Source organism: Ruegeria sp. CDSA141, from assembly GCF_059612005.1.
Map to the genome: position 1 here is coordinate 56,318 of NZ_JBXWPT010000011.1, position 56,291 is coordinate 112,608.

56 protein-coding genes (2 of these 56 running past the window's edge) are annotated in these 56,291 nt (G+C 56.4%); 26 read left to right on the plus strand and 30 right to left on the minus strand.

The genetic code is table 11. The features are described 5' to 3' along the window. Positions 1-178, minus strand: the 5' portion of a protein-coding gene (locus AC2FLP_RS15390) for an FkbM family methyltransferase (RefSeq protein WP_496684852.1). The gene continues 548 nt to the left of window position 1, outside the view; 178 of the gene's 726 nt are visible here — the first part of the coding sequence; the start codon lies at positions 176-178; its stop codon lies off the left edge, out of view. A 181-nt stretch (positions 179-359) separates the two neighbouring features. Further along, positions 360-2,267 carry a molecular chaperone DnaK gene (gene dnaK / locus AC2FLP_RS15395; RefSeq protein ID WP_299899852.1) on the minus strand — a complete coding sequence of 636 codons (1,908 nt, stop codon included), beginning with the start codon at positions 2,265-2,267 and terminating at the stop codon, positions 360-362. Between the two features lie 212 nt (positions 2,268-2,479). Between dnaK and AC2FLP_RS15400 the strand changes: the two genes are divergently transcribed. Next, a complete protein-coding gene (locus tag AC2FLP_RS15400; protein WP_117871335.1) occupies positions 2,480-3,082 on the plus strand; it encodes an alpha-ketoglutarate-dependent dioxygenase AlkB family protein in 603 nt (200 codons plus the stop codon). Here AC2FLP_RS15400 and AC2FLP_RS15405 read toward each other — a convergent pair. Beyond that, positions 3,079-3,903, minus strand: coding sequence for an ABC transporter permease (locus tag AC2FLP_RS15405; protein ID WP_117871333.1), 825 nt, complete (start codon positions 3,901-3,903; stop codon positions 3,079-3,081). The genes AC2FLP_RS15400 and AC2FLP_RS15405 overlap by 4 nt on opposite strands. A 122-nt stretch (positions 3,904-4,025) precedes the next feature. Here AC2FLP_RS15405 and cysQ point away from each other — a divergent pair, with 122 nt between their 5' ends. The 7 genes from cysQ (at position 4,026) to AC2FLP_RS15440 (ending at position 12,042) form a co-directional block, all read left to right on the plus strand. After that, positions 4,026-4,823: a 3'(2'),5'-bisphosphate nucleotidase CysQ gene (gene cysQ / locus AC2FLP_RS15410; protein ID WP_299899848.1), complete on the plus strand. Its 798-nt coding sequence runs from the start codon at positions 4,026-4,028 to the stop codon at positions 4,821-4,823. Then, complete coding sequence (locus AC2FLP_RS15415; RefSeq protein ID WP_299899846.1) at positions 4,823-5,623, plus strand: 3-deoxy-manno-octulosonate cytidylyltransferase family protein; 801 nt, start codon at positions 4,823-4,825, stop codon at positions 5,621-5,623. Before cysQ ends, AC2FLP_RS15415 begins: the two co-directional genes overlap by 1 nt. A gap of 70 nt (positions 5,624-5,693) precedes the next feature. Continuing rightward, positions 5,694-6,677 carry a UDP-glucose 4-epimerase GalE gene (gene galE, locus AC2FLP_RS15420; protein WP_496684850.1) on the plus strand — a complete coding sequence of 328 codons (984 nt, stop codon included), beginning with the start codon at positions 5,694-5,696 and terminating at the stop codon, positions 6,675-6,677. Positions 6,678-6,684: 7 nt separating this feature from the next. Continuing rightward, entirely contained in the window at positions 6,685-7,728 is a 1,044-nt protein-coding gene (locus tag AC2FLP_RS15425; protein ID WP_254683744.1) for a glycosyltransferase family 2 protein, read from the plus strand. Positions 7,729-7,912: 184 nt separating this feature from the next. Beyond that, on the plus strand, positions 7,913-8,899 hold the full coding sequence (locus AC2FLP_RS15430) for a glycosyltransferase family 2 protein (protein ID WP_299900053.1): 987 nt from the start codon (positions 7,913-7,915) through the stop codon (positions 8,897-8,899). Beyond that, entirely contained in the window at positions 8,896-10,596 is a 1,701-nt protein-coding gene (locus AC2FLP_RS15435; RefSeq protein WP_117871323.1) for a DUF5927 domain-containing protein, read from the plus strand. The genes AC2FLP_RS15430 and AC2FLP_RS15435 overlap by 4 nt, the downstream gene beginning before the upstream one ends. A 6-nt stretch (positions 10,597-10,602) precedes the next feature. After that, positions 10,603-12,042 (plus strand): nodulation protein NodH, encoded by a 1,440-nt coding sequence (locus AC2FLP_RS15440; RefSeq protein ID WP_496684849.1) that lies wholly within the window; start codon positions 10,603-10,605, stop codon positions 12,040-12,042. Here AC2FLP_RS15440 and AC2FLP_RS15445 read toward each other — a convergent pair. From AC2FLP_RS15445 to hslO, 8 genes are all read right to left on the minus strand, one after another. Continuing rightward, the gene (locus AC2FLP_RS15445) at positions 12,039-12,557 is read right to left on the minus strand and encodes a L,D-transpeptidase family protein (protein WP_496673590.1); all 519 of its coding nucleotides are present in this window, start codon (positions 12,555-12,557) and stop codon (positions 12,039-12,041) included. The two genes, AC2FLP_RS15440 and AC2FLP_RS15445, sit on opposite strands and share 4 nt — an antisense overlap. Positions 12,558-12,616: 59 nt before the next feature. Continuing rightward, entirely contained in the window at positions 12,617-13,402 is a 786-nt protein-coding gene (locus AC2FLP_RS15450; RefSeq protein ID WP_117871317.1) for an ion transporter, read from the minus strand. A 21-nt stretch (positions 13,403-13,423) separates the two neighbouring features. Beyond that, positions 13,424-14,653, minus strand: a complete 1,230-nt coding sequence (locus AC2FLP_RS15455) for a class I SAM-dependent RNA methyltransferase (protein WP_496684848.1) — start codon at positions 14,651-14,653, stop codon at positions 13,424-13,426. A 39-nt stretch (positions 14,654-14,692) separates the two neighbouring features. Next, a complete protein-coding gene (locus AC2FLP_RS15460; RefSeq protein ID WP_496684847.1) occupies positions 14,693-16,525 on the minus strand; it encodes an ABC transporter ATP-binding protein in 1,833 nt (610 codons plus the stop codon). Continuing rightward, positions 16,522-18,360: an ABC transporter ATP-binding protein gene (locus AC2FLP_RS15465; RefSeq protein ID WP_496684846.1), complete on the minus strand. Its 1,839-nt coding sequence runs from the start codon at positions 18,358-18,360 to the stop codon at positions 16,522-16,524. The genes AC2FLP_RS15460 and AC2FLP_RS15465 overlap by 4 nt, the downstream gene beginning before the upstream one ends. A gap of 192 nt (positions 18,361-18,552) precedes the next feature. Then, positions 18,553-19,707 carry a CCA tRNA nucleotidyltransferase gene (locus tag AC2FLP_RS15470; RefSeq protein WP_299899831.1) on the minus strand — a complete coding sequence of 385 codons (1,155 nt, stop codon included), beginning with the start codon at positions 19,705-19,707 and terminating at the stop codon, positions 18,553-18,555. Next, positions 19,704-20,318 (minus strand): CoA pyrophosphatase, encoded by a 615-nt coding sequence (locus tag AC2FLP_RS15475; protein WP_496684845.1) that lies wholly within the window; start codon positions 20,316-20,318, stop codon positions 19,704-19,706. Before AC2FLP_RS15475 ends, AC2FLP_RS15470 begins: the two co-directional genes overlap by 4 nt. Continuing rightward, positions 20,293-21,279, minus strand: coding sequence for an Hsp33 family molecular chaperone HslO (gene hslO / locus AC2FLP_RS15480; protein WP_496684844.1), 987 nt, complete (start codon positions 21,277-21,279; stop codon positions 20,293-20,295). The genes AC2FLP_RS15475 and hslO overlap by 26 nt, the downstream gene beginning before the upstream one ends. Positions 21,280-21,355: 76 nt before the next feature. Here hslO and AC2FLP_RS15485 point away from each other — a divergent pair, with 76 nt between their 5' ends. Further along, complete coding sequence (locus AC2FLP_RS15485) at positions 21,356-21,799, plus strand: NUDIX hydrolase (protein ID WP_299899830.1); 444 nt, start codon at positions 21,356-21,358, stop codon at positions 21,797-21,799. Here AC2FLP_RS15485 and AC2FLP_RS15490 read toward each other — a convergent pair. Next, the gene (locus tag AC2FLP_RS15490) at positions 21,796-23,070 is read right to left on the minus strand and encodes a PP2C family protein-serine/threonine phosphatase (RefSeq protein WP_496684843.1); all 1,275 of its coding nucleotides are present in this window, start codon (positions 23,068-23,070) and stop codon (positions 21,796-21,798) included. The two genes, AC2FLP_RS15485 and AC2FLP_RS15490, sit on opposite strands and share 4 nt — an antisense overlap. Before the next feature lie 163 nt (positions 23,071-23,233). Between AC2FLP_RS15490 and AC2FLP_RS15495 the strand changes: the two genes are divergently transcribed. Beyond that, a complete protein-coding gene (locus AC2FLP_RS15495; protein WP_496684842.1) occupies positions 23,234-23,563 on the plus strand; it encodes an Hpt domain-containing protein in 330 nt (109 codons plus the stop codon). Here the strand turns inward: AC2FLP_RS15495 and ilvA are convergent. Both ilvA and AC2FLP_RS15505 read right to left on the minus strand, forming a co-directional pair. Next, positions 23,560-24,786 carry a threonine ammonia-lyase IlvA gene (ilvA, locus tag AC2FLP_RS15500; RefSeq protein ID WP_496684841.1) on the minus strand — a complete coding sequence of 409 codons (1,227 nt, stop codon included), beginning with the start codon at positions 24,784-24,786 and terminating at the stop codon, positions 23,560-23,562. The genes AC2FLP_RS15495 and ilvA overlap by 4 nt on opposite strands. A gap of 57 nt (positions 24,787-24,843) precedes the next feature. Next, positions 24,844-25,611: a hypothetical protein gene (locus AC2FLP_RS15505; RefSeq protein ID WP_496684840.1), complete on the minus strand. Its 768-nt coding sequence runs from the start codon at positions 25,609-25,611 to the stop codon at positions 24,844-24,846. 141 nt (positions 25,612-25,752) lie between these two features. On the opposite strand from AC2FLP_RS15505, the gene AC2FLP_RS15510 reads away from it, so the two are divergent. The 4 genes from AC2FLP_RS15510 to msrA all read left to right on the plus strand — a co-directional run bounded on the left by AC2FLP_RS15510 (position 25,753) and on the right by msrA (position 28,641). After that, positions 25,753-26,979 carry an argininosuccinate synthase gene (locus AC2FLP_RS15510; RefSeq protein ID WP_299899823.1) on the plus strand — a complete coding sequence of 409 codons (1,227 nt, stop codon included), beginning with the start codon at positions 25,753-25,755 and terminating at the stop codon, positions 26,977-26,979. A 32-nt stretch (positions 26,980-27,011) separates the two neighbouring features. Then, complete coding sequence (locus AC2FLP_RS15515; protein WP_117872921.1) at positions 27,012-27,416, plus strand: DUF1810 domain-containing protein; 405 nt, start codon at positions 27,012-27,014, stop codon at positions 27,414-27,416. Between the two features lie 79 nt (positions 27,417-27,495). After that, the gene (locus AC2FLP_RS15520) at positions 27,496-27,777 is read left to right on the plus strand and encodes an SCP2 sterol-binding domain-containing protein (protein WP_117871291.1); all 282 of its coding nucleotides are present in this window, start codon (positions 27,496-27,498) and stop codon (positions 27,775-27,777) included. Positions 27,778-27,969: 192 nt separating this feature from the next. Beyond that, complete coding sequence (gene msrA, locus AC2FLP_RS15525; protein ID WP_299899820.1) at positions 27,970-28,641, plus strand: peptide-methionine (S)-S-oxide reductase MsrA; 672 nt, start codon at positions 27,970-27,972, stop codon at positions 28,639-28,641. Here msrA and AC2FLP_RS15530 read toward each other — a convergent pair. Together AC2FLP_RS15530 and AC2FLP_RS15535 are read right to left on the minus strand one after the other, a co-directional pair. Next, a complete protein-coding gene (locus tag AC2FLP_RS15530) occupies positions 28,638-29,510 on the minus strand; it encodes a ribokinase (RefSeq protein WP_496684839.1) in 873 nt (290 codons plus the stop codon). The two genes, msrA and AC2FLP_RS15530, sit on opposite strands and share 4 nt — an antisense overlap. A gap of 3 nt (positions 29,511-29,513) precedes the next feature. Further along, positions 29,514-31,769: an NADP-dependent malic enzyme gene (locus AC2FLP_RS15535; RefSeq protein WP_496684838.1), complete on the minus strand. Its 2,256-nt coding sequence runs from the start codon at positions 31,767-31,769 to the stop codon at positions 29,514-29,516. A gap of 162 nt (positions 31,770-31,931) precedes the next feature. Here AC2FLP_RS15535 and mutS point away from each other — a divergent pair, with 162 nt between their 5' ends. Then, a complete protein-coding gene (gene mutS, locus AC2FLP_RS15540; RefSeq protein ID WP_496684898.1) occupies positions 31,932-34,544 on the plus strand; it encodes a DNA mismatch repair protein MutS in 2,613 nt (870 codons plus the stop codon). A gap of 56 nt (positions 34,545-34,600) precedes the next feature. Here mutS and AC2FLP_RS15545 read toward each other — a convergent pair whose 3' ends face one another. Continuing rightward, complete coding sequence (locus AC2FLP_RS15545; RefSeq protein WP_117871280.1) at positions 34,601-35,164, minus strand: nucleotide exchange factor GrpE; 564 nt, start codon at positions 35,162-35,164, stop codon at positions 34,601-34,603. A 10-nt stretch (positions 35,165-35,174) separates the two neighbouring features. Beyond that, positions 35,175-36,239, minus strand: coding sequence for a heat-inducible transcriptional repressor HrcA (gene hrcA, locus AC2FLP_RS15550; RefSeq protein ID WP_117871278.1), 1,065 nt, complete (start codon positions 36,237-36,239; stop codon positions 35,175-35,177). 112 nt (positions 36,240-36,351) lie between these two features. Here hrcA and rph point away from each other — a divergent pair, with 112 nt between their 5' ends. From rph to AC2FLP_RS15570, 4 genes are read left to right on the plus strand one after another with little or no spacing between them, the layout of a single operon-like run. Beyond that, positions 36,352-37,065 carry a ribonuclease PH gene (gene rph, locus AC2FLP_RS15555; protein WP_117871276.1) on the plus strand — a complete coding sequence of 238 codons (714 nt, stop codon included), beginning with the start codon at positions 36,352-36,354 and terminating at the stop codon, positions 37,063-37,065. Beyond that, positions 37,062-37,676 (plus strand): RdgB/HAM1 family non-canonical purine NTP pyrophosphatase, encoded by a 615-nt coding sequence (gene rdgB / locus AC2FLP_RS15560; RefSeq protein ID WP_117871274.1) that lies wholly within the window; start codon positions 37,062-37,064, stop codon positions 37,674-37,676. The genes rph and rdgB overlap by 4 nt, the downstream gene beginning before the upstream one ends. After that, positions 37,666-38,820, plus strand: a complete 1,155-nt coding sequence (gene hemW, locus AC2FLP_RS15565) for a radical SAM family heme chaperone HemW (protein ID WP_496684836.1) — start codon at positions 37,666-37,668, stop codon at positions 38,818-38,820. Before rdgB ends, hemW begins: the two co-directional genes overlap by 11 nt. A gap of 2 nt (positions 38,821-38,822) precedes the next feature. Beyond that, positions 38,823-39,176: a YbaN family protein gene (locus tag AC2FLP_RS15570; RefSeq protein ID WP_496684834.1), complete on the plus strand. Its 354-nt coding sequence runs from the start codon at positions 38,823-38,825 to the stop codon at positions 39,174-39,176. On the opposite strand, the gene AC2FLP_RS15575 is transcribed toward AC2FLP_RS15570, so the two are convergent. From AC2FLP_RS15575 to AC2FLP_RS15605, 7 genes are all read right to left on the minus strand, one after another. Continuing rightward, positions 39,166-40,062, minus strand: a complete 897-nt coding sequence (locus AC2FLP_RS15575) for a ParB/RepB/Spo0J family partition protein (RefSeq protein WP_299899810.1) — start codon at positions 40,060-40,062, stop codon at positions 39,166-39,168. The two genes, AC2FLP_RS15570 and AC2FLP_RS15575, sit on opposite strands and share 11 nt — an antisense overlap. Positions 40,063-40,082: 20 nt before the next feature. Beyond that, entirely contained in the window at positions 40,083-40,886 is an 804-nt protein-coding gene (locus AC2FLP_RS15580; protein WP_299899808.1) for a ParA family protein, read from the minus strand. Further along, the gene (gene rsmG, locus AC2FLP_RS15585) at positions 40,879-41,496 is read right to left on the minus strand and encodes a 16S rRNA (guanine(527)-N(7))-methyltransferase RsmG (protein WP_496684896.1); all 618 of its coding nucleotides are present in this window, start codon (positions 41,494-41,496) and stop codon (positions 40,879-40,881) included. The genes AC2FLP_RS15580 and rsmG overlap by 8 nt, the downstream gene beginning before the upstream one ends. Next, a complete protein-coding gene (mnmG, locus tag AC2FLP_RS15590) occupies positions 41,496-43,364 on the minus strand; it encodes a tRNA uridine-5-carboxymethylaminomethyl(34) synthesis enzyme MnmG (RefSeq protein ID WP_496684832.1) in 1,869 nt (622 codons plus the stop codon). The genes rsmG and mnmG overlap by 1 nt, the downstream gene beginning before the upstream one ends. A gap of 12 nt (positions 43,365-43,376) precedes the next feature. Continuing rightward, the gene (gene mnmE, locus AC2FLP_RS15595) at positions 43,377-44,663 is read right to left on the minus strand and encodes a tRNA uridine-5-carboxymethylaminomethyl(34) synthesis GTPase MnmE (RefSeq protein WP_496684830.1); all 1,287 of its coding nucleotides are present in this window, start codon (positions 44,661-44,663) and stop codon (positions 43,377-43,379) included. 31 nt (positions 44,664-44,694) lie between these two features. Further along, on the minus strand, positions 44,695-45,966 hold the full coding sequence (gene rho / locus AC2FLP_RS15600) for a transcription termination factor Rho (RefSeq protein WP_298935873.1): 1,272 nt from the start codon (positions 45,964-45,966) through the stop codon (positions 44,695-44,697). A 122-nt stretch (positions 45,967-46,088) separates the two neighbouring features. Continuing rightward, positions 46,089-46,538 carry a CopD family protein gene (locus tag AC2FLP_RS15605; RefSeq protein WP_299899799.1) on the minus strand — a complete coding sequence of 150 codons (450 nt, stop codon included), beginning with the start codon at positions 46,536-46,538 and terminating at the stop codon, positions 46,089-46,091. 404 nt (positions 46,539-46,942) lie between these two features. Here AC2FLP_RS15605 and AC2FLP_RS15610 point away from each other — a divergent pair, with 404 nt between their 5' ends. Genes AC2FLP_RS15610 through dnaQ form a run of 4 tightly spaced genes read left to right on the plus strand, consistent with a single transcriptional unit; the run spans position 46,943 to position 49,677 of the window. Beyond that, positions 46,943-47,542 carry a Maf family protein gene (locus AC2FLP_RS15610; RefSeq protein ID WP_496684828.1) on the plus strand — a complete coding sequence of 200 codons (600 nt, stop codon included), beginning with the start codon at positions 46,943-46,945 and terminating at the stop codon, positions 47,540-47,542. Next, positions 47,539-48,372, plus strand: a complete 834-nt coding sequence (locus AC2FLP_RS15615; RefSeq protein WP_299899795.1) for a shikimate dehydrogenase — start codon at positions 47,539-47,541, stop codon at positions 48,370-48,372. Before AC2FLP_RS15610 ends, AC2FLP_RS15615 begins: the two co-directional genes overlap by 4 nt. Further along, positions 48,369-48,962 (plus strand): dephospho-CoA kinase, encoded by a 594-nt coding sequence (gene coaE, locus AC2FLP_RS15620; RefSeq protein WP_299899793.1) that lies wholly within the window; start codon positions 48,369-48,371, stop codon positions 48,960-48,962. Before AC2FLP_RS15615 ends, coaE begins: the two co-directional genes overlap by 4 nt. After that, the gene (gene dnaQ / locus AC2FLP_RS15625) at positions 48,955-49,677 is read left to right on the plus strand and encodes a DNA polymerase III subunit epsilon (RefSeq protein ID WP_496684827.1); all 723 of its coding nucleotides are present in this window, start codon (positions 48,955-48,957) and stop codon (positions 49,675-49,677) included. The genes coaE and dnaQ overlap by 8 nt, the downstream gene beginning before the upstream one ends. A 24-nt stretch (positions 49,678-49,701) precedes the next feature. Here dnaQ and secB read toward each other — a convergent pair whose 3' ends face one another. Both secB and AC2FLP_RS15635 read right to left on the minus strand, forming a co-directional pair. Further along, on the minus strand, positions 49,702-50,202 hold the full coding sequence (gene secB / locus AC2FLP_RS15630) for a protein-export chaperone SecB (RefSeq protein WP_299643158.1): 501 nt from the start codon (positions 50,200-50,202) through the stop codon (positions 49,702-49,704). Between the two features lie 54 nt (positions 50,203-50,256). Continuing rightward, complete coding sequence (locus AC2FLP_RS15635; RefSeq protein ID WP_496684826.1) at positions 50,257-50,757, minus strand: FxsA family protein; 501 nt, start codon at positions 50,755-50,757, stop codon at positions 50,257-50,259. Between the two features lie 108 nt (positions 50,758-50,865). Here AC2FLP_RS15635 and AC2FLP_RS15640 point away from each other — a divergent pair, with 108 nt between their 5' ends. Genes AC2FLP_RS15640 through AC2FLP_RS15650 form a run of 3 tightly spaced genes read left to right on the plus strand, consistent with a single transcriptional unit; the run spans position 50,866 to position 53,149 of the window. Then, entirely contained in the window at positions 50,866-51,525 is a 660-nt protein-coding gene (locus AC2FLP_RS15640) for a Tim44/TimA family putative adaptor protein (protein WP_299899790.1), read from the plus strand. After that, complete coding sequence (gene mltA / locus AC2FLP_RS15645) at positions 51,522-52,562, plus strand: murein transglycosylase A (protein WP_496684824.1); 1,041 nt, start codon at positions 51,522-51,524, stop codon at positions 52,560-52,562. The genes AC2FLP_RS15640 and mltA overlap by 4 nt, the downstream gene beginning before the upstream one ends. Next, entirely contained in the window at positions 52,562-53,149 is a 588-nt protein-coding gene (locus tag AC2FLP_RS15650; RefSeq protein ID WP_117871242.1) for a Smr/MutS family protein, read from the plus strand. The genes mltA and AC2FLP_RS15650 overlap by 1 nt, the downstream gene beginning before the upstream one ends. On the opposite strand, the gene AC2FLP_RS15655 is transcribed toward AC2FLP_RS15650, so the two are convergent. The 3 genes from AC2FLP_RS15655 to hslU form a co-directional block, all read right to left on the minus strand. Next, entirely contained in the window at positions 53,146-54,366 is a 1,221-nt protein-coding gene (locus AC2FLP_RS15655; protein WP_205511861.1) for an MFS transporter, read from the minus strand. The two genes, AC2FLP_RS15650 and AC2FLP_RS15655, sit on opposite strands and share 4 nt — an antisense overlap. Continuing rightward, positions 54,363-55,484, minus strand: coding sequence for an alpha/beta hydrolase (locus AC2FLP_RS15660; protein WP_371415312.1), 1,122 nt, complete (start codon positions 55,482-55,484; stop codon positions 54,363-54,365). The genes AC2FLP_RS15655 and AC2FLP_RS15660 overlap by 4 nt, the downstream gene beginning before the upstream one ends. Before the next feature lie 77 nt (positions 55,485-55,561). After that, positions 55,562-56,291 carry the 3' portion of an ATP-dependent protease ATPase subunit HslU gene (gene hslU, locus AC2FLP_RS15665; protein ID WP_299899783.1) on the minus strand. 578 nt of this gene lie beyond the right edge of the window, so 730 of the gene's 1,308 nt are visible here — the last part of the coding sequence; its start codon lies off the right edge, out of view; the stop codon is at positions 55,562-55,564.

Below are 56,291 nucleotides of genomic sequence, written 5' to 3' on the forward strand. Positions count from 1 at the left end.
CAAAGACATAATCGCCAGAGCCCTGCGATATATGGTTGGCCAGTGATTGACGCTCATCCAGATCAAAGAATTGCAATCCGGTTATGACGCGACGTTCGGCCCAGTTGTCTGAAGGGTACAATCGGCATTTCTGCCCGCCGAACACCTCAACATCGTAAGGCTCTCGCTGAGAAGCCATCAGTACCCTTCGAATTCCGGACGACATCCATTGACGCGGCATGCCTTCAGACCACCGGCGCAATCTTTCCACCCGAGTTGAGAGAGCGTAGGTGCCAAATGGAGGTTTCGGAGACGCGTGCTGCATGGTGAAGACCGTTCCGGCGGGCCCTGAATGGGCCCGCCGGAAACCGAGCAACTGGTCAGGCGCGCTTGTTGTCGTCGAGATCTTCGAACTCGGCGTCGACGATGTCATCGTCACCCGGTGCGGCGTCAGCGGCAGCAGGTTCCTCTTCGCCTTCTTCGGCCTGCGCCTTGTATATGGCTTCGCCCAGCTTCATGGCTGCTTCGGTGACATTCTGGATACCCGACTTGATCTTGTCGGCATTTTCGGTTTCCAGCTCGTCCTTCAGCGCGGCGATCGCCAGCTCGATGGCTTCGATGGTGGTCGGGTCGACCTTGTCGGCATGCTCTTCCATCGACTTCTCGGTCGAGTGGATGAGGCTTTCCGCCTGGTTCTTCGCCTCGATCAGCTCGCGGCGCTCCTTGTCGGCTTCCGCGTTCTCTTCGGCGTCCTTAACCATCTTGTCGATATCTTCATCCGACAGACCACCCGATGCCTGGATGGTGATCTTCTGCTCTTTGCCGGTGCCTTTGTCCTTTGCCGAAACCGAGACAATGCCGTTGGCGTCGATGTCAAAAGTCACCTCGATCTGAGGCATGCCGCGCGGTGCAGGCGGGATATCTTCAAGGTTGAACTGACCCAGGATCTTGTTGTCCGCAGCCATTTCGCGCTCACCCTGGAAACAGCGGATGGTCACAGCGTTCTGGTTGTCCTCGGCGGTCGAGAAGACCTGAGACTTTTTCGTCGGGATCGTGGTGTTGCGGTCGATAAGACGAGTGAACACGCCGCCCAACGTCTCGATACCCAGCGAAAGCGGGGTTACGTCCAGCAGAACCACGTCTTTGACGTCACCCTGCAGAACACCGGCCTGAATGGCGGCGCCCATGGCAACTACTTCGTCCGGGTTCACACCCTTGTGCGGCTCTTTACCGAAGAATTTGGTGACCTCTTCGATCACCTTGGGCATGCGGGTCATACCGCCGACCAGAACAACCTCATCAATGTCGCCCGCCGACAGGCCGGCGTCTTTCAATGCTGCCTGACAGGGTTTCATCGACTTCTTGATCAGATCGCCGACCAGCGATTCCAGCTTGGCACGGGTCAGTTTCATGACCATGTGCAGCGGCTGACCGTTGGCGCCCATCGAGATGAACGGCTGGTTGATCTCGGTCTGCGAGGTCGAGGACAGTTCGATCTTGGCTTTTTCAGCGGCTTCTTTCAGACGCTGCAGGGCCATCTTGTCGCTGGACAGATCGACACCGTGTTCCTTTTTGAACTCATCCGCTAGGTAGTTGACGATGCGCATGTCAAAGTCTTCACCACCCAGGAAGGTGTCGCCATTGGTCGATTTGACCTCGAACAGCCCGTCGTCGATTTCCAGAATGGTCACGTCGAACGTACCACCACCAAGGTCATAAACCGCGATGGTTTGGGTTTCTTCTTTGTCCAGACCATAGGCCAGCGCGGCGGCTGTCGGTTCGTTGATGATCCGCAGCACTTCCAGTCCGGCGATTTTGCCTGCGTCTTTGGTGGCCTGACGCTGGGCGTCATTGAAATACGCGGGAACGGTGATGACCGCCTGCGTGACTTCTTCACCCAGATAGCTCTCGGCGGTTTCCTTCATCTTGCCCAGAGTGAAGGCCGAAATCTGGCTTGGGGAGTATTTTTCGCCGCGGGCTTCCACCCACGCGTCACCGTTGCCGCCATCCACGATGGCGTACGGCACCATTTTCTTGTCCTTCTGGACTTCTGCATCATCCACACGACGACCGATCAGACGCTTGACGCCAAAGATCGTGTTGTCGGGGTTGGTGACCGCCTGACGTTTTGCAGGCTGACCGACCAGTCGCTCATCTTCGGTGAAGGCGACGATCGAAGGCGTGGTCCGCGCCCCTTCGGCGTTTTCGATGACCTTTGGCTGCGAGCCTTCCATGATGGCCACACAGGAGTTTGTGGTTCCGAGGTCAATCCCGATTACTTTTCCCATTTTTGCAATCCCTTTCTCTTCAAGGCGATGTCCCGAGGATCGGACCCGTTATGGCATCCCACCCCCGATCTGATGTGCGCGACAGCACTACCATCGCGCGTCCCGGCGTATATAAGGGCGAGACAAGGGGCCTGCAAGCACCGTAGAACGCAGGTTTTCGGGAATTTGATGTCTTTTTTGGCAATGAATTGGAAAGGTTTGGGGTTTCCGGAATGACGCGGGTGATTTTGCGAGAGTTCGAAATCAGAAAAGGCTATCTTGATCCCGCCGCTCAGACACAGGTGATCGCAGCCCTGCGACCGATTCTGAAAGCTGCGCCCTTGTTTCGACCCGTCACGCCGTCGGGTAAAGAGATGTCGGTGCGAATGACCTCGGCCGGGGATCTGGGATGGGTGACCGACAAGGCGGGCTATCGCTATCAGGGCGAGCATCCGAAAGGCGGGGTCTGGCCTGAAATTCCCCTCGCAATTCTTGATATCTGGCGTGACCTGGTCGGCACCGAGCGCGCACCGGATTGCTGTTTGATCAACTACTATGGGGAAGGCGCCAAAATGGGCCTGCATCAGGACAAGGACGAAGCAGATTTTTCCTGGCCGGTTCTGTCGGTTTCCTTAGGCGATGACGCCCTGTTCCGGATCGGCAATACGACCCGTGGCGGCAAAACCGAGTCGATCTGGCTGGGCTCGGGCGACGTGGTGATCATGGGCGGCCCGGCACGGCTGGCCTATCACGGGGTCGACCGGATCAGATACGGGTCATCCCGGCTGTTGCCAAAAGGCGGACGGATCAACTTGACGCTGCGGGTCGCACGTTAGCGCCGCGCGTTCCAGCTCTGTGAAACATGCTGGCGTGTAAAAAACTCACCCATCAGTCCGATCATCAGCAAGGCGATTCCAACCCACAATGCGTACTCCCAGCTTGTGTTTCGCGGAAAATAGTTTCGGAAAATGAAGCCCCGACACTGGTCGATAATATGAAACAACGGGTTCCAGGCGAACATCATCAACAATCCGCCTCCCAGTGTGTTTGCAACGAACATCTTTCCCGAAAACACCATGTTCAGGCGGCGATAGATATTGGTGAGCATTCCCACGGTTGTCGGAAACCAGGGTTTCATTGCCATGAACACCAAACCCACGGCGCATCCGGTAAACCAGGCCAATATCAGCATCGCGAATGCACCGCCGGGATCCTGCACCTCGATCGGGGCGACCGCGACGCTGTAGATGAACAGGATCACAAACATGGCCAGCAATTGCTTGTAAAGAATACCGAGCGCCGCAGACAGGATCGTCACCATCACATTCATAGGTGAATGGAGCATCATCGGATTGTTCGCGGACCCCACCCCTGAAATCGCACCTATTGACTGGATATGCAGCATGAAGGGGAACACGCCGGACAGAACATACAGCAGAAATTCGCCCCTGATCTTTGGAATTCCGCCCCGGCCCATCAGTGACATGAGCAGGTAGAAAGTAGTTCCCATCACCACAAGTTGCAGGACATTGATCAGAATGGCGACGATCGCATTCGGATGTTGCGAGCGCACCTTTCGTACGGTGGCATGGAACACCAGCTCAGCCGTCGTGAAAGCGCTGCCCAGCAGCGTTTGGTTACGCTTGAAATAGAACATTCAAAGGGTCTTTTCTGCTTCGTCGCCTCTAAACTGGCATGAATATCTTGCCGTTCCGTAACCGCCGCATCATAAGTCGATCGCGAGTTTGGATCAACAAACCACAGGAACGGAGCTTTTTTGTGACCTACGACGCGCTTATTCCCGTCATCCGGCGACTGGCTCTGGAGGCAGGCGACAAGATCATGGAAATCTACGAGGCGGATGATTTCGATGTCAAAGTCAAATCCGACTCCAGCCCTGTGACCGAGGCAGACGAAGCCGCTGACGCATTGATTTCGGCCGGGTTGCGTGCGGCATTCCCCGATACTCTTCTGGTCACCGAAGAACAGGCCGCTTCGCACTCTGAAAAAGGCGACACTTTCCTCATTGTTGACCCGCTGGACGGCACCAAGGAGTTCATCAACCGTCGCGGTGATTTTACCGTCAACATCGCACTTGTCGAAAACGGAGTGCCGACCCGGGGTGTCGTCTATGCCCCGGCGCGGGGTCGTATGTTCTTCACGCTGGCTGATGGCCGTGCGGTCGAGGAAACAGGTGCTTTCGACAAAAACGTGACAGGTCCTTTGACGCCCATATCAGTCTCTGAACCGGTCAATTCCGGACTGTTGGTTGTGGCGTCAAAGTCCCACAGGGATCAGGCCACCGAGGACTACATCAACAAATATCATGTGAAGGACAGCAAAAGCGCGGGTTCGTCACTCAAGTTCTGTCTGGTTGCCACGGGCGAAGCGGATATTTACCCACGCGTCGGACGCACGATGGAATGGGATACGGCAGCGGGCCATGCAGTACTGGCCGGAGCCGGTGGCCGGGTTGTGCGTTTTGACGACCATACTCCGTTGGTTTATGGCAAAGATGGCTATGCAAATCCGTTCTTTATTGCCTACGCTCCGGGTGTTGAACTGAAGGAAGCCTGATGTCTGTTCTGATTGCCATCCCCGCCCGCTACGCCTCGACCCGCTATCCCGGCAAACCTCTGGTTCCTCTGACCGGCGCGAAGGGCGATTCCATGACATTGATCGAACGGTCCTGGCGTGCAGCCAAGTCGGTCTCTGGTGTCGATCGCGTAGTTGTTGCGACGGATGATGACCGAATTCGCGAAGTGTCCGAGGGCTTTGGGGCCGAGGTCGTGATGACCTCGGAAAGCTGTCAAAACGGCACCGAACGATGCGCCGAAGCGCATGAGGTTCTGGGCGGCGGGTATGAAATCATCGTCAACCTGCAAGGAGACGCTCCGCTGACACCGCAATGGTTTGTCGAAGATCTGGTGTCCAGCCTGCGCGCGGCCCCGGAAGCCGGTGTTGCGACCCCTGTTTTGCGCTGCGATGGTAATGCGTTGAACAGTCTTCTGAACGACCGGAAGCATGACCGTGTGGGTGGCACGACGGCAGTATTCGGACGCGATCGCAGTGCGATGTACTTCTCGAAAGAGGTCGTGCCCTTTACGTCCCAGACATACACCGGTGATGCAGCGACACCCGTTTTTCACCATGTCGGCGTTTACGCCTATCGGCCCGATGCACTGGCGGCGTATCCAGGTTGGCCAATCGGCCCTCTGGAACAGCTGGAAGGCCTGGAACAGCTCAGGTTCATGGAAAACGGGCGCAAGGTTCTGTGCGTCGAGGTCGAGGCAAGGGGCCGTCAGTTCTGGGAACTGAACAACCCGCAGGACGTGCCCAAAATCGAAGAGATGATGGCAGCCATGGGGCTGGAGTGACGTCTTTTCCCCATGACTCTGACGGCGCCCTTGCCGAAACTGTTCCTCAACCAACCCCGATGGATATGCCATGAAGACAATTCTTGTCACCGGTGGTGCCGGGTACATCGGCTCACATGCCTGCAAGGCGCTTGCGCAGGCAGGTTATCTTCCTGTGACCTACGACAATCTGATCACGGGTTGGCAGGATGCGGTAAAGTTTGGCCCTTTTGAACAGGGCGACCTTTTGGATCGGGACCGCCTGGATGAAGTTTTCGCGAAACACAAACCAGATGCAGTGATGCATTTTGCGGCGCTCAGCCAGGTTGGCGATGCCATGCGTCAACCCGGACTGTATTGGTCGAACAATGTCACAGGCTCGCTGACGCTTATTGAAGCAGCGGTTGCAGCCGGGTGTCTGGATTTCGTGTTTTCGTCCACATGTGCCACATATGGTGAGCATGACAATGTGGTACTCGATGAATCCACGGCGCAGTATCCCCTGAACGCCTACGGAGCATCGAAACGCGCGATCGAAGATATCCTCAAGGATTTCGAGGCGGCTCATGGGCTGCGCCATGTCATCTTCCGCTATTTCAACGTTGCAGGCGCTGATCCTGAAGGGGATGTGGGCGAGTTTCACCGACCCGAAACCCATCTGATTCCGCTGATGTTGGACGCGATTGACGGCAAGCGGGAAGGTCTTACCGTCTTTGGGACGGATTACGACACGCCCGACGGCACATGTATCCGCGACTATGTACATGTTTGTGACCTGGTAGATGCACATATTCTGGGGCTAGGCTGGTTGGAACAGAGCAAAGACAGCCGAGTCTTCAATCTGGGCACCGGGTCCGGGTTTTCCGTCCTTGAGGTGATCGAGCAATCCAAGTCCGTCACCAACCGTTCCGTGCCGTATACTGTGGGCCCTCGACGGGCAGGAGATTGCACCAAGCTGGTATCCGGCTCTGTGCGGGCTGAAAACGAACTGGGATGGAAGCCCAAAAGATCTACGTTAGAGACGATGGTCGCAGATGCCTGGCGCTGGCACCAGAACGGCCACTACGAGAAATGAGGACCCGGTGACATCCAGCACTGCTTTGACACTTCCCCGGATCGGATGGGCACGGCAGTACAGGTTGCGCTGGAAACGCCGGCGGCTGCTCTGGAGGTCGCTGCGCAGCCGACATCAATTGACCTGCCAGAAGGATCGGACGGCCGAGATCAAGGGCGGTGACGTGTTGGCTTTGGTCACCCTACGCAATGAAATCATCCGCCTGCCGTGGTTCTTTCGTCACTATCGCGCTTTGGGTGTCGATCATTTTCTGATCGTCGACAACGGCAGTGACGATGGATCGTCCGAGTATCTGCAGGATCAACCGGATGTCTCTGTGTGGAAAACCCATACCAGCTATCGTGGATCGCGGTTTGGCCTGGACTGGTTAACCTGGTTGCAGATGCGCTATGGCCACCGCCACTGGTGCCTTATGGTGGATGCGGATGAACTGCTGGTCTATGCCCACTGTGACACCCGGTCCCTGCATGACCTGACAGCTTGGCTGGACCGGCGCGGGCAGATCGGGTTCGGGGCGCTGATGCTGGACCTCTATCCCCAGGGTCCTTTGGGCGACAATGCTTATGACCCGGACACCGACCCCACAAATCTGCTGTGCTGGTTCGATTCAGGACCGTATCGTACGCAACGGCAAAGCCCGATGGGCAATCTTTGGGTGCAGGGCGGCGCGCGGGAACGGATGTTCTTTACGCAGACACGGCAAAGATCCCCAACGCTGAACAAGATCCCGCTGATGCGCTGGTCGCGGCGCTATGCTTATGTGAACTCTTGTCATTCCGCCCTGCCGCGCCATCTGAACGAAACCTATGATGGGCCGGGCGGTGATGCCCCGTCGGGCGTGTTGCTGCACACGAAGTTCCTGCCGGACGTTATCGAGAAATCCAATACCGAAAAGCAGCGACGCCAGCATTTTCATGATCCGGACCAATTCGGGCCATACTACGATGGAATAATCAACCAGCCGGATATGTGGACCTCGCAATCGGTGCGCTTCACCGGATGGAGCCAGCTGGAACAGTTGGGTCTGATGAGTGGCGGAGGCTGGGATTGAAAACGAAAACAAGGGCATCAACCGCACGTTTACAATTTACGGGTTTTAAAGTCGTTGCCTCTGAAGATGCAAAAGTGGCATAAACCTGCAACGCCATGTCGTGTTAACGGTCGCGACGGGTTTGGGGAAAGCTCGCGTCATAAAAAGGTTGGGCAGTCACGTGAGCCTGTTTGAGTCTTACAAGATGAGGTTGCGGCGCAAGCGCCGTATTCTGCGTTGCCTCAAACGTCGCCGCGAACTCAGGCCGGTCAGCAACAACACACAAGCAATCCGCCGTGATGATATCCTGTTGATGAGCGTTGTTCGGAACGAGAAAATTCGCCTGCCCTTCTTCCTCGAATACTATCGCAAACTGGGCATCAATCATTTTTTGTTTGTCGACAACGACAGCGATGATGGCAGTTTTGAGTTTTTGAAAGAACAGGCCGATGTTTCGGTCTGGCGGACGACAACCAGTTACAAACGCGCAAGCTATGGTCTGGACTGGTCAAACTATCTGCTGCACAGATATGCGCATGGACATTGGGTGCTGAGCGTCGATCCGGATGAATTCTTCATCTATCCGTTCTGCGACACTCGCCCGATCCGTGCTTTGACCGACTGGCTGGATGGCAGTGCCGTACGCAGTTTTGGCACGATGCTGATCGACATGTACCCTGAGGGGGCGGTGGACGCCGAACCTTATGCCGAAGGTCAGAACCCGTTCGAAATTGCGCGTTGGTTCGATCCCGGCAACTATATGATTACCAAAAACCCCGAATACAAAAATCTTTGGATACAAGGGGGTCCACGGGCGCGTGTGTTCTTTCGGGACAACCCCTCCAAGGCACCGGCGCTGAACAAGATTCCGCTTGTAAAATGGGACCGGCGCTATGTTTATGTCAGCTCGACCCATTCGCTTTTGCCGCGCGGGCTCAATCAGGTTTATGACGAATGGGGCGGCGAGAAGGCCAGCGGGTCGCTGCTTCATGCCAAGTTGATCAATATTCTTGGCGACAAAGCCCGCGAAGAACTGGAGCGTGGCCAGCATTACCGCGGCTCCGGCGAATACAGGGCCTATGCGACACAGCTTGAGGACAAGCCCGTTTTCTGGTGCGAGTGGTCCGAGGCCTATATCAACTGGCGGCAGCTTGAGATCCTTGGCCTCATGTCGAAAGGAAACTGGGCATGAGCGGTCTGGGTATTGTCATGTTGGTTCATACGTCGCTGGACCGTGCCGAACAGGTCGCACGCCACTGGACGGCTGCAGGATGCCCGGTGGTCATCCACGTGGATCGCAAGGTGTCAGACGATGTCTATTCCCGATTTGTAGCGTCCTGTTCCAACAATCCCGCGATCGTGTTTTCAGATCGACATCGGTGTGACTGGGGTGGCTGGGGCATTGTTGCCGCCTCGCAAAGCGCCTCCGAGTTGATGTTGGAGCAATTCCCAGAAGTTCGCCATGTGTTTCTGGCCTCGGGGGCCTGCTTGCCCTTGCGACCAGTCGAGGAACTGATCGATTACCTGTCAGACAGGCCGCGCGTCGATTTCATCGAAAGCGCGACCACGTCTGATGTCAGCTGGACCATCGGCGGGCTGGATCATGAACGGTTCACCCTGCGGTTTCCGTTTTCCTGGCGCAAGCATCGCAAATTATTCGACGCATATGTAAAACTTCAGCGCGCCGTAGGATTTCGCAGGCAAATCCCCGACGGCCTGGTTCCGCATATGGGCAGTCAGTGGTGGTGCCTGACCCGTCAAACGCTGTCCGCAATCCTTCAGGATCCCAGACGCAAGCTATATGACAAGTACTTCCGCCATGTCTGGATTCCGGATGAAAGCTATTTTCAGACGTTGGCGCGGTTGTATTCCACGCATATAGAAAGCCGGTCTCTGACCCTGTCCAAATTCGATTATCAGGGCCGTCCACACATCTTCTATGACGATCATCTGCAATTGCTGCGCCGATCAGATTGTTTTGTGGCCCGAAAAATCTGGCCTCGCGCGGAACGGTTGTACCAGGCATTCCTGACAGATCAGACAGGAGCAATGAAACCGGCGGAACCCAATCCGGGCAAGATCGACCGTGTATTCTCCAAAGCTGTGGAGCGGCGAACTCGTGGACGCGACGGGCTGTACATGCAAAGCCGGTTTCCCCGGCATGGCAGTGAAAACGGTCTGACATCGTCACAGTATTCCGTATTTCAAGGCTTTTCAGAACTGTTCGAGGATTTTGAACCATGGCTGGCCGCGACCACGGGAACCAGAGTCCACGGGCATCTTTTCGGGCCGGGGCGCGTCGGTTTTTCGCAAGGGGAAGCCATAACAAATGGGGCTCTCAGCGACAGTGCAGAGCTGCGGGACTACAACCCAACCGCCTTTTTGTCGAACCTGATCTGGAATACGCGGGGCGAGCGCCAGTGTTTCCAGTTCAGCCCGCGGGACACCCAGGAGATCAACTGGTTTCTGGCGCGGGACAAAAACGCTCAGATTTCGGTCATCACTGGCGCGTGGGCAATTCCACTGTTCCGATCCAATATGAACTTCTCGGAAATTCGGTGTGAGGCGGCGCGCCTGCAACGAATTGAAACCAAGCAGCTTGAGGTGCTGACATCGGTCTGGACCAAAGCGCGGATGCGCAGTTGGACGTTGGCAGATTTCATTGAATCTCCGATGGATGCATTGCAGGCAGTGCTTGAAGAAATAGGCATGCAACCGACCAGCCACCTGACCGAAGTGCCAACCATGGTCGATCTGTCCGGATTCGGGAAGTTCCTGCAAAACCTCAAGAATCAGGGAATGCACCCTTATCTGATGGGCGACTTCCCGGCGGACGACGTATTCGGCCGTCAGGCAAAACCCTACCGAAAACCATATCTGGTGCAGTGATTGCCCATGTCAGCCAGTTTTGACTACTTCGTGATTTTGGCCGCCATGCGAACAGGTTCGAACCTGCTCGAAGCCAACCTGAATGCGATGGATGGGATTACCTGTCACGGAGAGGCATTCAACCCGCATTTCGTCGGCAGCCTGAAATCCGACCACCTGCTCGGCCTGTCGCTGGAAGACCGGGATGCGGATCCGATGCGAATGCTCAAAGCCATCCGATCAGCGCCGGGCGACATCAATGGCTTTCGATATTTCGAAGACCATGACCCACGTATCCTGAAACCCATGCTGAACGACCCGTGCTGTGCCAAGATCCTTCTGACCCGAAATCCATTGGACAGCTATCTGTCGCTGAAAATCGCGCGGAAAACGCAGCAGTGGCTGCTGAAGAATGTCAAACGTCGCGTCGACGCGCAGGTTGTCTTCGACGCCGACGAGTTTTCGGATTATCTGAACCAGGTGCAAGGCCATCGGCTTATGGTGCAACGGCACTTGCAAAAAACAGGCCAAACAGGGTTCTTCATTAACTATGACGACCTGACCGAGTTGGAGGTCATAAACGGGCTGGCTGCATGGTTGGGCGTCGAGGCGCGGCTGACCAGGCTGGATGATTCCCTGAAGCCACAAAACCCGTCACCGGCTTTGTCCAAGGTCACCAATCCTGAAGAGATGAAGCAAGCACTGTGCGACCAGGATCGGTTCGGATTGCATCGGTCAACAAGCTTTGAACCGCAGCGCGGGGCGGCTGTGCCGCTTTACGTTGCCGCCGCCCGGTCTCCATTGATGTATTTGCCTATTCGCGGTGGAATAGAGCCTGTTATTGAGCAGTGGCTGGCTGATCTGGACGGATGCCCGAAGGACAAACTGATCACGGACCAGAACCGCAAACAGGTCCGTTCCTGGAAGCAGAACCATCCCGGTCATCGGCAATTCACGGTTCTGCGGCACCCTCTGGCCCGGGCACATACGGTGTTTTGTCAACACATTCTGAGTACGGGGCCAGGCAGCTACAAGATGGTGCGGAACTATCTTCGTAACCGGCTCAAACTGCCAATCCCGGGGCAAGTACGGGACACCAATTATTCTGTCGAACAACACCGTGAAGCATTTTCGGGTTTTCTGGGCTTTTTGCGCCTCAACCTGAACGGGCAGACGCCGATCCGCGTAGACGGTACGTGGTGCAGCCAGTCCAGAACACTGGAGGGAATCGCATCCTTCACCATGCCGGATCTGATTCTGAGAGAAGAGGACCTGATGACGGCTTTGCCGGATCTGGCACGCAACCTGGGGCATTCAGACCCGCCTCCACCAGGTCACTGCGCGCCGGATGAACCATACGCTCTGGATCAAATCTACGACGAAAACCTCGAGGCGCAGGCAGTTACAGCGTACCAGCGCGACTATGAAACCTTCGGGTTCAGTGACTGGCTGCCGAAAACAGCCTAAGGACGCAGGGTGATCAGCGTGCCTTTGTTAACCATCGAATAGATCTCTTCGATTTCGTCATTCTTGACCGCGATGCATCCTGCCGTCCAATCCCGCGTCTTTTTTGCGCGTTTCCGCTCTGAGCGTAGATTGGGTTCTCCGTGGATGAATATATCTCCACCCGGATCAACGCCCGCGGCCTTGGCTTTGGCGACATCCTGCGAGTTGGGATAGGATATGCCTATGGACAGATGATATCGGCTTCTGGGGTTGCGACGGTCGATCAGATAAGTGCCCTCGGGCGTCCGGCCGTCGCCGCGCTGGTTCTTTGTTCCATTCGGCGCAAACCCCAATTCGACATCATATTCCTTGAGGATTCTTTCGTGGTGCAACAAGTAAAGCTTACGCGTGCTCTTGTTGACCACCAACGATGTCACCTCGGGTCCTTTATAAGTCAGAAATCTTGGGCTGCCAGAGGCACAAGCCGAAAGGCTCAGCGTTGCCAACGCCCCCAATCCGAATACTCGACGATCCATGTTTCACTGCCTGCTCTGCTTTTTTTTGATCATTATGCCAAAAAAGGAAAAAACTGAAATCACTTTTTGATGTTCGACTGCTCGGCCAGTCGACGTTCAATGCTTTCCAGCCGTTCCAGAACCTCATCTCGATAGGCGTCGGTTTTAACTTCATCCTCGGCGTGGTGGGCATCCTGCATCGAATTTACGATCAGACCCACCAAGAGGTTCACCACGGCAAATGTGGTGACCATGATGAATGGAACAAAGAAGACCCAGGCATAGGGATAGATCTCCATCACCGGGCGCACGATGCCCATCGACCAGCTTTCCAATGTCATGATCTGGAATAGCGTATAAGCAGACAGGCCCAGATCGCCGAACCAACCCGGGAACGATGTCGAGAACAACTTGGTCGAGATAACCGCCCCGATATAGAACAGAATTGCCATCAGCAGAAACACGCTGGCCATTCCGGGAAGGGCGGAGATGAACCCCTCGACCACGCGACGCAGGCGAGGCGCGACGGAAATCACGCGCAACACCCGCAAAATTCGCAGGGCACGCAGCACCGACAAACCTCCGGCACTGGGAACCAGGGCGATGCCTACGATCAGGAAATCGAAAATGTTCCAGCCATTGGTAAAGAACCTGCGCCCGGTGGCGATCAGCTTCATGGTAATTTCGACCACGAAGATCGTCAGGCAAAGTCTATCCAGCGCGACGATCAGCGGACCTGCTAACTCCATCAGGGTTGGCGATGTCTCCATCCCCAAAAGAATGGCATTGAAGATTATGACAGCAGTAATGAAGCGACCGAATACCGGCGCTTCGATAATGTTCAGCAAACGCTGTTTAAACCCCATGAGTCGCATTCCCCTGCCTGATCAAGTTGCGGCGCTCAGGACAAACCGCGCAGCGAGTTCCGTATGTGAAGACCATCGAAATTGGTCAACGACCTGTACCCATTCAAGGGTGTAACCCGCGTTAACCAGCGTTTTCGCATCGCGCGCAAAGGTGACAGGACTGCACGATACATAGGCAATCACCGGGCGTTGCGACTGTGCAATCTCATTTACCTGCGCTTCGGCACCGGCGCGGGGCGGGTCCAGCACTATCGCGTCGAAAGATTTCAGCTCGTCCGGCATCAGCGGGCGGCGGAACAGGTCGCGGACCTCGGTCGTTACACGTTTCAACCCCTGTGTCCGGCGCCAGCCCTGATCGAGTGCCTGAATCATGGCAGCTTCGCCTTCAACCGCGTGAACTTCGGCGTTTTCCGCCAATGGCAGTGAGAACGTTCCGCTGCCCGAAAACAGGTCAACGATACGCTTCGCACCTTGTGTTGCTTCGAAAACAGCCTGTAATAGAGCCTGTTCGCCATCCTTTGTTGCCTGCAAAAAACCTCCGGGAGGCGGCGTGACGCTGGCTGTCCCAAAACGCTGAACCGGCGCATGCCGCATGGCAATAACCTCACCATCCCAGCTGAGCCGGGCCAGACCATGCTTCTCAGTCGCCTGCGCCAACGCCAGTTCCAAGGGGCCGTCCAGAGGTTTGCCGCCTTTGACAGCCACGTCCAGACCACCTTCGGACAGTGTGAGCGTGACGGCCAAAGCGCCCTTGCGGCTTCCTCCCAGAACAGCCAGCGCCTCGGCCACCGGAATAGCCGCGATCAATTCCGGCTCAAGCAACCGGCAGTCGGGTATCTCTGTGATCGTGCCCGATGCACGACCGTGAAACCCCGCCAACGTGCCCTTCTTCGTGCGCCTTACGGCAATCGTAGCGCGCCGCCGCGACTGTTCGGGCGATGTGTGTATTGGGCGCAGTGGCGCTTCGAGACCTTGCGCCGTCAGCGCGTTGTTGACGATTTGCAGCTTCCAATCGGTCACAAATGCATCAGATGCGTGCTGCAACTGGCAGCCACCGCACGCTTTGTAGTGGCGGCAAGGAGCTTTGACACGATGTTCGGACGGTGTGTCGACCCGGATATCGGTCAATTGCTGGCCAACAAGGGTGCCGCTGACGATTTCGCCCGGAAGGGTGCGTGGGGCGTAGATGGGGCCATCGGCAATGCCGTCGCCCTGATGTCCAAGCCGTGTGATTGTGAATTGCTGCGTCATGGGAGGCCTGATAGCCGGGCTTTCACAGCAACAAAACCCTTATTCCGCAGCTTCTGCCTGAATGAAGCCGCCCGACTGCCGGTGCCAGAACCGTGCATACAGCCCGCCCAGGTCCAGCAACGCCTCATGGGTTCCGGTTTCCACGATCCGTCCCTGATCAAAAACAACGATGCGGTCCATTTCGCTGAGCGTGGACAGACGGTGCGCTATGGCCAGCACGGTTTTACCCTGCATCACCCGATGCAGCGCAGTCTGAATCGAAGCTTCAACCTCGGAGTCCAGCGCCGATGTCGCTTCGTCGAGAACCAAAATTGGGGCATCTTTCAGAATGGCCCGCGCCAGAGCGATCCGTTGCCGCTGTCCGCCGCTGAGCTTTACGCCACGCTCCCCCAGATGAGCATCATAGCCCTTACGACCATGAGCATCTTCAAGACTCAGGATGAAGTCATGCGCTTCGGCCTTCTTTGCGGCCTTGATCATCTCGGCCTCTGACGCGTCCGGCCGACCATACAAAATATTCTCACGAGCGGATCGGTTGAACATCGCCGTTTCCTGCGTGACCATACCGATCTGCCGGCGCAGACTGTCTTGCGTCACCTGCGATACGTCCTGGCCATCGATACGAATAGCGCCATTTTCCTTGTCATAGAGCCTGAGCAACAGCGAAACGAGCGTGGATTTCCCCGCCCCCGAGGCACCGACGATGCCCAATTTTTCACTCGGATCGATGGTCAGGGTCAAATCCATGACCCCACCGATATCGCGACCATAGGCAAAGCTGACGCCTTCGAAGGAAATCGATCCTTCCGTCACATCAAGGTCCTTCGCGCCGCGCATATCTTCGATCCGGTCACGCTTGGCCAGTGTTTTCATCCCGTTTTCAATTTCACCGACATTGGCATACAGCCCCATCAACGTGAAACTGACCCAACCGGTCATCTGAGCTATACGGATCGAAACGGCCCCAGCAGCCACGATATCCCCGGCGGTCGCCATGTCGCCCTGCCACAGCCACAAGGTTGCGCCCAGCAGCAAGACGGGCAGGACTCCAGCCAGCGTCATGAGGATGAACCGGAAACTGGCCGACAACTTGCCAAAATCCAGAGATTTTTCACGCAGATCCACCATCGATTCACGCGCGGCCTGATCTTCAAAAGCGGAATGGGCGAAAAGCTTTACAGTCTTGATGTTGGTGATCGTATCAACCACCTGCCCGGACACCATCGCCCGCGCCCCGGCCCGCGCCGCCGACCGCACTCGGATGCGCGGCAAATACCAGCGCACAAGCAGGAAGTAGATCACCAGCCACGCGGCAAAGGGCAACATCACCAAAGGATGTATAGACCCTAACAAAAGCAAAGACCCCACCAGAGACGCCAGGGCAAACACAATCGCGCTGATGGTTTCCGACACGACCGACGCCATGGCGTTCGATGTCTGCATCTGTTTCTGAGCGATCCGGCCGGCAAAGTCGTCATCGAAATACGTCACCGATTGGCCCAGCGTCCAACGGTTCAGCTTGGCCAGCACCAAAGGTGTGATGTTTGGCATGACAATGTAATTGTTCGACAAAGATGACAGGCCAAACAGGATCGGGCGAAGCAACATAAAGAAGGCGACCGCACCGAAGATCATCCACATATTCGCCGGGGTCAGAAAATTCTCGGGCCCGCTTGATATCGCCACATCAATCACACGGCCCAGAATCCACGCTGTCCCCGCCTCCATCGCACCTGCAGTGGCCGAGAAGATTGCCGCAACAAACAACATCGGCCACGCGCCGGACAGGCTCCAGCGAATGAACGCCCCCAACGTCTGCGGCGGGGGCGTTTCGATGTTCCTGAACGGATAGATGAGGTCGGCAACCCTCATTCAACGGCCTCCGGGTTCATGAAACCACCAGATTGCCGCGCCCAGAATTGGGCGTAAAGGCCACCCTGCGCCAGAAGGTCGGAATGCGTGCCTTCCTCAACGATACGGCCAGCATCCATAACCAGAATCCGATCCATCTGCGCGATGGTACTGAGCCGGTGGGCGATGGCGATCACGGTCTTTCCTTGCATCATGCCGTAGAGGGTTTCCTGAATTGACGCTTCGACCTCGGAATCTAGCGCGGATGTCGCCTCATCCAACAACAAGATCGGCGCATCCTTCAGGATCACCCGCGCCAGCGTCACGCGCTGCCGCTGTCCACCGCTGAGCTTCACCCCCCGTTCGCCGACATGTGCGTCGTACCCGGTCCGACCCTGCGGATCTTGCAAGTCGAGGATAAACTCATGCGCTTCGGCCTGCTTGGCGGCGGCGATCATCTGCGCCTCGGACGCATCCGGCCGGCCATAAAGGATGTTGTCGCGTACAGAGCGGTGCAGCAAGGCGCTGTCTTGTTGAACCATACCGATATGACTGCGCAGGCTGCCCTGGGTAACGTTCGCAATGTTCTGACCATCAATTAAAATCGCACCGCGCTCAACGTCGTAGAACCGCAGCAGCAACTTTACCAAGGTCGATTTGCCAGCGCCGGAGCGACCGATCAGGCCAATCTTTTCACCCGGTTGAATGGTCAGATTGATATGGTCCAAGCCGCCGGCCTCGCGACCATAGTGATGCGAGAGGTCAAGGATCTGGATCTCTCCCTTGCCGAGCCGCAAGGGTTTTGCATCAGGTGCATCGATCAAATCGATGGGCTGGGCAATGGTCTCCATCCCCTCGGCCACGATACCAAGTTGGCGGAAAAAGCTGGTCAGGGCCCACATGATCCATCCGGTCATGGCGTTCAGGCGCAGGGTCAGCGCCGTGGCCGCTGCAACAACTCCGACCGAAGCGCTGCCCTGCATCCACAACGCGATCGCCCAGCCCACAACGCCCACGATCAGCATGCCGTTCAATGCGACCAGAACGGCATCCATGATAGTGAATATTCGCATTTCGATCTGAAATGTCCGGCGGGTTTCCTCGATCGCTTCACGGGCATAGTCCAGCTCTTGCGGGCCATGGGCAAACATTTTGACCGAATGGATGTTCGTATAGCTGTCCACGACCCGTCCCGTGACCGTCGAACGCGCGTCCGATGCCGCCTTTGACGCCGGACCGACACGCTGAACAGTCCATCGCACCAGTGCCGCATAGAACGCAAACCAGATCAACAGCGGGATCAATAATCGCGGATCCGCCGCATACAGCAGGAACGCCGCACCGATCAAATAGGCCAACGAAAAGGAAATCGCGTCAAAAACCTGAAAGACCACTTCACCGGCCGCAGGCGGTGTCTGCATGATCCGGTTTGCAATCCGCCCGGCAAAGTCGTTTTCGAACCAGCCAACTGATTGACGCAAAACATGTTTGTGCGCACGCCAGCGGATCAATGTGCCAAAGTTTGGCAAGATCGTATTGTTCAGAATAAGTACATCGACCAGATGCAGAAGCGGTCGAAATAGCAACACAAAGGCCGCCATCAAAAGCAATTCCGTTCCGTGGTTTTGCCAGACCTCTGACGGCGTACCGCCCAACATATCCACAACGCGACCCATGTAATAGATCAGTCCGATTTCAACGCCCGCGACGACAATGGAAATCAGCGCCGCCCAGAAAAATACCCGAAAGAACGGTCGCGAATAGTCCAGCATGAAGGGCCACAAGCGCGTCGGCGGTATGTCAGCCTCGCGGTAGGCAACAAAAGGGTCAACAAGGTTTTCGAAATAGCGAAACATGGAGAGTGCTCCGATTGAGCAGAAACTAAAGACGTGCGAAGAAAGATGGCGCCTGAACACCACCCTTTACGGGGCAAGTGTCCCGGCTTTAGCCGAACCAGATCCCGTAATACATTCGCATTCCTCCATCCATGTGACTGGCGCACCTAAACACAAAGGATCAATGTTGTCATCCCTTTTTGAGACTTCGAACTAGTGTGCCAGCAACTCTTCGCGAGACAGCGCAAAACCGGATGCGATCCAGCGTTTTTCCAGCTCGGCCAGCTTCTTGCCCAGCGCCGGGCCGGTGAAGTTGGGGATCAGATCCCTGGCCTGGACGGGGAAACGCGCTGCTGCCCCGGCGTGCAGATCGCGCCGCAAATCTTCGGACCAGGGTTGTTCCAGAAAAGCGCAGCGCAAAAGCGTCTCGTGCAAACCACCTTCGTCGCCATAGCGATATCCCAGTTCAGCAATACTGGTTGCGGCCTGTGCCTCTTCGCGCATCCTGATCAGGCGTTGCAACTGCGAACGGCTCAACCGCAATGTGGCGGCATTATCGGGCGTAGCAATCGCAGCCAGGCGACGCACCGGATCGGGATCGGCACCAGCCGCCCGTTCCAGCGCGATCAAAGGGGCCAAAGACCGATCGTCCGCACCCGGTAACACCCGGGCCAAAACACCTGTACTGCGCATGGTCGCAACGGCGGGGGCTGGATCAGGCGATGCCAGCAATTTCAGCAGTTCGGCCCCGACCCTCTCGCGCGACAGCGATTCCAGCCCGTCAAGATTGGCACCGATGGCGGCCAGAGCATCGGGATCAAAACCGGCATCCGGATCCCCATACCAGGCGTGAAAACGAAAGTAACGAAGCGAGCGGAGATAGTCTTCACGTATACGATTCTCGGCTGTTCCGATAAACCGCACCAACCGGGCCTTAAGGTCGGGAAGGCCCCCAAGCGGGTCTAAAACAGTGCCATCGGGCTGTGCGTAAATCGCGTTCATTGTGAAATCACGTCGCGCCGCGTCTTCTTCGACGTGATCGGAAAATGCCACGACAGCGCGACGACCGTCGGTTTCCACGTCACGGCGGAAGGTCGTGACCTCGTGCGGGATACTTGCGCTGACCACTGTGATCGTACCATGCTCGATGCCGGTTGGAATGGCCTTGAGCCCGGAAGCCTGAGCCATTTCGATGACCCGCTCGGGTTTTGCGTCGGTGGCGATGTCGATATCCGAAACCGGCGCGCCAAGCAGCGCGTTGCGCACGCAGCCACCCACAAAAAGCGCCTGAGCCCCGGATGAGGTCAGGGCCGAACAGACTTTTTGGGTCGCTGGCTCACTGATCCAGGGCTCGTCAATCTGCATCATTCATTCACCCGTGCTGCAAGCCCGCGCAATATGCGGGCGGTCGCGCCCCAAATGTAATACGGGCCGTACGGAACTGCGTAGTATCTGCGTCTCTGGCCGCGCCATCGGCGCGACTCAACCAGATAATTCTCAGGATTCAAAAGATGGGCAAGGGGGGTCGAGAAAACTTCGTCCACTTCGCCGGGCTCAGGCACGGGTTGGAACCGGTCCCGCAATACAGCGACCACAGGTGTTACGGTGAACGAGGTCACGGTTTCATGCGTCGGCAGAAACCCGAGGATCTCTGGCATTTCCGGGGGCAGGCCGATCTCTTCCTGAGCTTCCCGCAAAGCCGCTGCTGTAACATCAGCATCGGCTTCGTCCTGTTTGCCACCGGGAAAGGCGATCTGGCCCGGGTGATGCTTCAGCGCGGATGAGCGCTTGGTCAGGATGACCTGCGGTGTATCTTCAGCCAGAGAAATTGCCACCAGAACACCGGCGGGCCGTAACCGGCGCCCGGGCGGCAGAACGGTATCCGGGTTCAGGTCAAAATCGCTGGACCCGTGACCTGGGCGGCGCAGGCCCGCCCGGATCTTTTCAACTGGGTCATTCACCTTTGGTGTCTTCGGCATCGAACCCGACAGTTGCCGGGTCCAACACATAATGAGCCCCGCAGAACTGACAATCCGCGGTGACCTCGCCCTCGGGTGTGGTCATCTTTTCGATATCCTTGGCCGAATAGATTGACAGGCTCTGTCGCACACGATCCTCGGAACAGGTGCAGCCAAATTGCACAGATTGCGCATCATAAACACGCAGCTGTTCCTCGTGAAACAGGCGAACCAGAAGGTCGGTCGGCGCAACAGAGGGGCCGATCATTTCCAAATCCTCGACAGTATCCAGCAGGATGTTGACGCGACCCCAGTTTTCACCTTCTTCGCCATCAACCAGATCGGTAGCGGTCAGGATTTCACCCGTTCCTTCACCCGACGCTGCAAAGGGTGACGCTTTGGGCATGTGCTGCAGCATGATGCCGCCTGCGCGCCAATGCTCGCCCACGCCCGGCTCGGTCGATCTGCCGAAGCTCAGCGAAAACCGTGTCGGCAGCTGTTCGGATTGCGCAAAAAAAGCCTCGGCACATTCACTCAGCGATCCACCGGACAGCGGAGTGATGCCCTGGTACGGCTGTGTGCCCTCACCCTGATCGATCATGATGGCAAAATACCCTTCACCCACCTGATCGAAAGGCGCGGAATTGGTCAACCGGTCCCGGTCAAAGCTGGCATAAGCCCGAATCTGAGCGGACTGACCCTCTTCCTGCGGCGCATAATAATCGGTGGCGATCATGCGGACCGCCCCTTTGGACTGCACTTGCAACGACAATTTCCAGCGCAGCGCAACTGTCTGGCCGATCAACGCGGTCAGCAAGGCCATCTCGGCCACCAGCGCCTCGACCTGCTTGGGATAGTCATGCTGTTTCAGGATACCATCCAGCACGCCATCCAGACGGGCCACGCGGCCGCGCATGTCGGATGCATCAAGTTGAAAGGGCAGGACGGTATCGTCCCACGCGATTTTTGTTCCAAGAGACATGGGGTTTCCTTACACGCCACGGGTTGGCATACCGGCACCATATAGGTCGTACAGATTGGGTTGTAAGGGGCCATACATGATCAGGCGGTTCGGTGAAACCCCCGAGACGGGGCGGAAATATACCCGGAGGGTTGGCGTCTATGCCCTTTTGCCACGTGGCGGGCAATTGCTGTTGACCTGTCAGACAGAGCCGGGCCCAGATCTGCAATTGCCGGGTGGAGGCATCGATCCAGGCGAATCACCGATTTCAGCCTTGCATCGCGAAGTCTATGAAGAAACCGGGTGGCACGTCGCCAACCCGCGTCGTGTCGGAGCTTTTCGTCGGTTCACCTATATGCCCGAATACGATCTGTGGGCTGAAAAAGTCTGCCTGATCTACCGCGCCCGTCCCGTACGCCGCAAAGGCCCTCCGAGCGAAGCGTTCCACGAAGCTTTGTGGATGGAAGCCACCGATGCCGTTGGATTGCTGGGCAATGACGGTGACCGGCACTTTGCGGAAATGCATCTCAGTTCGCTTTAAGGCCCGTTATATTCGAAGAAAACGGCGGATACGTCATCCCCAATGCTATCTTTGAGCGAAATCTCTTGCGTCAATCGCCAGAACATGTCGTCCAGAAACTCCGACCCGCCCTTTGCAGAAATGCACTGCTGGGCCATCTCTCGCAAACCGTCTTCTTCCAGCAAACCACCTTCAGCGAGCTGACATTCGGTAAACCCGTCCGAGTACACCAACAGCTTGTCGCCGGGTTTCATGTGAGTCTCGATCTGCTGAAAGCTCGCGTCTTCGATCAGCCCGATCGGCAACCCGCCATCACCCAGATATTCAGTACTGCCATCCTGCCGCAGCAGGAGCGGATGCGGATGCCCGGCCTGTACCATTTTGAGATGCCCGTTTCGAAGATCCACAATGGCGTAGACCATCGTGAAGTATTCCTCGATCCCTTCATCCGCCATCAATCGGGAATTGAGCATATTGGCGACGTCTTCCGGAGGCAGCAGTGCGTAGAATTTGTTGAACCTCTTTTCCATTGCGACATTTTGATCAAAGTGTTTGCTTGAAAGATAACCGCCCAGACGCGCCGTCATCATGGCCGAGGTGATGCCATGTCCGGATACATCGATGCTGTAGAACCCCAGCCGATTGACCCCGGGCGAGAACATGCCAACAAGGTCTCCACCAATATGGCCACAGGGTTTCAACAACAGGTTGACCCGGGATCTTCCAAAGCTCCGCGTAAATTCCGGAACCAGCGATTCCTGGATTTTACGGGCCTGTATGAGGTCCTTGTCGATCGCGTCATGAGCCAGCCTGAGTTCCTCCAGCGCGGACTCAATCAGGCGGTTTTTCTGCGAAAGCTCGCGCTGCATGTCCAGAATGCGCGCGCCTGCGGATATGCGTGCCCGCAACTCATCCGCCTCAAGGGGTTTGATCAGAAAATCGTCTGCCCCGGCATCCAGCCCGCGTGCAACCTCCTGCTTTTCGCTTTTTGAAGTCAGCAGGATGAAATAACAGTATTGATCGGTATCCAGAGCGCGAAACGCATTGCAAAACTCAAGCCCGCTCATCCCCGGCATGACCCAATCGCTGAGAACAAGGTCGGGTGGATCATCCAGACAATGCGCCAAAGCGGCATCGCCCGTCTCCGCCTCGACCACCTCAAAGCCCCATTTTCTGAGCGATGCGACCAGGATGCGCCGCTGCAGACGGCTGTCATCCACCACCAGCACCTTACGGATCGCGCCGAAATCCAGATCTGATCTGGTTTCCTCAAGACTCGTCCTTGGCACCATTTACCCTCTGATCTGATGCGTTCATTCACACACGGCGATCCTAGTGGCGACGGTTTTAACATCCGGTGAAGACCGAAGGCTGCAATCCCGCTTGGCGTTTAACCTGGTGTTTACTGGTGTTGCCTATTCTTGAAAACGCATGTTCAACGGCAGGTGACGCAGTATGATCCACTGGGGCAGAGTCAGGCAATTGCGGGACGAAGTTGGCCCGGATGAGTTTGATGAAGTGGTCGACATCTTTCTGGAAGAAGTACAGGAGGTCATCGCCCGCCTGCATCAGGATACAAGCCGGTCCGAACTGGAACAGAATCTGCATTTCCTGAAGGGCAGCGCGCTCAGTCTTGGATTCGACCAGTTCTCGAAACTCTGTCAGGACGGCGAACGGCAGGCGGCCGCAGGTCAGGGCGGGGATGTCGATCTGCCCGCTATTCTGGTCGAATTTGACAGCTCGAAACAGAAATTCGAGGCTGAGCTGCGCCAGAACCTGGATTAAATCACGAACTGCGCCAGCGTTTCGTCTTCGGTTATGTCGGTGTAGGTGAACCCTGCCTCATCCAGATGCGCAAACAGACGCATGAAATTTTCAGGCTTGCGGGTTTCGATCCCGATCAGGACCGAACCGAAATTGCGGGCTGATTTTTTCATGTATTCAAAGCGGGCAATGTCATCCTCGGGGCCCAGAATGCCCAGAAACTCTTTCAATGCGCCCGGGCGCTGCGGCAGGCGAAGGATGAAATACTTCTTCACCCCGGAATAGCGTTGGGCGCGTTCCTTGACCTCAGGCAAGCGCTCAAAATCGAAATTACCGCCCGATGTTACGCAGACCACGGTTTTGCCCCGTACAAAGCTTTGGATATCGCCCACCGCTTCGATCGCCAGGGCGCCGGCGGGCTCCAGAACAATGCCTTCGACATTCAGCATCTCGATCATGGTGGTGCAGATTCGGTCCTCGGACAGGACCAGCACGTCCGACAGATGGCGTGATTTCAACAGTTCAAACGGTTTCTCACCGATCCGTCCAACCGCAGCACCATCGACGAAGGTGTCCACATGATCCAGCGACACAGGATGCCCCGCAGCCAATGCAGCCCGAAGACAAGCACCTCCAGCTGGTTCGACAAACAGACAATGGCTGCGATCCCCGAACCATGTGGCCACACCCGAGGACATACCGCCACCGCCGACCGGCAGCACAATGTGATCCGGCACACCGCCCATTTGCTCTTCGATCTCGACCGCCAAAGAGGCTTGCCCCTCGATCACATCCGCATCGTCAAACGGTGACAGGAAATGCCCGCCCTGCTGCGTGCACCAGGTTTGCGCGGCGGCCAGAGTGTCATCGAAATAGTCGCCGGTCAGGTGGATCTCGATATTGTCGCCGCCGAAGATTCTGGTCTTTTGAATTTTCTGCTGCGGTGTGGTCACCGGCATGAAGATCACGCCTTTGACACCCAGATGCTTGCACATGAAGGCCACGCCCTGCGCGTGGTTGCCCGCGCTGGCACAGACGAACAGGTCCTGCCCCTGCTGTTTTCGCATCGCGTTGAACGCACCGCGGATTTTATACGACCGCACCGGGCTGAGGTCTTCGCGCTTGAGCCAGATATCGGCCCCATAGCGGTCTGATAGGTGAGCATTCCGTTGCAGCGGCGTTGCCGGAAAAACTGAGCGCATCGCCTGTTCGGCGGCGCGGGCGCGGGTCATGATATCAGTCATGGGCGTTTCCCTGCCCCATCACCGCTGAAAGGGCAAGGAATACATATGTGTACGGGTTCAGGACAGCTCGCGCTTTTCGATGAAGACGCCGTACATTGTGGTAAAGATACTGATGTTGATCATCGGAAGGATGAGCGTGCCAAAGAACACGGTCAGCAAAACGCCCAAAACCGGAATTATTGCCAGGACAGTGAAAGCCAGCTGCACCAACACCTGGAACAGGAATGCAACGACGAGAAGCAACAAAATTGCACCGCTGACCCCCGCAGTTTTGGTCCATGCATCGCTGAGCGAGATGGGATCACCAATCGCCGCTGCTGGCAGGATAATTGACAGGCGATAGAAACATACGACCAGAAAAACGGTGTATGCAATCATCAGAATGATCGAAAGCCCCGCAAGGCTTTCGCCTAGTGCTGCAGCGAGCAGACCCATGGGGATATACGCGATCATCATCAAAATCCCCAACATCAGGAAGCGACCGAAATAGGCAAGGATCCTGTCGAAACGGAATGTCGGGAGTATTCCCGTGGGGTACTCTTCCATCAGGATGAAGCGGTGCCATGACACCGCGATCCAGAACATGGTGACGAACATTACCGCCAGCAAAACGAACACAAAGACAAAGACTGATCCTGCGTTTACACCCGGTGGCAGATCGACTGCGTTTTCATCAAGCGCTTCAAGCGGAATACCAAGCGCCAAGAACACGCCCACGATAACGATAGTCCCAATCAGAGCAGGGCCAACCGTGATCTGCAGGACCTGCTTCAGGTTCCCAAACACCATCCGCACCGAATGCACAAATATTTGCCATCCCAACATATGAAACCGCCCTCTCAACCAATGCTTGTTATTCTCTGCCTCCGTTTCACCCCAATTCAGTCACTGCGTCAATCCTCACAACTTGCCCCCGCGCGTAAAACCCGCTAGGGGCCAATCGTTCTACGCATAAAGGGAAGTCAGATGTCCGCGCCCAAGAAAGTTGTTCTGGCCTATTCCGGTGGCCTTGATACCTCGATCATTCTGAAATGGCTGCAAACCGAGTATGGGTGTGAGGTCGTGACCTTCACCGCTGATCTGGGTCAGGGAGAAGAGCTGGAGCCCGCACGCCAGAAGGCCGAACTGCTGGGGATCAAGCCCGAGAACATCTATATCGAGGACATCCGTGAGGAGTTCGTTCGCGACTTCGTCTTCCCGATGTTCCGCGCCAATGCGCAGTATGAGGGGCTGTACCTGCTGGGCACCTCGATTGCGCGGCCGCTGATCTCGAAGCGTCTGGTTGAGATCGCCGAAGCGACGGGTGCCGATGCGGTCGCCCACGGTGCAACCGGCAAGGGCAATGACCAGGTACGGTTCGAACTGGCGGCCTATGCGCTGAACCCCGACATCAAGGTGATCGCACCATGGCGCGAATGGGATCTGACCAGCCGCACCAAGCTGCTGGAGTTTGCCGAACAGAATCAGATTCCGATCGCCAGGGACAAGCGTGGTGAGGCGCCCTTCTCGGTCGATGCCAACCTGCTGCACACCTCGTCCGAAGGAAAGGTTCTGGAAGACCCTGCGGATATGGCGCCTGATTATGTGTACCAGCGTACCGTCCACCCCGAAGATGCCCCGAACGAGCCGGAGTTCATCGAAATCGGCTTTGAAAAAGGCGACGCGGTCGGCATCAATGGCGAGGCGATGAGCCCGGCAACCCTGCTGACCAAGCTGAACGAATATGGCGGCAAGCACGGCATCGGTCGTCTGGATCTGGTCGAAGGCCGGTTCGTAGGAATGAAATCGCGCGGTATCTATGAAACACCCGGCGGCACCATCCTGTTGGAAGCACACCGTGGCATCGAATCCATCACTATGGACCGTGGCGCTATGCACCTGAAGGATCAGCTGATGCCGCAATATGCGGAACTGATCTATAACGGTTTCTGGTACTCGCCCGAACGTGAGATGCTGCAAGCCGCCATCGACAAATCGCAGGAACATGTCACCGGCACCGTTCGCGTGAAACTGTATAAGGGTCTGGCCTCGACCGTGGGCCGCTGGTCGGATCACTCGCTGTATTCCGAGGCACATGTGACCTTCGAGGAAGACGCCGGAGCCTATGATCAGACCGACGCGGCAGGCTTTATCCAGTTGAATGCCCTGCGCCTGAAATTGCTGGCCGCGCGTGACAAGCGTTTGTCCAAGTGATTGACGAAGACGACAACGACGACGAGCTCGATATGTTCATCGAGGCGCAGGACACGGTTTGGGCCGATGTCCTGCGTGAACTGGAACAGGGGCAGAAAACCAGTCACTGGATGTGGTTCGTGTTTCCGCAACTGGCCGAGCTGGGCCAGTCCCATATGGCGCAGCTGTACGGCATCGAAGATCTGGATGAAGCGACACGCTATCTGAACCACCCTGAACTGCGACGCCGTCTGACACATGCGGCCTCGCTGTTACTGCAGCATCAGGGGCGCGACGCCAGCGATATTCTGGGCGGGGTTGATGCAAAAAAGCTTCGTTCTTCGATGACATTGTTTTCCTCGGTGGCGAATGCTCCGGCCGAGTTTCAGGCTGTTCTTGACGCTTTTTATGATGGCGCGCCCTGCGCTCGGACAGTTCAGAGCCTCAGCGCGTCGTGATGGGAAGTTCCAGTCGGGTCAGCCTTGCCTGTTCGATACCTGACGCTTTACGCATTCGGAAACTGCGAAAGGAACCCGGATGCTTCAGGACATCGCCGACGAAATTCAAAAAGGTCTGAACGGCAAAACCTTTGACGGCTCGTTGAAATTCGATTGTGGTGAGGACGGCGTTATTGTTCTGGCGGACAGTCAGGCATCGACTCAGGACCAGGAAACGGATTGCACGATCCGCATCTCGCAGGACAACCTGACCAAGCTTCTGACCGGAAAACTGAACCCGATGACAGGTGTCGCTTTAGGCAAGCTTAAAATCTCGGGCAATATGGGTGTTGCGATGAAACTGGGGCAGTTGCTGGGTTAAGCCGAAGGCAGGTTCATCGCGGACCTCCCCCTTGCCGGGACGCCCATATCCCACCGCCAAGACGGCGCGGTGTAAGGTATTCCACCGACGTCCGCCGCCGATAAACTCGTCTCACCAGCCCGTGACATCAGATGTCAGGCAATTGAATGTCATTCGGGTTCGGGTCACCATGGTGCCGAAAGGAGACCCGACATGTCACGGACCGCTTATCTGGATGCCTTCAAAACAGCCATTCTGTTCACCCTGATCACACTTGCGATGATCCTGCGCGCCCTGCCTGCCCCCGCAGCAGGTGCCGAAACGCTGACGGTTGCAGGAGGATGTTTCTGGTGTGTCGAGTCCGATTTTGAATCTGTACCGGGTGTTGTCGGGGCCGTGTCGGGCTATACCGGCGGCAAATCCGCCAACCCCACCTATGATCAGGTCTCCAAAGGTGGCACCGGTCATTATGAAGCAGTGCAGATTACTTTTGACCCGGCCCGCGTCTCACGTGAAACACTGCTGAACATGTTCTTCCGCTCGGTTGATCCGACGGACGCCGGAGGTCAGTTCTGCGACCGGGGCGACAGCTATCGAACTGCGATTTTCGTCTCTAACAAAGGCGAAAAAGCGTTGGCTGAACAAGCCAAGAAAGAAGCACAACGAGCACTGGGTCAGAATGTTGTCACCCCGATTCTGAACGCAGGCTCGTTTTATCCAGCCGAGGCCTATCATCAGGATTATTACAAAGGGAACAAGCTGATCTTCACCCGCTTTGGACCCAAGCGTCAGCACAGCGCCTATAAGGCATATCGCAAAGCCTGCGGCCGTGACGCGCGCGTCAAACAGCTCTGGGGTTCAGATGCGCCTTTTGCCGGGTCTTAATCGAAGGACGCGTCGCGCACTTCTCTCAGATCCGGAATGACATCGGCCGTGCCGTGCCGCGTGACCATCAGGGCAGCGGCGCGGTTCGCTTGCAGAATGGCCTGTTCCATTGGCATTCCGCGATCCATTCCAGCCAGTACGTAGCCAGTGAAGGTATCACCTGCCCCAGTGGTATCCACGGCCTGCACCTTGTGGGCCGCAAATTCCACCGGGTCATTGCCCTGCTGCAAATACCGAGCGCCTTTTGAACCCAGCGTGACAATGACATGCCGAACGGGAAGGTCAGCCGCAGCCATCCCGGTCTCTTGCCGCAATTGTTCGGCCTCGACCTCGTTCAGGATCAGGAAATCCAGATAGGGCAGAACCGCCTGAACCGCCTGTGCCTGAAACGGCGCGGCGGCGTAACAAACGGTCAGTCCAAGTTTGCGCCCCAACTGCGCAGCTTCAACCTGTGCGTTGGTTTCATTCTGCAGGATCAGCAGATCACCGGTGTTTGCAGATGACAGAGCCTGCCCCAGATGGCTGATATCCAAGGCGTGGTTGGCCCCCGGATAGAGGATGATCAGATTCTCACCCTCGGCATCCACCGCAATGATTGCGTGCCCCGTCGGCAGGTCCGCCTCCGAGATATAGCGTGTGTCAACGCCATATTCCGTCAGTCGATCCTTCGCCCAGCGCCCATCATGCCCGACGGCACCGATATGGCTGACGCGCGATCCGGCCCGCGCAGCCGCCACTGACATATTGGCACCTTTTCCGCCAAGGAACCGGTCCAGCCCGCGGGCGGCCAGAGTTTCCCCTGGCGCAGGCAGATGCGGCAGGTCGTATACCATATCCGCGTTGATCGAGCCAAGGTTCCAGATCGTCATGGTTTATCCGATGTCGCACGAGGCCAGAATGGCCATGTTCAGGATATCGTTCGCTGTCGAGACGGTCGAGCAAATCTGAATCGGCTTGTCGACACCCGCCAAGATCGGCCCGATCACTGTAGCGCCGCCCATTTCCTGCATGAGCTTGGTCGAGATCGACGCTGAGTGCCGCGCGGGAACGATCAGGATGTTCGCGGGGCCGGTCAGGCGTGAAAATGGATAAGCCGCCTGCTGATCCACGTTCAGCGCCACATCCACAGTCATCTCGCCTTCATACTCGAAGTCAACGCCACGCTGGTCCAGAACGGTCGGGGCACGATGCATTTTCTCGGCACGTTCCGAAATCGGGTAGCCAAAAGTCGAGAAACTGACAAAGGCAACCCGAGGTTCCAGACCCATGTGCCGGGCCACTGCGGCCGAACGCTCGGCAATGTTGGCCAGATCGTTTTCATCCGGCCATTCATGCACCAGTGTATCACCGATCAGGACAATCCGGCCTTTATGCAGAAGTGCCGTCACGCCGGCGGCGCCATGGGCGGCATCGGCATCAAATACATGATTGATGCGATCGATTACATGGGCCGATTTTCGTGTTGCTCCGCTAACCAGCCCGTCTCCGTGTCCGTGGGCCAGCATCAGTGAAGAGAACACGTGGCGGTCCCGCGCGGCCAGACGGTGAATATCCTTGCGGTCAAAGCCTTTGCGCTGCAAACGCTCATAGAGGAAATTCGAATAGGTCTCGAGGTGGGTGGTGTTTGCAGCATTCACAACCTCGATCTCCCGCACTGCATCGCCAAGACCGGTGGCTTCAAGTTTTTCTTTGACATCATCCGCCCGGCCGACCACGAGCGCCTTACCAAAGCCGGAACGCTGGTACATGACGGCGGCGCGCAGCACGCGGGGATCATCGCCCTCGGCAAAAATCATGCGGCTTTGCGCCTGTCGCGCCCGGGCGTTCAGCCCGCGCAGAATGCTGGCGGTCGGGTCCATCCGGGACTTCAGGCTCAGCTCGTAAGCCTCCATGTCGATGATCGGGCGGCGGGCCGCACCGGTGTCCATCCCTGCCCTTGCTACCGCTGGTGGGATGCGGTGGATCAAGCGCGGATCAAACGGCGTAGGAATGATATAATCCCGTCCGAAGGTCAGCGACTTGCCATAAGCCATCGCGACCTCATCCGGCACATCCTCTCGCGCCAGATTGGCCAGTGCATGGGCACAGGCGATCTTCATCTCGTCATTGATGGCACGCGCGTGGATGTCCAGCGCGCCGCGGAACAAATAGGGAAAGCCCAAAACGTTGTTGACCTGGTTCGGATAGTCGCTGCGCCCGGTCGCCACGATGGCATCCACGCGGACCTCGTGCGCCTCTTCCGGAGTGATTTCCGGATCGGGGTTGGCCATTGCAAAGATCACCGGATTATCGGCCATGCTTGCGACCATCTCCTGCGTAACCGCGCCCTTGACCGAAACACCAAGAAAGACGTCCGCACCCTTCATAGCCTCTTCCAGAGTGCGCAGATCCGTGGTGATCGCATGGGCCGACTTCCACTGGTTCATACCCTCGGTCCGGCCTTGGTAGATCACACCCTTGGTATCACAGACGATACAGTTATCGTGCCGCGCGCCCATGGATTTGAGTAGTTCAATACAGGCAATCCCTGCCGCCCCGGCTCCGTTGAGAACGATCTTCACATCCTCGATCTTCTTGCCCGAGATATGCAACGCGTTGATCAGCCCCGCCGCGCAGATCACCGCCGTGCCGTGCTGGTCGTCGTGAAAGACGGGGATGTCCATCTCTTCCTTCAGGCGCTGCTCGATGATGAAACACTCGGGCGCCTTGATGTCTTCCAGGTTGATACCGCCGAAGGTCGGCCCCATCAGACGCACCGCGCGGCAGAACTCATCCGGGTCTTCGGTATCCAGCTCGATATCAATCGAGTTCACATCCGCAAACCTTTTGAACAGGACAGATTTCCCCTCCATCACCGGTTTCGAGCCCAGCGCACCAAGATTCCCAAGCCCCAGAACCGCCGTCCCGTTCGAGATTACAGCCACCAGGTTGCCCTTGTTGGTATAGTCATAGGCGGTCTCTGGGTTCTCGGCGATTGCTTCACATGGAACGGCCACACCCGGGCTGTAGGCAAGCGAAAGATCGCGCTGCGTGGTCATCGGGACAGTGGCCTGCACCTCCCACTTGCCGGGGGTGGGGTCGAGGTGAAAGGCCAGCGCCTCTTCTTTGGTGATCTTCGCTTTGGGCATCGGAAATGTCGTTTCTTTACATCTGTTGGGCTTTTGCCTCATAGCGCAGGCAAAGGCGCGCCTCAACGACAATACGTTTTCACCTTTCGTCGCAGGGACCGGGTTTGTAAGGTCGCGCCCGGAATACGCCAGAAGGGGGCCGCTTTGTCCACAGTCACGCCGATGATGGCGCAATACCTCGAAATTAAAGAGGCTCATGCCGACGCTCTGCTGTTTTATCGCATGGGCGATTTCTATGAGATGTTTTTTGAGGACGCCGTCAACGCAGCCGAGGCGTTGGACATCGCCCTGACAAAACGCGGCAAACACAATGGCGAAGACATTCCGATGTGCGGTGTGCCGGTGCATTCGGCAGAAGGGTATTTGCTGACACTGATCCGGAAAGGCTTTCGCGTGGCTGTCTGCGAGCAGATGGAAAGCCCGGCTGAAGCCAAGAAAAGAGGCTCTAAATCAGTCGTAAAGCGTGATGTTGTACGCTTGGTGACGCCCGGAACACTGACCGAAGATGCCCTGCTTGAGGCCCGTCGCCACAACTTTCTGGCGGCCTATGCCGAAGTTCGGGATGAGGCCGCGCTGGCCTGGGCCGACATCTCGACCGGGGCGTTTCACGTGATGCCTTTGACACCGGTGCGCCTCAGCCCCGAACTCGCACGACTGGCACCGTCGGAACTGATCGTCGCCGATGGCGTGCAAGACAAACTGAATGAGCCGGTTCGTGACTTGGGTATTTCCATCACCCCTGTCGGGCGGGCCAGTTTTGACAGCACGGCGGCTGAAAAACGCATCTGCGGTTTATTTCACGTGGGTGCGCTGGATGCATTCGGAAGCTTTGGACGCGCCGAAGTGTCTGCGATGGGTGCGCTGATCGACTATCTGGAGATTACACAGAAGGGCAAACTGCCCCTGTTGCAAACGCCACTGAAGGAATCCGAAGACCGCGTTGTACAGATCGACGCTGCAACGCGCCGCAATCTGGAGCTGACCCGGTCCTTGTCTGGCGGACGTGCCGGTTCACTGCTTTCGGTAGTCGACCGAACCGTGACCCCGGGCGGTGCCCGTTTGCTTGAGCAACGTCTGTCCAGCCCCTCACGCAATCTGGAAATCATTCACGCCCGACTAGACGCGGTGAGCTTTGCGGCCGAAGATAGTCTTATCGCGTCAGACCTGCGTGAAGCTTTGCGGAAGACGCCAGATCTGGACCGCGCCCTGTCCCGCTTGTCGCTGGAGCGCGGCGGGCCTCGGGATCTTGCAGCCGTCCGAAACGGCCTGACTCAATCGGCAGCCATTGCCCAGATTTGCGCAGATCAGGATGTGCCGATTCTGCTATCAACCGCGCTTCAAAACCTTGTTGGCTTCGACGACCTGTTGAATTTACTGGAAGAAGCCCTGGTCGCCGAACCACCGCTTCTTGCACGTGATGGTGGTTTCATCGCTCCGGGCTTTGACGCCGAACTGGACGAGGCCCGCACCCTGCGGGACGAGGGTCGGTCCGTTATCGCCGGATTCCAGAAAAAATATTCCGAGCATACCGGCATCACGTCGTTGAAGATCAAACACAACAACGTGCTGGGATATTTCATCGAGACGACAGCGACCCATGCCGAAAAGATGCTGAACCCGCCCTTCAGCGAGACCTATATCCACCGCCAGACTACCGCCAACCAAGTGCGGTTCACCACTGTTGAACTCAGCGAGATCGAAACCCGCATCCTGAATGCCGGGAATCTGGCTCTTGAGATCGAAAAACGGCTCTATCAAAGGCTATCTGACGAGATTTTGTCCCTCGCAGCACGACTGAATCAAGCTGCCCGCGGGTTGGCTGAACTGGACCTGACCACTGCCCTCGCCGATCTGGCGCGCGGGGAAAACTGGTGCAGACCACAGGTGGACGCGTCCCGCGCGTTCAACATACAGGGCGGTCGGCATCCAGTTGTCGAACACGCACTGCGCCAACAAAGCGGCGATGCCTTCGTCGCCAATGACTGCGATCTTAGTGCCGATGACGGTGCAGCCATCTGGTTGCTGACAGGCCCAAACATGGCCGGTAAATCGACTTTCCTGCGTCAGAACGCGTTGATCGCCCTGCTGGCCCAAATGGGCAGCTTCGTCCCGGCCGAGCAGGCCCATATCGGTGTGGTCAGCCAGTTGTTCAGCCGCGTGGGAGCCTCTGACGATCTGGCGCGGGGCCGCTCGACTTTCATGGTCGAGATGGTGGAAACCGCCGCGATTCTAAACCAGGCCGACGAACGGGCGCTTGTGATCCTCGATGAAATCGGGCGTGGAACGGCAACCTATGACGGGCTCTCCATTGCCTGGGCGACTCTGGAGCATCTGCACGCAGCCAACAAATGTCGTGCCTTGTTTGCCACGCATTATCACGAGCTCACAGCGCTGGCCGGGACGCTGGAAGGTGTCGAGAATGCCACGGTCGCGGTGAAGGAATGGGAAGGCGAAGTGATCTTCCTGCACGAAGTCCACAAGGGTGCTGCCGACCGGTCATACGGCGTGCAGGTTGCGCAACTGGCCGGGCTGCCCGCATCCGTGGTGGAACGCGCCCGCATTGTACTGAACCAACTGGAGAAAACAGAGCGCGAAGGTGGAAAGCAAAAGGCGCTGATAGACGATCTGCCACTGTTTTCTGCTGCACCACCACCGCCGCCCGCACCCAAGGCATCGGCGGTCAACGATATGCTGAACGACATCCTGCCGGACGAGCTTACGCCACGAGAGGCACTTGACCTGATCTACAAATTGAAAGAGGCGGCCAGATTCTGACCGCCCCTGCACCTTCAAAAGCTCTTGCGCCGGAGGCTTGGCTTTTTTGAAGCCGATCAGCTTGCAGGCATGGAAGAAACGCCCACCTGCGCCGGACGCAGCAGGCGATCGTGCAACATAAATCCTTCTGCGGACACCTGAATGATGTCTCCTGCCTTGGTTCCGGGAACCGGTGCCTCGAACATGGCCTCGTGCACGTTCGGATCAAACCGGTCGCCCACTTCGGGCGTGATCACTTCGATACCATGCTTGTGGAACACGTCCTTCAATGCACGCATGGTCAGTTCAACACCTTCTAGCAAACCAGCAGCGACTTCTTTCTGCTCATCCGTCGCGGCTTCAAGGGCGCGTTTCATGTTGTCGTATACGGGCAGCATATCACGTGCCAGCTTGGACCCGCCATACTGTTCAGCATCGCGGCGTGCCTTGTCACTCCGCTTGCGCATGTTTTCGGCATCCGCCAATGCCCGCATGAACTTGTCTTTGTAGTCGTCCCGTTCGGCTCGCAGCGCGTCCAGCTCCAGCTCCTCTTCGCTGAAGTCCATCAGCTCTTCGGCCAGTTCTTCCGCCTCGGCGGTTGCGATATCGTCCAGAAAATCTTCGTTCTTGGGCTCTGCCATCTCTTACCCTCTAGCTCCGGTCGGATATCAGCTTGCCGACCAGTTGCGCCGTATAATCCACGATCGGTACGATCCGCCCATAATTCAGACGTGTGGGCCCGATGACCCCGACCGCACCGATTATCTTTCGATCAGCGTTCATATAAGGAGACACCACCAAAGAGGAACCCGAAAGTGAGAAAAGTTTGTTCTCAGAGCCGATAAAAATGCGCACACCCTCACCGTCTTCAGTCAATTCAAGGAATTCGGCGATGTCTCGCTTGCGTTCCAGATCGTCAAACAGGGTGCGAATGCGGTCAAGTTCCTCGGCCTGACCGGGTTCGTTCAGAAGATTCGCGCGCCCGCGCACGATCAAACGCGCCGAGTCGCTTCCATCTCCGTCCCAAACGGCCATCCCGCCTTCAACCATCTCACGCGCCAAAATGTCGATTTCCTGCTTACGCGCGTCGATCTGCGTCTGCATCTGCCGCCGCACTTCGCTGAGTGTCCGCCCCTCGATGAGCGCGTTCAGGAAGTTCGCGGCCTCACGCATTGAACTGGGTGTTTGCCCCGGTGGCGGTGTGAACAAACGATTTTCCACATGACCGTCCGAGAAAACCAGAACCACCAAAGCCCGATCATGGCCCAGAGAAACAAACTCGATATGTTTGATTTCCGATTCATGCTTGGGCGTCAAAACCAGTGACGCCCCTTGTGTCACGTGTGACAAGGCAGAACCGACACGGTCCAGCATTCCGCCAACATCACCCGTGTTAGAGCCTAGCGTCTGTTCCAGTTTCTGCCGGTCATCGGCGCCCAGGTCTCCGACTTCAAGCAATCCGTCCACAAACATTCGCAGACCTTGCTGCGTCGGGATTCGACCAGCGCTGACATGGGGGCTGTCCAGAAGGCCCAGAAACTCCAGATCCTGCATCACATTTCGGACAGTTGCGGCGCTGACTTTTTCGGACAATGTACGTGCCAAAGTACGACTGCCAACGGGCTCTCCGCTTTCCAGATAGCTCTCGACAATCAGCCGGAACACTTCACGTGACCGGTCGTTCATCTCGTCCAGAATCTTGCTCGCTTCGCTCATGCGTGTTCCCCTGCTCGCTTGTCATTAAATAGCAGGCAAATGAAAGGTCAATCGGGGTTGCATCCTAAGGCACGGGGACGTTATCCCCAACCCAGCAAACAAAGGAATTCCGATGCGACCCTCTGGAAGAGATTTAAGCGAAATGCGCGCCGTTTCAATCGAGACGGGGTTCACAAAACATGCCGAAGGTTCCTGCCTGATCAAAATGGGCGACACACACGTTTTGTGCACGGCAACGATCGAAGATCGCGTGCCGCCGTTTATCAAGGGATCGGGCCTTGGGTGGGTCACAGCCGAATACGGAATGCTGCCCCGCGCCACCAATACACGGATGCGGCGCGAGGCGGCTTCGGGCAAACAGGGGGGCCGTACGGTCGAAATCCAGCGCCTGATCGGCCGCGCCCTGCGCGCCGGTGTCGACCGGGTTGCTCTGGGAGAGCGTCAGATCACCGTAGACTGCGACGTGATCCAGGCTGATGGTGGCACCCGCTGCGCCTCGATCACTGGCGGCTGGGTCGCGCTGCGGCTGGCTGTGAACAAGCTGATGAAAACCGGCGATGTGATTTCGGACCCGCTGGTTGATCCAGTCGCCGCCGTGTCTTGCGGCATCTATGCGGGTCAGCCGGTACTGGACCTTGATTACCCCGAAGACAGCGAAGCGGGCGTAGATGGTAACTTCATCATGACCGGATCCGGCAAACTGATCGAAGTACAGATGTCCGCTGAAGGCTCTGTTTTCAGCCGTGCGCAAATGGATCAACTGATGGATCTGGCGGAAAAAGGCGTCTCTGAACTGGCTGCCGCGCAGAAAGCCGCCACCGCATGACCCGCAAATTCGACGGGGACAGGTTACTGGTCGCCACCCACAACAAGGGTAAGCTCGAGGAGATGGCGCATCTTCTTGAGCCCTTCGGCGTGACAGTTGTTGGTGCCGGCGAATTGAACCTGCCGGAACCCGAAGAGACCGAGGACACCTTTGTTGGTAATGCGCGGATCAAGGCCCATGCGGCCGCCAAAGCCACCGGCCTGCCTGCTCTGTCGGACGATTCCGGGATCACTATCGATGCGCTGAACGGCGCACCTGGAGTTTACACCGCCGATTGGGCCGAAACCGACAATGGCCGTGATTTTCTGATGGCCATGACCCGCGCCCATGATGAGCTCGAAGCGAAAAACGCACCTCACCCCCGCACCGCTCAATTCCGCAGTACACTGGTTCTGGCCTGGCCCGACGGGCACGACGAAGTGTTCGAAGGCGTTGCACCCGGTCATCTGGTCTGGCCGATCCGCGGCGAAGGTGGGTTTGGCTATGACCCAATGTTTGTCCCCGACGGGTACGACATTACATTTGCTGAAATGGATCGCTGGGAAAAGAACAAGATCAGCCATCGCGGCCGCGCGGTGGCGATGTTCGTGAAAGGCTGCTTTGGCGGATGATTGGCGCAACGGGGGCTTTGGCCTGTATGTGCACTGGCCCTTTTGCGAGGCCAAGTGCCCCTATTGCGATTTCAACAGCCATGTTTCCAGAAATATTGATCAAAAACAATGGATTGATGCCTATCTGAGCGAACTTCGCCGTTCCGCCTCTGAAACGCCGGATCGGGTACTGAACACGATCTTTTTTGGTGGCGGCACGCCTTCTCTGATGGATCCGGAAACCGTTGCAGCTGTGATCGATGGGGCGCGTGCGCTCTGGCACCCGGCCAATGACATGGAAATCACGCTCGAAGCCAATCCCGGCTCGGTTGAAGCCGGTCGGTTTTCGGCTTACCGCGATGCTGGGGTTAATCGGATATCGATGGGCATTCAGGCCCTGAATGATGAAGATCTGAGGCGGCTGGGGCGGATCCATACGGTGGCCGAGGCCCGGGCCGCCTTTGATACAGCCCGAAATTGCTTTGAGCGTGTCAGCTTTGACCTGATCTATGCGCGCCAACACCAAACGCTGGAAGCCTGGCGTACAGAACTGACCGAAGCGCTGTCGATGGCTATAGACCACCTGTCACTATATCAATTGACGATCGAAGACGGGACGGCCTTTGGGGATCGGTATGCGGTGGGTAGATTACGCGGCCTGCCAGAAGATGACAGTGCCGCCGATATGTATCTGGCGACGCAGGAAATATGCCAGGCACATGGCTTGCCGGCCTACGAAGTTTCCAACCACGCCCGCCCCGGCGCGGAATCGCAGCACAACCTTATTTACTGGCGATATGGCGACTATGTTGGCATTGGGCCCGGCGCCCATGGGAGGATTACCCTGAATGGTCAGAAATACGCGACCGAAACCTATCTGAACCCCCAGCGCTGGCTCGATACCGCCAAAAAAGGTAACGGAGAAAAGGACCGCAGCGTATTGTCGCTTGAAGATCAGGCGAATGAATACCTTATGATGGGTATGCGGGTTACTGAAGGCCTAGATATAGACAGGTGGCAAGCCCTTTCTGGTCACTCTCTTCCCTCCGAAACCATGGATCATCTGACTGACATCAACATGGTTCAGCGCAGGAACGGACGCCTGATAGCCACATCAGACGGGCGCGCCGTATTGAACGCAGTCATCCGGGAGCTGTTGGACTGAGTATGCAGTATCTTTGGGCCGGACTGGGATTGCTTTGCGTTGCGATGGCGGTTGTTGGGGTTGTCCTACCCCTTCTTCCAACAGTGCCATTTCTTCTGCTTGCCGCGTTTTTCTTCGCCCGCTCATCCTCGCGGCTGCACAATTGGCTTGTGAGTCATCAGCTTTTTGGGCCATTGATTCTTGATTGGCAAAGTTCCGGTGCCATTCGACCGGTCGCAAAAAGGGCGGCAACCGTCTCGATCGCCGCCGTTTTCGGAATCTCTGTTATGCTGTCCGCACCGCCTTTTGTGTTGATCACTCAGGCCGTTGTGCTGGGCAGCGTCATGATCTTTATCTGGTCACGGCCTAACGGCTGAGCTTGGCGCACAAATCGTCCAGCTGATCCAGGTTCTCGTAGGTCAAAACGACTTGTCCTGTTTCCGTTCCGGCCTTGTGATTGATCGACACTTTCATCGCCAGGATCGCGGACAGGTCCTTTTCCAACGCACGTGTGTCTGCATCCTTTCCAGCATCCAGATTTCGGGCGCGAGGTGCAGATCGTTCAACGCCGCCTTGCTGCTGTTTTTTGACCAAAGCCTCGGTTGCGCGCACCGATAAGCCATCCTTGACGATCTGTTTCGCGAGTTCCGACGGATTTTCGGCCGTAATCAGCGCCCTGGCGTGCCCCGCAGATAATTTGCCTTCAATAACAGAGGCTTGCACATCCATCGGCAAGGACAGAAGCCGCAAAAGGTTCGCAATGTGGCTGCGGCTCTTGCCCAGGGCCTCGGCCAACTTTTCCTGCGTGTGCCCAAATCGATCCATCAACTGCTTATAGCCAGCGGCCTCTTCCACCGCGTTCAGATCTGCACGTTGGATGTTTTCAATAATCGCAACTTCCAACACTTCCGTGTCATCGAATTCACGCACAATGACCGGAACATCGTGCAGCTGCGCCATCTGCGCCGCGCGCCAACGGCGTTCGCCTGCGACAATCTCATATTCTCCTGAACCTGTCGCTCGAACGATCAGGGGCTGAATGATGCCTTTTTCCTTTACCGATGCCGCCAGCTCGTCTAGCTGCTCAGGAATGAATGTGCGGCGCGGCTGGTTTGGGTTGGCTTTCAGCTTTTCAATCGGGACTTTCAGATCAGGCCTGCGCGCATCCACTGAGGCCCGACCTTCTGCTTCAGGATTTACATCTGCCATAAGGGCAGACAGGCCCCGCCCCAACCCTCTGGATTTTGCTTTCTTGGCGCTCATGTCGCCCTCCTCATTCCCGCTCAGGCTGCGGTTTTGTTGTTCTTGTGCATGATCTCGCGAGCAAGATGTCGATACGCCATTGCTCCAAGCGATCCCGAGTCATATTGCAAGACCGGCAACGCATATGACGGCGCTTCGCTGACCCGCACATTTCTGGGTATCTTGGTTTTAAAAACCATCTCACCCAGATTGTCACGTGCGTCCTTTTCGACCTGGCGGGACAAGTTGTTGCGGTTATCATACATGGTCAACACAACACCTTCGATTCTCAGATCTGGATTCGCCGTTTGGCGAACCTCTCGAATCGTCAGCATCAATTGCGACAGTCCTTCAAGGGCAAAGAACTCACTCTGCAACGGCACAAGTACCGAGTGTGCAGCAACCATTGCATTTACGGTCAGCAAGTTTAGGGACGGTGGGCAATCGATTAGAACAAAATCAAACTCAAATGCATCTATGGCTGTCTGCCGCAGCGCATCATGTAAAAGGTAACTGCGTTTTTCGTTTGAGATCAGTTCAATATCGGCGGAACTCAAGTCGACGGTGGCCGGTACTACGAAAAGGCCTCCAATTTCAGTTTCCTGAACCACTGCTTCTAGTGGCGCCTCGTCAAGGATTAGGTCATAAGTTGTCCAGTCCCGATCTTCGACACCCAAACCAGTTGAAGCGTTCCCCTGTGGATCGAGATCAACCACCAGAACTCTGCAACCGGCCTCAGCTAGTCCAGCAGCAAGATTAATAGCTGTGGTTGTTTTCCCGACCCCACCCTTCTGATTGGCAACAGCAACTATCCGAGGCCCTGAGGGTCGAGATAAATCAACCACGTGATACTCCATTTATCTTAAGGATAACGGCTTGAGGTTCAGTTAAACTTGTAATCGCCTCTGCCTCGAATTTCCATTCCTCACGTGCGTCTTCCATCTCTTTTTTCCAATTTGCGCCTTTGGGCAACAATGCTGTCCCGTTGGTGTGTAAATGTCTGTCACAAAAGGATAATAATGTACGCAAGTCAGCCAATGCACGCGCTGAAACGATGTTTACCGCCAAAGGATCAACCATCTCAATCCTTTTTGAAGTCACTGCGCATCTTATTCCGCATTCCCGGGCAACGTTGCGCAAGAAAGCTGATTTTCGCTGATCACTTTCTATCATATTGAATGAGGCGCTTGGATTTTCTTCCGCGGCGAGGATAGCACAAACCATACCAGGGAACCCGCCTCCACTTCCCAGATCCGCCCAGGTGTCAAAACTGTCAGCGCACCGATAGACCTGCACGGAATCCAGAATATGCCGGTCCCAGATATGCTCCAGGCTGTTCCACGACACGAGGTTGATCTTTGGATTCCAACGTTTCACCAGTTCAACATAAGTCGTGAGGCGTTCGAATGTTTCACGTGAAACATTCAGGTCTTCAAACTTCGAATAATCAACCATCATGCTTGGCGAGCTCTTTGATCCCGGCGCAGTTTTGCCAGAACGAGCGTCAGCGCTGCCGGCGTGACCCCCTCGACACGGCTTGCCTGAGCGATATTTGCAGGCTTTGCTTGCGACAGCTTCTGTTTCATCTCCGAAGACAGGCCGTCCAAAGCAAAATAGTCGAACTCATGCGGGATGACATAGGATTCATCCCGCTTCATTGCTTCAACGTCCCGCTTTTGCCTGGCAATGTAGTTGGCATACAAGGCGTCCCGCTCGATCTGGAGCCTGATCTTTAAGTCAACATCCTGCAAATCAGGAACAAGAGGCAGCAAATCTTCAAACGAGGTGTCGGGGAATGCGAGAATTGCCATCCCATCCCTACGGTTTCCATCCTGATTAACGTTTATACCGGCGGCGAGAACTTCCTTGGGCGTATAAGTCCGTTCCGTCAGCTTTGACTTCACGCTTTCAAGTTGACGCATTTTATCTTCGAACTGAACTTTGCGCTCTTGTCCGACGCACCCCAATTCCAAACCAAGCGGTGTCAGCCGTTGATCAGCATTGTCGGCGCGCAGAGATAGCCGGAATTCCGCACGCGACGTGAACATGCGGTAGGGTTCGGCAACTCCTCGAGTTGTCAAATCATCGATCATTACGCCAATATAACTGTCGGATCGCGTAAAATGGATGGGTTCTCGCCCTTGGGTCTCCAACGCCGCATTGAGGCCGGCCACCATGCCCTGAGCTGCGGCTTCCTCATATCCTGTGGTCCCATTTATCTGGCCCGCTAGATATAGTCCGGGAACAGTTGGCAAGGATAAAGAAGCACTCAGGACGCGCGGATCAACATAGTCGTATTCGATTGCATATCCTGGTTGCAGAATATCTGCATTCTCCAATCCCTTAATCGATCGCACATAGTCCAGTTGAACGTCTTGCGGCAATGACGTCGAGATACCGTTCGGATAGATCGTGTGATCATTGACCCCTTCGGGCTCAAGGAAGATTTGATGCGATTCCTTATCCGCGAATCGTACGATCTTGTCTTCAATCGATGGACAATAGCGCGGGCCTACTCCATCAATGCGACCGCCATACATCGCGGATTTCGAAAGATTCGCAGCGATGATCTCATGTGTTCGCGCATTTGTGTGTGTAATTCCGCAGGAAATCTGGGGCGCGACAACGGATTGAGACATAAAAGAAAACAGGGTTGGCTCATCGTCGCCGTCCTGCCTTTCAAGATCCGACCAATCAATGCTCCGACCATCCAGGCGCGGCGGTGTCCCGGTTTTCAATCGTCCCATGGGAAGATTGTATCTTTCCAACCGTTCAGCCAGTTTGACGGAAGGTCGATCCCCCATTCTCCCACCGGGACGAGACACGTCACCTATGTGAATGACACCCCTTAGAAATGTACCGGAGGTCAGGATAACGGCGCGCGCAGAAAGTTCTGATCCATCAGAAAGAGCAACACCTGCAACCTTCTCACCGATCATTAGAAAATCGACAACCTCTCCGACAACAACGGACAGGTTATCCTGTTTCTCTGTTTCCTGTTGCATAGCAAGCCGATACAGGGCACGATCTGCCTGCGTTCTCGGCCCCTGTACGGCGGGCCCTTTTCGACGGTTCAACAAACGAAACTGTATGCCCGCCTGATCCGCCACACGACCCATGACGCCATCCAAGGCGTCAATCTCACGCACAAGATGGCCCTTTCCCAAACCTCCAATCGCCGGATTGCAGGACATAACGCCGATGTCTGTTGCAGACAACGTCACCAGTGCAGTTGTTGCGCCCATCCTTGCTGATGCATGAGCGGCCTCGGTTCCGGCATGGCCTGCGCCAATGACGATGACATCAAACTTCGAATGTTTCACGTGAAACACTCCTTACTTTCCCAAACAGAAGCTGGAGAAGATTTCATCCAACAGAGTTTCGACATCTATTCTGCCCACCAGAGATTCAAGGGCACGAATTGCAGTTCTCAACTCCTCTGCAGCGATATCATACAGGTCCGGACCTGATTCCAGAACCGAGATTGCAGATATGAGTGAGTCCAATGCACTTTTGATTGCAACGCGATGGCGTTCCCGTGTTGCAATACCATGGCTAGTAGTTCTCTTACTCAGTACACACGAAATCTGGTTTACAAGTGCGTCTATTCCCTGGCCTGTTTTCCCAGATACACCCTGCCCGTCAATACCCCGAAGGTCCGCTTTGGGCAGAACATGAATATCACCATCTTGCATCTCCACACCCAAGATTTCCGGTGTTTCAGACAAGAAAACGCGAAGGTCAGCGGCCTCCGCTCTGCTACGCGCAAGCTCGATGCCCAGGTTTTCGACATGATCTTCAGTCTGTCGCAGCCCCGCCGTATCCAGCAAGGTCACTGGTAAACCAGCCAGATCCATTCGAACTTCGATCACATCGCGCGTGGTTCCGGCGTATTCCGAAGTAATAGCCGCCTCACGGCCTGCCAATGCATTTAAAAGAGTGGATTTTCCCGCATTTGGAAGGCCGACGATCGCAACCTCGAACCCTGTACGTATTCGCTCGGCAATTTTGACGCCGTCTGCCTCACGGTGAAGATCTGACATGACACCTTGGATCAGGGCGCGCACTTCCGGCGTCACATCAGTAGGAACTTCTTCATCAGCAAAATCGATGACAGCTTCCAACAGGGACGCAGCCCGTATCAAATCCCTGCGCCACCGTTCTGCCAAGGTGCCCAGCTCGCCCGCCAAAATGGTCTGAGCTTGCTTACGTTGTGCTTCCGTCTCTGCATCGATTAGATCGGCCAGACCTTCAACCTGAGTCAGGTCCATCTTGCCATTTTCCAGTGCCCGGCGTGTAAACTCACCCGGTTCAGCGATGCGCAACCCTTCCGTATCAGACAGGCAGCGCAGCACTGCGTTGACAGAGGCTGTGCTTCCATGAATCTGAAGCTCGGCCACGTCCTCACCGGTAAAGCTAGCAGGGGCCTGGAACGTCAAGACCAATCCGTCGTCCAAACGTGCTCCGCCATGATCCATCAGAGTGCGCAGGACCATGCCACGCCTTGGCAACGCACCACCAGTCAGGCGCGCCGCTGCTGAATGCGAATCTGGACCTGAGAGGCGGATGACCGCCACCCCAGCTTTGCCCTGCGCGCTGGCCAAGGCGAATATCGTATCCATTCGAAGGCCTCGCTAGAGTTTAAGACCTGTGTCAGGTATTCATCGAATCGAAGAACTCACCGTTCGTCTTGGTCTGTTTCAACTTGGACAACAGGAACTCAATCGCGTCGGTGGTGCCCATCGGGTTGAGGATGCGGCGCAGAACAAAGGTCTTGGCCAGATCGCCCTTATCGACCAGCAGGTCCTCTTTCCGGGTACCGGATTTGAGGATGTCGATCGCAGGGAACACGCGCTTGTCTGCGATCTTGCGATCCAGCACGATTTCCGAGTTACCGGTGCCTTTGAATTCTTCAAAGATCACTTCGTCCATTCGGCTACCAGTGTCGATCAGAGCGGTGGCGATGATGGTCAGCGAACCACCCTCTTCGATATTCCGTGCCGCACCAAAGAAACGCTTGGGTCGTTGCAGGGCGTTTGCATCCACACCACCAGTCAGAACTTTACCCGAAGATGGGACTACTGTGTTAAAAGCTCTACCAAGTCTTGTGATTGAATCAAGAAGAATAACAACATCTCGTTTATGTTCGACCAAACGCTTGGCTTTTTCGATCACCATCTCAGACACGGCCACGTGGCGCGTCGCCGGTTCGTCGAAGGTAGAAGAAACAACCTCACCCTTCACCGAACGCTGCATGTCGGTCACCTCTTCCGGGCGTTCGTCGATCAGCAGAACGATCAGGTAGCACTCCGGATGGTTCTGTTCGATCGAATGCGCGATATTTTGCAGGATGACCGTTTTACCGGTCCGTGGAGGTGCCACGATCAGCGACCGCTGGCCTTTCCCAATGGGTGAGACCAAGTCAATCACGCGGGCCGATTTGTCCTTGATGGTCGGGTCTTCGATCTCCATCTTCAGGCGTTCATCCGGATAGAGCGGTGTCAGGTTGTCAAAAGCGACTTTGTGCTTGGCTTTTTCGGGCTCTTCAAAATTGATCTTGGTAACTTTGGTTAGCGCGAAATAGCGCTCACTCTCGTCAGGGGCTTTGATATCACCCTCGACCGTGTCACCGGTGCGCAGCGAGTGCAGGCGGATCATGTCCGGCGAGACATAGATATCATCCGGGCCGGGCAGATAGTTCGCCTCGGGCGACCGCAGAAAGCCGAACCCATCCTGCAGAACCTCAAGCACTCCGTCGCCACCCACGACCCAGCCTTCATCCGCGCGTTCGCGCAGGATCTGGAACATCATCTCGCCTTTTCGCATGGTCGAGGCGTTTTCGATTTCCAGTTCTTCGGCCATCGCCAGAAGATCTTTTGGGCTTTTGGCCTTGAGATCGGCCAGATTCAGAGATTCAGTTGTCATTATACAAACCTTCACCGCTGAGATTGCGGCACGAAGTGGAATTTCAGAACGGAAGATACGCCGCCCGGACGGGCGTGTTGATCCCTACATAAGCTCAGCGCTGCGCGGAGTCAAACAGGCCCTCAGAACTTCAGAACGACCGCCAGAACGATGGCAACCATCAAAACGGTCGGGACCTCGTTCATCATGCGAAACTGCCGCCCAGTGAGCTTGTTTCGCCCTTCCAGGAAATCCTTGCGTCGCGCCATCAACCAGTGATGAAACCATGTCATGCCGATCACGGCAGCGCCCTTGACCCAGGGCCAAGACCAATCCCATCCCACTATGCCCGGCGTAAACACCATGATCAATCCACAGACCCACGCAACGATCATCGCTGGGCTCATGATCACACGCAGCAGCTTTTCTTCCATTTCAAAGAAAATTTCCTGTGCGCCATCGACGGCCTGAGCTTTCTCAACGTGATAGACAAACAACCTGGGCAGATAGAACAGGCCTGCCATCCACGAGATCACGGCCATGATATGGAGTGACTTCACCCACGGATACAGCGTGAAAAGAAGATCGGTCATATTGGCTCCAGGCATTGCTCGGAACCCTCCCTAATAAAAAAATATGAAAAGAAAAAGGATGATGGTTTTGTAGGGTGAGCAAAATCCGTGGATTACTTTTTTACACAAGTGTTTTCCCCAAGTGGACAGAACACGGCATTTTTCGGGCGATTCTGTTGGTTTATATTTTTACTATTTAAAATCAACATGTTACTTACAGCGCTCCTTATTCCACTTGGGGATAACTGGTAGGAGAATTTGGGATATCGAGGTTTTCCAGAGAAACTGACTTATCCTTGTCCGAACTGGATGGGATTTGAGCGACTCGGGGATCTCTGACGCGAAATTCCCGGGGTTGCGTGTCAACCGGAAAACCATACAAAGCACCCCTGAACTCTCAATGATTTGCGCACGGGGTTTTCCACATGTCTGTCCCCATTCTTCTTGCTTCCGGGTCCGCTATTCGCGCGCAGCTGCTTGAAAATGCAGGTGTACCGTACGCAGTACAAACCGCGCGCGTGGATGAAGAGACGGCCAAACGCGCCTTGCTGGCTGAAAACGCAACACCAAGGGATATTGCCGATACGCTCGCTGAAATGAAAGCGCGGAAGGTCAGTGACAAAAATCCCGGAGCTATGGTTCTGGGGTGCGATCAGGTTCTGGATTTTGACGGCCAGTTGCTGTCGAAACCGGAATCCCCCGAACAGGCGTTGGACCAGCTGAAAGCCATGCGAGGCAAGCGGCACATGCTTTTGTCCGCAGCCGTGATCTATCAGAATGGTGAGCCGATCTGGCGGCATGTGGGACAGGTGCGGTTGCGGATGCGAGCCAGTTCTGACGCCTATCTGAAAGACTATGTTGCGCGAAACTGGAACAGTATCCGACATGCTGTCGGAGCCTATAAGCTGGAAGAAGAAGGTGTCCGCCTGTTCGCCACCATTGACGGCGACTATTTTAACGTTTTGGGTATGCCCCTGTTGGAGCTGCTCAACTTTCTGGCTGTCAAAGGGGTAATTGATCAATGACGGACTATCGGGTTCCATTGGCCGGAGTTATTGGACATCCCATTGGTCACTCACGTTCCCCCAAACTGCATAGTCATTGGCTGAAAACATATGGTCTTGCCGGTCATTACATTCCGATGGATGTGGCACCCGTCGATCTGGAAGCTGTGCTACGCACCCTGCCCAAGGCGGGTTTCGTCGGCGCCAATGTCACGGTCCCCCACAAAGAAGCCGCCTTGAAGATCGCCGATCATGCGTCTGACCGCGCAACGGTGATAGGTGCTGCGAACACTCTGGTGTTTCGTGAAGATGGCTCAATCCATGCAGACAACACAGACGGGTACGGGTTCATGGAGAATCTTCGCAATGGTGCACCGGACTGGAATGCAAAGGACGGGCCGGCTGTTGTGTTTGGGGCCGGTGGGGCCGCTCGCGCCGTTCTGCAAGCGCTGTCTGACGCTGGTGTGCCGGAAATCCTGCTGACCAACCGAACCCGCGCCCGTGCGGATCATTTGAAAGAGGAATTCGGTCAACGCATCCGCGTGGTGGATTGGGTTCAGGCCGGAAATGTCATCGAAAACGCAGAGCTCGTGGTAAACACGACCTCGTTGGGAATGCAGGGCCAACCGGAATTGCGGGTTCCGCTCGATGGGTTGCAGCCCGGTGCCGTGGTGACAGATCTGGTTTATGTGCCTTTGAAAACCCGCCTGCTGCAAACCGCTGAACAGGCAGGGTGCACCGCAGTCGATGGGCTGGGCATGTTGTTGCACCAGGCAGTACCCGGTTTCGAACGCTGGTTCGGCGTGCGCCCCGAAGTTGATGCTGATGCGCGTGCGGCGGCGATGGCATGAGTTTCGCACTTGGCCTGACCGGTTCCATCGGCATGGGCAAAAGCACAACGGCGCAGATGTTCGTCGAAGAAGGCTGTGCCTTGTGGGATGCGGATGCGGCGGTGCATCGCCTGTACTCCAAGGGTGGCGCAGCCGTTGGCCCCATGGAACGAACGTTTCCGTCGTCCATTCTGGACGGTGCGGTCAACCGGGATGCGTTGAAACGGATTATTGCCGCCGATCCTGCTGCGCTGAAAACCATCGAAGCTATCGTCCACCCTCTGGTCGCTGCTGACCGCGCAGCATTTCGTGAAGCCGCGACAAACGACATTTTGGTGTTCGATATTCCGCTTCTGTTTGAAACGGGCGGTGACGCGGCAATGGACGCGGTGGCGTGTGTTTCGATCCCGGCCAGCGAGCAAAAGCGGCGCGTCATGGAACGGGGTACAATGACTGAGACGCAGTTCGAGCAAATCCGTGACAAACAGATGCCGAATGACGAGAAATGCGCGCGGTCGGATTACGTGATCGTGACTGACACTCTGGACCACGCTCGCGCGCAGGTGCAGGATGTGGTCAGGCAGATACGGGCGGGGATGGCAAATGCGTGAAATTGTACTCGATACAGAAACCACTGGATTCGATCCCGAAAGCGGTGATCGGATCGTGGAAATCGGCGCGGTTGAACTGTGGAATCACGTCGCAACGGGTGAGACGTATCACGTTTACATCAACCCTGAACGCTCGATGCCGGAAGAGGCATTTGGTGTGCATGGCATCGGCCCGGACCTGTTGGAAAACCCGCGTCCGCCGGAAAAGGGTGAAGTGACGCTGAAAGACAAACCGGTTTTTGCCAAGATCGGTCACGCTTTTCGCGAATTCGTTGGCGATGCTCAGTTGGTGATCCACAATGCATCTTTCGACATGAAGTTCCTGAATGCCGAGCTGAAATGGATGGGTGCCCCGCTCATCCTGATGGAACAGGCGCTGGATACGCTGGCGATAGCGCGCAAACGATTTCCCGGCTCTCCGGCCTCACTGGACGCGCTTTGCCGCCGCTTCAATATCGACAACTCGAACCGTGTTCTGCACGGCGCGTTGCTCGACTCTGAAATCCTGGCAGAGGTTTATCTTGAACTGATCGGAGGACGACAGCCCGATTTTGGCCTGTCGACATCTGCATCCTCTGCGGCAGGCGGCAGTGATGATTGGCGACCGACACCACGTGCCATACCGCTGCCATCCCGAACTACCGAGGATGAGCGCGCAGCACATGAAGCTTTCGTGGAAAAACTGGGCGACAGCGCCCTGTGGACCCGCGCCTGATCCGGTCAGGCACGGGCCAAAACCTCAGGCGTCTGTCTTCTGGGACTGTTCGGCCTGACGACGCATCACTTCGTTGCGATACAGGGCGACGAAATCGATATTGTCCAGATTCACTGGTGGGAAACCGCCGTCACGAGTGATGTCGCTGACAATGCGGCGTAGGAACGGGAACAGCATCCGCGGGCATTCGATCATCAGGAACGGGTGCAACTGGTCTTCCGGCACACCTTCCACGTGGAACAGGCCGCAATAGTCCAGCTCACACAGGAACAGAACGTCTTCCAGGCCTTTGGCTTTGGATGTCAGGTTCAGCTTGACGGACACTTCGAACTGGTGGTCTGCCGTGCGTTTTTTGGCGTCCAGATTCACCTGAACCGCGATTTCGGGCTGTACGTCACCGGAAACACCCTTCTGGGCCATCACGTTCTCAAAGGACATGTCGCGGATGAACTGCCCCAGAACACGCATCTGAACTTGCGGGGCGGCTTTGGCCGCAGTGTTTTCTGCAGCGTTTTCTTCGGCCATGGATCTACTCCAAAAATGAAATTCGCCACTGCTTATCAAGTTGGGGGCGGCACCTCAATGCCGGTGGGGGCCCTCGACCCATTTAGACGGTTTTGACGGATCATTTTTCGAGCGAACTTCGGTGAAGTCGCCGTCTATGATGTCACCCTGATCGAACGGATTTCCCCGTGACTGAAAACCGGGGCCTTGACCCATCTGAAACTGGGAAACGGTGACTTTCGATCTCAGGTACCTGAAAACCGCGACCCGCACGCCCGGAACAAGCAACGCAAATCCAATGGCATCAGTGAAGAATCCCGGCGTAAGCAACAAAGCGCCCGACAAGAGGATCATTGCACCATGCGCCAGCGGTTCGGTCGGGTCGTCAAGTTCGGCAAACGACCGTTGCAGGTTTCCCAACGCCATGCGACCTTGTGTCCGCACCAAAACCGTGCCCAAAACCGCTGTCAGTACTACGATGGCAAGGGTTGGCCACAAGCCGATCAACCCGCCGACCTGAATAAACAGCGCGATCTCGATGATGGGCACCAACAAAAATGCCAAGAACAGATACATTTGCGTTATCCTTTCCATTAGGCCGGGCTGTGGACTTGCCACCTACGGTCACCTACATAGTGGCATGAGGCCGCGTATACAAAGCCGCGGTCCTGAAAAGAGGATGAAATGAACGAACCCATGATCCAGTTGCTGGTCCTGGCCGGAATTGCCGTTTTCCTGATCCTGCGCCTCAAGAGCGTATTGGGCACGCGTGAAGGTTTTGAAAAACCACCCGTGCAGCAGCAACCCGAAGCGCATAAATCGCGCCGCGATTTCGAAGTGATCGAAGGCGGCCCGGATCATGACATCACCGACCATGTCCCGGAAGACAGCGAGCAGGCGCAAACACTGGCAGCGATGAAACGCGTTGAACCCAGTTTTTCCGTCAGCGAGTTTGTTCAGGGTGCGCGCGGTGCCTATGAAATGATCCTGATGGGGTATGAAAAGGGAAATCTGGACGAGATCCAAGCATTCCTGTCGGAGGAAGTTTTTGAGTCCTTCGTTGCGGGTGTCTCTGCACGAGAAGATCAGGGCCTGACGATCGAGGCTGAGTTTATCGGTGTCCGAGAAACAGCCCTGACGGATGTCAAATTCGACAAGGATACCAATCAGGCCGAGATCACCATGAAATTCGTGGGTGAGCTGACTTCGGTCGTGCGGGATCGCGGTGGCGATATCGTAGAAGGCAGCCCCAATACCGTGAAACGCCAAAAGGACAGTTGGACCTTTGCCCGAGTGATGGGCAAGGACGATCCAAACTGGCTGCTTGTTGCCACGGACGCATGATTGCCACGCTCCGGTCGCTTTTACTGGTCGGTGCAATGACCACTGCCAGCGCTGCCGGGGCCGAGGCAACGCGATCCATTCTGTCGTTCGATGATCTGCGTGGTTGGGCCGAGGATGACCACGGTGCAGCCCTTTCGGTTTTTCTGAACACCTGCGGGGATCTGAAAGATCCCGATTGGCGGGCCCTGTGCGGTGTGGCAAGAACCTATGATGCGGAAGCGGCACGGGCGTTTTTTGAACTCTTCTTTCGCCCTGTTCTGGTTGAAGATGGCGAGGAAGCCTTGTTCACAGGGTATTTCGAACCCGAGCTTGATGGTGCGCGTACCCGGACGGATCGTTTCAGGTACCCCATCTACAAGATGCCGCCCGAGGCCCGCGCTGAGGGGTCCTGGCTGAGCCGGCGAGAAATTCTGACCAGTGATGTGATGCAAGGCCGCGGGCTTGAGATTGCCTGGGTCGATGACCCCGTAGAGTTGTTTTTTCTGCAAATCCAGGGTTCGGGCCGCGTTCGATTGCCGGATGGCGGCGCCTTGCGCGTCGGATATGGCGGCGCGAATGGTCACCCCTATAGGTCAATTGGTGTGGAACTGGTGCGGCGCGGCATTCTCGGCGCGCATGAGGTCAGCGCGCAGATGATCCGCGCCTGGGTGCGCAAGTATCCCGAGGCCGGTGCGGAATTGCTGCTCCACAATCCATCATACGTGTTTTTCCGCGAAGTTTCACGCGTCGCGCCCGAGCTTGGGCCGCTGGGTGCCATGAACCGATCCGTAACGACCATGCGCAGCATTGCTGCCGACCCGGCCTATACGCCGCTGGGCGCGCCGGTTTGGGTGGAAAAGGACGGCAACGAACCGATTCGCCGCCTGATGATTGCGCAGGATACTGGTTCTGCCATCAAGGGCGCACAACGGGCCGATATCTTTTTCGGAACAGGGGACGAGGCCGGGCAGGCTGCGGGCAAGCTGAAAGATCCGGGCCGGATGGTGGTGTTGCTGCCCATCCAGCGTGCCTATGCCCTGCTACCGGATGAATTCTGATGACCCGGCGCAAACTAACCGGCGAAGAGATCGAGCTGTGGCGGAAGGTCGCCAAACAGGCCGAGCGGCTGCATCCGGAAATCCCGCAGACGGTCCATCCGACTTCCCTACCGAAACCCAAGCCCAAGAAAACGCCGAAACCCCGGCTTGAATCATTCGAACTTGGACAGGCCCATCAGGTGAAACCGAAACCGAATGATCTGAAGCCTTCGGTGACGGATGCGCTGCGGAAAGCACCGGTTCAGATGGACAATAAGGCCTTTGGCCGGATGAAGCGCGGCAAGCTGAAACCCGAAGGCAAGCTGGATCTGCACGGTATGCGGGTCGCTTCGGCCCATCCGGCGCTGATCCGATTTGTCCTGAGCGCGCAGGCACAGGGTAAGCGTCTGGTTTTGGTCGTGACCGGCAAAGGCAAGGATCGGGACGAGCCCGGTCCGATTCCGACGCCGCGCGGTGTTCTGCGAAATCAGGTTCCTCACTGGTTGTCTATCCCACCGCTGGCCCAGGCGGTGATGCAGGTCACACCTGCTCATATAAGCCACGGCGGAGATGGGGCTTATTACGTATATCTCAGGCGCGTGCGCTAAAGGTCACGACGGGCGTGGGAAATACCGACCCAAATCAGCACGCATACCAGCACGAAGAACATTCCAATCCAGAAAAACTGAGTGTTCAGAGAAATACCAAGGTCAATCAGAACGCCGGTCAACCCAGGTCCGATGGCTGACCCCAGCACCATGACAGCCGCAGCCATCGCTTTGATGGCCCCGATATGCTGGGTCCCATAGAATTCTGCCCAGAACGCACTGGGCAAAGTACTGTTTGCGCCGACCGTCAGGCCAAGAAAAACCAACCCAATCGTCGCGCCGCTGATTGATTCAGTCATGCCCAGAACCACAAACCCAACCGCCATCGGAAGCTGATAGTATGGCATGATGCGCGCAGTGCCCCATTTGTCCAATGCCCAGCCCGCAGAAAACATCGATAGCAGTGATATTCCGGTAAAGATCGGAAACAGAGCGACCAGTTGAATATGCTGCCAGCCTTTGACGTCAGCCAGATAGATCTGATGGAAGAAAAACGCGGTAATGAATGCAGAAGGCGCAAGCACGGCGGGCACCATGAACCAGAACAAGGGGTTAAACAGCGCGTCGCGACGGCTCCAATGGCGACCCTGCATGCCAATGGCAGAGGATTCGCTGGCAAGGCTTTGCGGTGTTCGTTCCTCGCGTAATAGCCGCATCAACACGGGAATACCCAAGGCGGTCACCGCCGCCGCGATGACCCACAGCCAACGCCAGTCCAGGTAAGCCATGGCCGCAACAAAGATCAGGGGCAGCAAGGCCTCACCGATGGCATAGCCGATGGATGCAATGGAAAGTGCTTTGCCCCGCGTGACCGTGAACCACCGCGCCATGGCGACTGCGGCCAGATGCGTGCTCATCCCCTGACCGAGAAGACGCAGCAAAAAAATCACCACTGGCAACAGCAGCAGCCAGGTATTCAGCGCCATGGCAAGGGCGGCCAGGGTCAACCCGGCCAAAACCGCCGGACCCAGCACCCGGACGCGAAAGATGTCCGTTAGCCCTCCGGCCCAGATCATCACGATGGCCGACAGGGTTGTGCCCAATGTGTATAGCCCACCCCAGGCACCGTGGCCGAGACCGAATTCCGCGCGGATATCACCGGCAAAGATCGAGATGAAGAATGTCTGCCCAAAGCTGGATAAAAACGTCAGGAGAACGCCTCCGCCAAGCCAGGTGGCATTGTCCAGAAGATACCGACGCAGCTTAAACCGCGTCACGGCGAGCTGACCTGTGCCTGTCCGGTATCTGTCAGAACAATTTCAGTGGCACCGTCGGGATTTCGCTCGCTGGGTGGCACCAGAATATCAATTGCCGGTCGGTCTTCCCGCCCGAAGGTATTGTTGACACGCCGTAACGAGTTGAGGATCGACAACAAGGCCGGTGAGGTTGCAGCAACGAAATGCGAGGATGCCGCGTCACTGCTGAATGCCGTCGTGTCGATCACGCTGATCGGGAATTCTTCGAGAGAGTCAATCGAGCTGATATTACCCAACCGCTTACCTTCATCAGTGCCACGCAAACGGCCCGAGATGTTCAGGATCTTGTCCTTTTGGGACACCATTACCAGGAAAGGATCGGGCGGGTTTTCGATACGTTTCATCTGCGAGCGAAACAGATCGAGATCCAGATCGGGCGAGATCAGCACGACCCCATCGATGTTTCGGTTGGCCCATCCGGGTTCTTGTAGTTCGGTTTGTCGCATCATTTCCATCGCCAACGCACCGCCCATGGAATGCGCCACCAGAATAACGCGTTTGACACCCATTGCTTTCAGCTCGCGGATAGTCTGTTCCAAACCGTCGCGGGCAAACAACATGCTGTCCAAATCGTAGGCATACCCATAACCCGTCGCACGGCTTGGCCACGAATACACCAGCGTTGACCCGGGGAGGCCGATGTCATGCGTCAGCTGAGCTGCGCGAAAGATCGTTTCGGTCTGGGTCGAGTTGTAGCCGTGCACAAAGATCGTGACGTCATCCTTACCCCGCAGATGTTTGCGTAATCCACCAGGCCCATCCAACTCGGTGACATCTGCCAGAACGAACTCTTTCTGCGGATTTGGGTTTGCGTAGGAAAAACGGAGCGTACCCGGAGTATGCGTTGGTGGGATCGAAACCGTAGTTTCGAGAAATTTGAGTGTTTCACCGCGTCGGAATCCAAAGGATCCATCGGCCTCACGCGCGCGGGTCGTGCTTGCGAAGATGGTTTCAGGTGTCCCGATGTTCACGGCATCGGGCACGACCTCGGACACCGTCCGGTCGACGCAGGCGCAGAGCGAAAGGGATGCGAACAGAATGATGAAATAGCGCAGCACGGGCCAGACCTCGGGGTGAATCGTGGACACGCTATCCTATTCTTGCCTAACGTCCAGCATGGCAAGTCGAGAACAACGGCAAAAAACGGCTGGCCGTGTTACAGAACGTAACGGCTCAGATCAGAAGACTTGGTCAATTCTCCAAGATTGTCACTAACGAATTGCGCGTTAACAGTGATTTCCGTACCGGCTTGGTCTGGCGCCGCGAAGGACAGTTCTTCAAAAACCCGCTCCATGACAGTGTAGAGCCGCCGGGCGCCGATGTTTTCGATGCTCTGGTTCACGTCAGCAGCAATCTTCGCCAGTGCCGCGATGCCGTCCTCGGTAAAGCTGACTGTTACCTCCTCGGTGGCCATCAAAGCCGTATATTGCAGGGTCAGCGCGTTGTCGGTTTCGGTCAGGATGCGCACGAAGTCTTCTTCGGTCAGAGCGCGCAGTTCGACCCGGATCGGCAGACGCCCCTGTAATTCCGGCAACAGATCCGAAGGTTTGGCGATGTGAAACGCTCCCGATGCAATGAACAGGATATGGTCCGTTTTGACCGGACCATGCTTGGTCGAGACGGTTGTCCCTTCGATCAACGGCAGAAGGTCGCGCTGCACCCCTTCCCGGCTGACATCGCCGCCGCGTGCGTCGGAACGGGCGCAGACCTTGTCGATCTCATCCAGAAACACAATGCCGTTCTGTTCGACTGATTCCAGCGCGGTGCGGGTTACGGTTTCGTCATCCAGCAGCTTGTCGGCCTCTTCCCCGATCAGCAAATCATAGCTTTCTCCGACGGTCAGGCGTTTCTTGACGGTGCGTCCGCCAAAGGCCTTGCCGAAAATG

What these genes read in the sequence shown, in the direction of transcription:
- dnaK (WP_299899852.1), bottom strand. Translation starts at nt 2,267, where the DNA reads ATGGGAAAAGTAATCGGGATTGACCTCGGAACCACAAACTCCTGTGTG.
- AC2FLP_RS15400 (WP_117871335.1), top strand. Translation starts at nt 2,480, where the DNA reads ATGACGCGGGTGATTTTGCGAGAGTTCGAAATCAGAAAAGGCTATCTT.
- AC2FLP_RS15405 (WP_117871333.1), bottom strand. Translation starts at nt 3,903, where the DNA reads ATGTTCTATTTCAAGCGTAACCAAACGCTGCTGGGCAGCGCTTTCACG.
- AC2FLP_RS15415 (WP_299899846.1), top strand. Translation starts at nt 4,823, where the DNA reads ATGTCTGTTCTGATTGCCATCCCCGCCCGCTACGCCTCGACCCGCTAT.
- galE (WP_496684850.1), top strand. Translation starts at nt 5,694, where the DNA reads ATGAAGACAATTCTTGTCACCGGTGGTGCCGGGTACATCGGCTCACAT.
- AC2FLP_RS15430 (WP_299900053.1), top strand. Translation starts at nt 7,913, where the DNA reads ATGAGGTTGCGGCGCAAGCGCCGTATTCTGCGTTGCCTCAAACGTCGC.
- AC2FLP_RS15435 (WP_117871323.1), top strand. Translation starts at nt 8,896, where the DNA reads ATGAGCGGTCTGGGTATTGTCATGTTGGTTCATACGTCGCTGGACCGT.
- AC2FLP_RS15440 (WP_496684849.1), top strand. Translation starts at nt 10,603, where the DNA reads ATGTCAGCCAGTTTTGACTACTTCGTGATTTTGGCCGCCATGCGAACA.
- AC2FLP_RS15445 (WP_496673590.1), bottom strand. Translation starts at nt 12,557, where the DNA reads ATGGATCGTCGAGTATTCGGATTGGGGGCGTTGGCAACGCTGAGCCTT.
- AC2FLP_RS15450 (WP_117871317.1), bottom strand. Translation starts at nt 13,402, where the DNA reads ATGGGGTTTAAACAGCGTTTGCTGAACATTATCGAAGCGCCGGTATTC.
- AC2FLP_RS15455 (WP_496684848.1), bottom strand. Translation starts at nt 14,653, where the DNA reads ATGACGCAGCAATTCACAATCACACGGCTTGGACATCAGGGCGACGGC.
- AC2FLP_RS15460 (WP_496684847.1), bottom strand. Translation starts at nt 16,525, where the DNA reads ATGAGGGTTGCCGACCTCATCTATCCGTTCAGGAACATCGAAACGCCC.
- AC2FLP_RS15465 (WP_496684846.1), bottom strand. Translation starts at nt 18,360, where the DNA reads ATGTTTCGCTATTTCGAAAACCTTGTTGACCCTTTTGTTGCCTACCGC.
- AC2FLP_RS15470 (WP_299899831.1), bottom strand. Translation starts at nt 19,707, where the DNA reads ATGATGCAGATTGACGAGCCCTGGATCAGTGAGCCAGCGACCCAAAAA.
- AC2FLP_RS15475 (WP_496684845.1), bottom strand. Translation starts at nt 20,318, where the DNA reads ATGCCGAAGACACCAAAGGTGAATGACCCAGTTGAAAAGATCCGGGCG.
- hslO (WP_496684844.1), bottom strand. Translation starts at nt 21,279, where the DNA reads ATGTCTCTTGGAACAAAAATCGCGTGGGACGATACCGTCCTGCCCTTT.
- AC2FLP_RS15485 (WP_299899830.1), top strand. Translation starts at nt 21,356, where the DNA reads ATGATCAGGCGGTTCGGTGAAACCCCCGAGACGGGGCGGAAATATACC.
- AC2FLP_RS15490 (WP_496684843.1), bottom strand. Translation starts at nt 23,070, where the DNA reads ATGGTGCCAAGGACGAGTCTTGAGGAAACCAGATCAGATCTGGATTTC.
- AC2FLP_RS15495 (WP_496684842.1), top strand. Translation starts at nt 23,234, where the DNA reads ATGATCCACTGGGGCAGAGTCAGGCAATTGCGGGACGAAGTTGGCCCG.
- ilvA (WP_496684841.1), bottom strand. Translation starts at nt 24,786, where the DNA reads ATGACTGATATCATGACCCGCGCCCGCGCCGCCGAACAGGCGATGCGC.
- AC2FLP_RS15505 (WP_496684840.1), bottom strand. Translation starts at nt 25,611, where the DNA reads ATGTTGGGATGGCAAATATTTGTGCATTCGGTGCGGATGGTGTTTGGG.
- AC2FLP_RS15510 (WP_299899823.1), top strand. Translation starts at nt 25,753, where the DNA reads ATGTCCGCGCCCAAGAAAGTTGTTCTGGCCTATTCCGGTGGCCTTGAT.
- AC2FLP_RS15515 (WP_117872921.1), top strand. Translation starts at nt 27,012, where the DNA reads ATGTTCATCGAGGCGCAGGACACGGTTTGGGCCGATGTCCTGCGTGAA.
- AC2FLP_RS15520 (WP_117871291.1), top strand. Translation starts at nt 27,496, where the DNA reads ATGCTTCAGGACATCGCCGACGAAATTCAAAAAGGTCTGAACGGCAAA.
- msrA (WP_299899820.1), top strand. Translation starts at nt 27,970, where the DNA reads ATGTCACGGACCGCTTATCTGGATGCCTTCAAAACAGCCATTCTGTTC.
- AC2FLP_RS15530 (WP_496684839.1), bottom strand. Translation starts at nt 29,510, where the DNA reads ATGACGATCTGGAACCTTGGCTCGATCAACGCGGATATGGTATACGAC.
- AC2FLP_RS15535 (WP_496684838.1), bottom strand. Translation starts at nt 31,769, where the DNA reads ATGCCCAAAGCGAAGATCACCAAAGAAGAGGCGCTGGCCTTTCACCTC.
- mutS (WP_496684898.1), top strand. Translation starts at nt 31,932, where the DNA reads ATGATGGCGCAATACCTCGAAATTAAAGAGGCTCATGCCGACGCTCTG.
- AC2FLP_RS15545 (WP_117871280.1), bottom strand. Translation starts at nt 35,164, where the DNA reads ATGGCAGAGCCCAAGAACGAAGATTTTCTGGACGATATCGCAACCGCC.
- hrcA (WP_117871278.1), bottom strand. Translation starts at nt 36,239, where the DNA reads ATGAGCGAAGCGAGCAAGATTCTGGACGAGATGAACGACCGGTCACGT.
- rph (WP_117871276.1), top strand. Translation starts at nt 36,352, where the DNA reads ATGCGACCCTCTGGAAGAGATTTAAGCGAAATGCGCGCCGTTTCAATC.
- rdgB (WP_117871274.1), top strand. Translation starts at nt 37,062, where the DNA reads ATGACCCGCAAATTCGACGGGGACAGGTTACTGGTCGCCACCCACAAC.
- AC2FLP_RS15570 (WP_496684834.1), top strand. Translation starts at nt 38,823, where the DNA reads ATGCAGTATCTTTGGGCCGGACTGGGATTGCTTTGCGTTGCGATGGCG.
- AC2FLP_RS15575 (WP_299899810.1), bottom strand. Translation starts at nt 40,062, where the DNA reads ATGAGCGCCAAGAAAGCAAAATCCAGAGGGTTGGGGCGGGGCCTGTCT.
- rsmG (WP_496684896.1), bottom strand. Translation starts at nt 41,496, where the DNA reads ATGGTTGATTATTCGAAGTTTGAAGACCTGAATGTTTCACGTGAAACA.
- mnmE (WP_496684830.1), bottom strand. Translation starts at nt 44,663, where the DNA reads ATGGATACGATATTCGCCTTGGCCAGCGCGCAGGGCAAAGCTGGGGTG.
- rho (WP_298935873.1), bottom strand. Translation starts at nt 45,966, where the DNA reads ATGACAACTGAATCTCTGAATCTGGCCGATCTCAAGGCCAAAAGCCCA.
- AC2FLP_RS15605 (WP_299899799.1), bottom strand. Translation starts at nt 46,538, where the DNA reads ATGACCGATCTTCTTTTCACGCTGTATCCGTGGGTGAAGTCACTCCAT.
- AC2FLP_RS15610 (WP_496684828.1), top strand. Translation starts at nt 46,943, where the DNA reads ATGTCTGTCCCCATTCTTCTTGCTTCCGGGTCCGCTATTCGCGCGCAG.
- AC2FLP_RS15615 (WP_299899795.1), top strand. Translation starts at nt 47,539, where the DNA reads ATGACGGACTATCGGGTTCCATTGGCCGGAGTTATTGGACATCCCATT.
- coaE (WP_299899793.1), top strand. Translation starts at nt 48,369, where the DNA reads ATGAGTTTCGCACTTGGCCTGACCGGTTCCATCGGCATGGGCAAAAGC.
- dnaQ (WP_496684827.1), top strand. Translation starts at nt 48,955, where the DNA reads ATGCGTGAAATTGTACTCGATACAGAAACCACTGGATTCGATCCCGAA.
- secB (WP_299643158.1), bottom strand. Translation starts at nt 50,202, where the DNA reads ATGGCCGAAGAAAACGCTGCAGAAAACACTGCGGCCAAAGCCGCCCCG.
- AC2FLP_RS15635 (WP_496684826.1), bottom strand. Translation starts at nt 50,757, where the DNA reads ATGTATCTGTTCTTGGCATTTTTGTTGGTGCCCATCATCGAGATCGCG.
- AC2FLP_RS15640 (WP_299899790.1), top strand. Translation starts at nt 50,866, where the DNA reads ATGAACGAACCCATGATCCAGTTGCTGGTCCTGGCCGGAATTGCCGTT.
- mltA (WP_496684824.1), top strand. Translation starts at nt 51,522, where the DNA reads ATGATTGCCACGCTCCGGTCGCTTTTACTGGTCGGTGCAATGACCACT.
- AC2FLP_RS15650 (WP_117871242.1), top strand. Translation starts at nt 52,562, where the DNA reads ATGACCCGGCGCAAACTAACCGGCGAAGAGATCGAGCTGTGGCGGAAG.